53 protein-coding genes and 1 pseudogene (2 of these 54 only partly in view) are annotated in these 54,723 nt (G+C 65.7%); 23 read left to right on the top strand and 31 right to left on the bottom strand.

What is annotated here, in order from left to right; genetic code table 11:
• Positions 1 to 672, bottom strand: partial view of a 4-hydroxy-tetrahydrodipicolinate reductase gene (dapB, locus tag LK542_RS20470; RefSeq protein ID WP_227813378.1) — the 5' portion only. Its footprint begins 138 nt before the window's first position; 672 of the gene's 810 nt are visible here — the first part of the coding sequence; its start codon is at positions 670 to 672; its stop codon lies beyond the left edge, outside the window.
• On the bottom strand, positions 669 to 1,280 hold the full coding sequence (locus LK542_RS20465; RefSeq protein ID WP_227813377.1) for an outer membrane protein assembly factor BamE: 612 nt from the start codon (positions 1,278 to 1,280) through the stop codon (positions 669 to 671). Before LK542_RS20465 ends, dapB begins: the two co-directional genes overlap by 4 nt.
• A gap of 78 nt (positions 1,281 to 1,358) precedes the next feature.
• On the opposite strand from LK542_RS20465, the gene fur reads away from it, so the two are divergent.
• On the top strand, positions 1,359 to 1,787 hold the full coding sequence (gene fur, locus LK542_RS20460) for a ferric iron uptake transcriptional regulator (RefSeq protein WP_227802054.1): 429 nt from the start codon (positions 1,359 to 1,361) through the stop codon (positions 1,785 to 1,787).
• 134 nt (positions 1,788 to 1,921) lie between these two features.
• Here fur and hrcA read toward each other — a convergent pair whose 3' ends face one another.
• Together hrcA and LK542_RS20450 are read right to left on the bottom strand one after the other, a co-directional pair.
• Positions 1,922 to 2,938: a heat-inducible transcriptional repressor HrcA gene (gene hrcA / locus LK542_RS20455; protein WP_227802055.1), complete on the bottom strand. Its 1,017-nt coding sequence runs from the start codon at positions 2,936 to 2,938 to the stop codon at positions 1,922 to 1,924.
• Positions 2,939 to 3,007: 69 nt separating this feature from the next.
• Entirely contained in the window at positions 3,008 to 3,718 is a 711-nt protein-coding gene (locus LK542_RS20450; protein WP_227802056.1) for an HAD family hydrolase, read from the bottom strand.
• Between the two features lie 241 nt (positions 3,719 to 3,959).
• Between LK542_RS20450 and LK542_RS20445 the strand changes: the two genes are divergently transcribed.
• Together LK542_RS20445 and LK542_RS20440 are read left to right on the top strand one after the other, a co-directional pair.
• Complete coding sequence (locus LK542_RS20445; protein WP_227802057.1) at positions 3,960 to 4,550, top strand: hypothetical protein; 591 nt, start codon at positions 3,960 to 3,962, stop codon at positions 4,548 to 4,550.
• An 18-nt stretch (positions 4,551 to 4,568) separates the two neighbouring features.
• On the top strand, positions 4,569 to 5,207 hold the full coding sequence (locus LK542_RS20440) for a hypothetical protein (RefSeq protein ID WP_227802058.1): 639 nt from the start codon (positions 4,569 to 4,571) through the stop codon (positions 5,205 to 5,207).
• 167 nt (positions 5,208 to 5,374) lie between these two features.
• Here LK542_RS20440 and LK542_RS20435 read toward each other — a convergent pair whose 3' ends face one another.
• The 5 genes from LK542_RS20435 to LK542_RS20415 all read right to left on the bottom strand — a co-directional run bounded on the left by LK542_RS20435 (position 5,375) and on the right by LK542_RS20415 (position 11,543).
• Positions 5,375 to 5,548, bottom strand: a complete 174-nt coding sequence (locus LK542_RS20435) for a hypothetical protein (RefSeq protein ID WP_227802059.1) — start codon at positions 5,546 to 5,548, stop codon at positions 5,375 to 5,377.
• A gap of 395 nt (positions 5,549 to 5,943) precedes the next feature.
• Positions 5,944 to 6,711, bottom strand: coding sequence for a 16S rRNA (adenine(1518)-N(6)/adenine(1519)-N(6))-dimethyltransferase RsmA (rsmA, locus tag LK542_RS20430; protein ID WP_227813376.1), 768 nt, complete (start codon positions 6,709 to 6,711; stop codon positions 5,944 to 5,946).
• An 18-nt stretch (positions 6,712 to 6,729) separates the two neighbouring features.
• Positions 6,730 to 7,767: a 4-hydroxythreonine-4-phosphate dehydrogenase PdxA gene (gene pdxA, locus LK542_RS20425; protein WP_227813422.1), complete on the bottom strand. Its 1,038-nt coding sequence runs from the start codon at positions 7,765 to 7,767 to the stop codon at positions 6,730 to 6,732.
• Positions 7,768 to 7,777: 10 nt separating this feature from the next.
• Positions 7,778 to 9,175 (bottom strand): peptidylprolyl isomerase, encoded by a 1,398-nt coding sequence (locus LK542_RS20420; protein WP_227802061.1) that lies wholly within the window; start codon positions 9,173 to 9,175, stop codon positions 7,778 to 7,780.
• A gap of 85 nt (positions 9,176 to 9,260) precedes the next feature.
• On the bottom strand, positions 9,261 to 11,543 hold the full coding sequence (locus LK542_RS20415) for an LPS-assembly protein LptD (protein WP_227802062.1): 2,283 nt from the start codon (positions 11,541 to 11,543) through the stop codon (positions 9,261 to 9,263).
• Positions 11,544 to 11,639: 96 nt separating this feature from the next.
• On the opposite strand from LK542_RS20415, the gene LK542_RS20410 reads away from it, so the two are divergent.
• Genes LK542_RS20410 through LK542_RS20395 form a run of 4 tightly spaced genes read left to right on the top strand, consistent with a single transcriptional unit; the run spans position 11,640 to position 15,934 of the window.
• A complete protein-coding gene (locus tag LK542_RS20410) occupies positions 11,640 to 12,698 on the top strand; it encodes an aminoglycoside phosphotransferase family protein (protein WP_227802063.1) in 1,059 nt (352 codons plus the stop codon).
• Positions 12,699 to 12,714: 16 nt separating this feature from the next.
• Positions 12,715 to 13,437, top strand: a complete 723-nt coding sequence (murU, locus tag LK542_RS20405; protein ID WP_227813375.1) for an N-acetylmuramate alpha-1-phosphate uridylyltransferase MurU — start codon at positions 12,715 to 12,717, stop codon at positions 13,435 to 13,437.
• On the top strand, positions 13,434 to 14,786 hold the full coding sequence (locus tag LK542_RS20400) for an aminopeptidase P N-terminal domain-containing protein (protein WP_227813374.1): 1,353 nt from the start codon (positions 13,434 to 13,436) through the stop codon (positions 14,784 to 14,786). Before murU ends, LK542_RS20400 begins: the two co-directional genes overlap by 4 nt.
• On the top strand, positions 14,786 to 15,934 hold the full coding sequence (locus tag LK542_RS20395; RefSeq protein ID WP_227813373.1) for a UbiH/UbiF/VisC/COQ6 family ubiquinone biosynthesis hydroxylase: 1,149 nt from the start codon (positions 14,786 to 14,788) through the stop codon (positions 15,932 to 15,934). Before LK542_RS20400 ends, LK542_RS20395 begins: the two co-directional genes overlap by 1 nt.
• 3 nt (positions 15,935 to 15,937) lie before the next feature.
• Here LK542_RS20395 and LK542_RS20390 read toward each other — a convergent pair whose 3' ends face one another.
• From LK542_RS20390 to LK542_RS20375, 4 genes are all read right to left on the bottom strand, one after another.
• Positions 15,938 to 16,159, bottom strand: a complete 222-nt coding sequence (locus tag LK542_RS20390; RefSeq protein ID WP_227813372.1) for a hypothetical protein — start codon at positions 16,157 to 16,159, stop codon at positions 15,938 to 15,940.
• 136 nt (positions 16,160 to 16,295) lie between these two features.
• Positions 16,296 to 17,765, bottom strand: coding sequence for an NAD(P)(+) transhydrogenase (Re/Si-specific) subunit beta (locus tag LK542_RS20385; RefSeq protein ID WP_227802068.1), 1,470 nt, complete (start codon positions 17,763 to 17,765; stop codon positions 16,296 to 16,298).
• Positions 17,762 to 18,103 carry an NAD(P) transhydrogenase subunit alpha gene (locus tag LK542_RS20380; protein WP_227802069.1) on the bottom strand — a complete coding sequence of 114 codons (342 nt, stop codon included), beginning with the start codon at positions 18,101 to 18,103 and terminating at the stop codon, positions 17,762 to 17,764. Before LK542_RS20380 ends, LK542_RS20385 begins: the two co-directional genes overlap by 4 nt.
• 22 nt (positions 18,104 to 18,125) lie before the next feature.
• Positions 18,126 to 19,238: a Re/Si-specific NAD(P)(+) transhydrogenase subunit alpha gene (locus LK542_RS20375; protein ID WP_227813371.1), complete on the bottom strand. Its 1,113-nt coding sequence runs from the start codon at positions 19,236 to 19,238 to the stop codon at positions 18,126 to 18,128.
• Between the two features lie 246 nt (positions 19,239 to 19,484).
• On the opposite strand from LK542_RS20375, the pseudogene LK542_RS20370 reads away from it, so the two are divergent.
• A pseudogene (locus tag LK542_RS20370) lies at positions 19,485 to 19,805 on the top strand (NUDIX domain-containing protein); the annotation flags it as partial.
• Positions 19,806 to 19,819: 14 nt separating this feature from the next.
• On the top strand, positions 19,820 to 21,088 hold the full coding sequence (gene mnmA, locus LK542_RS20365) for a tRNA 2-thiouridine(34) synthase MnmA (RefSeq protein WP_374040195.1): 1,269 nt from the start codon (positions 19,820 to 19,822) through the stop codon (positions 21,086 to 21,088).
• A gap of 107 nt (positions 21,089 to 21,195) precedes the next feature.
• Here mnmA and LK542_RS20360 read toward each other — a convergent pair whose 3' ends face one another.
• Complete coding sequence (locus tag LK542_RS20360) at positions 21,196 to 22,956, bottom strand: bifunctional diguanylate cyclase/phosphodiesterase (protein ID WP_227813369.1); 1,761 nt, start codon at positions 22,954 to 22,956, stop codon at positions 21,196 to 21,198.
• 184 nt (positions 22,957 to 23,140) lie between these two features.
• On the opposite strand from LK542_RS20360, the gene LK542_RS20355 reads away from it, so the two are divergent.
• Complete coding sequence (locus LK542_RS20355; protein ID WP_227813368.1) at positions 23,141 to 23,824, top strand: GAF domain-containing protein; 684 nt, start codon at positions 23,141 to 23,143, stop codon at positions 23,822 to 23,824.
• A 24-nt stretch (positions 23,825 to 23,848) separates the two neighbouring features.
• On the opposite strand, the gene LK542_RS20350 is transcribed toward LK542_RS20355, so the two are convergent.
• From LK542_RS20350 to LK542_RS20340, 3 genes are read right to left on the bottom strand one after another with little or no spacing between them, the layout of a single operon-like run.
• Positions 23,849 to 24,247 carry an ANTAR domain-containing response regulator gene (locus LK542_RS20350; protein ID WP_227813367.1) on the bottom strand — a complete coding sequence of 133 codons (399 nt, stop codon included), beginning with the start codon at positions 24,245 to 24,247 and terminating at the stop codon, positions 23,849 to 23,851.
• A gap of 12 nt (positions 24,248 to 24,259) precedes the next feature.
• The gene (locus tag LK542_RS20345; protein ID WP_227802076.1) at positions 24,260 to 25,045 is read right to left on the bottom strand and encodes a 5'-3' exonuclease H3TH domain-containing protein; all 786 of its coding nucleotides are present in this window, start codon (positions 25,043 to 25,045) and stop codon (positions 24,260 to 24,262) included.
• A 57-nt stretch (positions 25,046 to 25,102) separates the two neighbouring features.
• A complete protein-coding gene (locus tag LK542_RS20340) occupies positions 25,103 to 25,771 on the bottom strand; it encodes a glutathione S-transferase family protein (RefSeq protein ID WP_227813366.1) in 669 nt (222 codons plus the stop codon).
• A gap of 81 nt (positions 25,772 to 25,852) precedes the next feature.
• On the opposite strand from LK542_RS20340, the gene LK542_RS20335 reads away from it, so the two are divergent.
• Entirely contained in the window at positions 25,853 to 26,743 is an 891-nt protein-coding gene (locus LK542_RS20335) for a DUF72 domain-containing protein (protein ID WP_227813365.1), read from the top strand.
• A 39-nt stretch (positions 26,744 to 26,782) separates the two neighbouring features.
• Positions 26,783 to 27,154 carry a hypothetical protein gene (locus tag LK542_RS20330; protein ID WP_227802079.1) on the top strand — a complete coding sequence of 124 codons (372 nt, stop codon included), beginning with the start codon at positions 26,783 to 26,785 and terminating at the stop codon, positions 27,152 to 27,154.
• 6 nt (positions 27,155 to 27,160) lie between these two features.
• On the opposite strand, the gene LK542_RS20325 is transcribed toward LK542_RS20330, so the two are convergent.
• The 3 genes from LK542_RS20325 to LK542_RS20315 are packed head-to-tail and all read right to left on the bottom strand — an operon-like array spanning position 27,161 to position 29,601.
• Positions 27,161 to 27,454 (bottom strand): DUF6587 family protein, encoded by a 294-nt coding sequence (locus tag LK542_RS20325; RefSeq protein ID WP_307728988.1) that lies wholly within the window; start codon positions 27,452 to 27,454, stop codon positions 27,161 to 27,163.
• Between the two features lie 4 nt (positions 27,455 to 27,458).
• Positions 27,459 to 29,339 (bottom strand): ferrous iron transporter B, encoded by a 1,881-nt coding sequence (locus tag LK542_RS20320; RefSeq protein WP_227813364.1) that lies wholly within the window; start codon positions 29,337 to 29,339, stop codon positions 27,459 to 27,461.
• Between the two features lie 4 nt (positions 29,340 to 29,343).
• On the bottom strand, positions 29,344 to 29,601 hold the full coding sequence (locus tag LK542_RS20315; protein ID WP_227802082.1) for a FeoA family protein: 258 nt from the start codon (positions 29,599 to 29,601) through the stop codon (positions 29,344 to 29,346).
• A 213-nt stretch (positions 29,602 to 29,814) separates the two neighbouring features.
• Here LK542_RS20315 and LK542_RS20310 point away from each other — a divergent pair, with 213 nt between their 5' ends.
• Positions 29,815 to 30,024, top strand: coding sequence for a bacterioferritin-associated ferredoxin (locus LK542_RS20310; RefSeq protein ID WP_227802083.1), 210 nt, complete (start codon positions 29,815 to 29,817; stop codon positions 30,022 to 30,024).
• 243 nt (positions 30,025 to 30,267) lie between these two features.
• Positions 30,268 to 30,738 (top strand): bacterioferritin, encoded by a 471-nt coding sequence (gene bfr, locus LK542_RS20305; protein WP_027866505.1) that lies wholly within the window; start codon positions 30,268 to 30,270, stop codon positions 30,736 to 30,738.
• Between the two features lie 149 nt (positions 30,739 to 30,887).
• Here bfr and LK542_RS20300 read toward each other — a convergent pair whose 3' ends face one another.
• On the bottom strand, positions 30,888 to 31,829 hold the full coding sequence (locus LK542_RS20300; RefSeq protein ID WP_227813363.1) for a PfkB family carbohydrate kinase: 942 nt from the start codon (positions 31,827 to 31,829) through the stop codon (positions 30,888 to 30,890).
• Between the two features lie 8 nt (positions 31,830 to 31,837).
• Positions 31,838 to 32,452 carry a glutathione S-transferase C-terminal domain-containing protein gene (locus tag LK542_RS20295; protein ID WP_227813362.1) on the bottom strand — a complete coding sequence of 205 codons (615 nt, stop codon included), beginning with the start codon at positions 32,450 to 32,452 and terminating at the stop codon, positions 31,838 to 31,840.
• Positions 32,453 to 32,609: 157 nt separating this feature from the next.
• On the opposite strand from LK542_RS20295, the gene purB reads away from it, so the two are divergent.
• Positions 32,610 to 34,001, top strand: coding sequence for an adenylosuccinate lyase (gene purB / locus LK542_RS20290; RefSeq protein ID WP_227813361.1), 1,392 nt, complete (start codon positions 32,610 to 32,612; stop codon positions 33,999 to 34,001).
• A gap of 138 nt (positions 34,002 to 34,139) precedes the next feature.
• Here the strand turns inward: purB and LK542_RS20285 are convergent, their stop codons facing one another.
• On the bottom strand, positions 34,140 to 36,101 hold the full coding sequence (locus LK542_RS20285; RefSeq protein ID WP_227813360.1) for a TonB-dependent siderophore receptor: 1,962 nt from the start codon (positions 36,099 to 36,101) through the stop codon (positions 34,140 to 34,142).
• Between the two features lie 204 nt (positions 36,102 to 36,305).
• Between LK542_RS20285 and LK542_RS20280 the strand changes: the two genes are divergently transcribed.
• Genes LK542_RS20280 through LK542_RS20270 form a run of 3 tightly spaced genes read left to right on the top strand, consistent with a single transcriptional unit; the run spans position 36,306 to position 38,012 of the window.
• Complete coding sequence (locus LK542_RS20280; RefSeq protein ID WP_227813359.1) at positions 36,306 to 36,842, top strand: cytochrome b; 537 nt, start codon at positions 36,306 to 36,308, stop codon at positions 36,840 to 36,842.
• An 8-nt stretch (positions 36,843 to 36,850) separates the two neighbouring features.
• A complete protein-coding gene (locus tag LK542_RS20275; RefSeq protein WP_227813358.1) occupies positions 36,851 to 37,399 on the top strand; it encodes a YceI family protein in 549 nt (182 codons plus the stop codon).
• A gap of 37 nt (positions 37,400 to 37,436) precedes the next feature.
• The gene (locus LK542_RS20270; protein ID WP_227803454.1) at positions 37,437 to 38,012 is read left to right on the top strand and encodes a YceI family protein; all 576 of its coding nucleotides are present in this window, start codon (positions 37,437 to 37,439) and stop codon (positions 38,010 to 38,012) included.
• A 93-nt stretch (positions 38,013 to 38,105) separates the two neighbouring features.
• Here LK542_RS20270 and LK542_RS20265 read toward each other — a convergent pair whose 3' ends face one another.
• Positions 38,106 to 39,611, bottom strand: coding sequence for a glycine zipper domain-containing protein (locus LK542_RS20265; protein ID WP_227803455.1), 1,506 nt, complete (start codon positions 39,609 to 39,611; stop codon positions 38,106 to 38,108).
• 285 nt (positions 39,612 to 39,896) lie between these two features.
• Between LK542_RS20265 and LK542_RS20260 the strand changes: the two genes are divergently transcribed.
• From LK542_RS20260 to LK542_RS20250, 3 genes are all read left to right on the top strand, one after another.
• Positions 39,897 to 40,166, top strand: coding sequence for a GlsB/YeaQ/YmgE family stress response membrane protein (locus tag LK542_RS20260; protein WP_036212790.1), 270 nt, complete (start codon positions 39,897 to 39,899; stop codon positions 40,164 to 40,166).
• A 70-nt stretch (positions 40,167 to 40,236) separates the two neighbouring features.
• The gene (cls, locus tag LK542_RS20255) at positions 40,237 to 41,514 is read left to right on the top strand and encodes a cardiolipin synthase (protein WP_227803456.1); all 1,278 of its coding nucleotides are present in this window, start codon (positions 40,237 to 40,239) and stop codon (positions 41,512 to 41,514) included.
• A gap of 142 nt (positions 41,515 to 41,656) precedes the next feature.
• Positions 41,657 to 43,816: a S46 family peptidase gene (locus LK542_RS20250; RefSeq protein ID WP_227813357.1), complete on the top strand. Its 2,160-nt coding sequence runs from the start codon at positions 41,657 to 41,659 to the stop codon at positions 43,814 to 43,816.
• Between the two features lie 130 nt (positions 43,817 to 43,946).
• On the opposite strand, the gene LK542_RS20245 is transcribed toward LK542_RS20250, so the two are convergent.
• Entirely contained in the window at positions 43,947 to 45,551 is a 1,605-nt protein-coding gene (locus tag LK542_RS20245) for a S41 family peptidase (protein WP_227813356.1), read from the bottom strand.
• A gap of 215 nt (positions 45,552 to 45,766) precedes the next feature.
• On the opposite strand from LK542_RS20245, the gene LK542_RS20240 reads away from it, so the two are divergent.
• The gene (locus tag LK542_RS20240; protein ID WP_227813355.1) at positions 45,767 to 46,849 is read left to right on the top strand and encodes an alpha/beta fold hydrolase; all 1,083 of its coding nucleotides are present in this window, start codon (positions 45,767 to 45,769) and stop codon (positions 46,847 to 46,849) included.
• Here LK542_RS20240 and LK542_RS20235 read toward each other — a convergent pair.
• Both LK542_RS20235 and LK542_RS20230 read right to left on the bottom strand, forming a co-directional pair.
• Positions 46,830 to 47,477 carry a CatA-like O-acetyltransferase gene (locus tag LK542_RS20235; protein WP_227813354.1) on the bottom strand — a complete coding sequence of 216 codons (648 nt, stop codon included), beginning with the start codon at positions 47,475 to 47,477 and terminating at the stop codon, positions 46,830 to 46,832. The genes LK542_RS20240 and LK542_RS20235 overlap by 20 nt on opposite strands.
• Positions 47,478 to 48,941, bottom strand: a complete 1,464-nt coding sequence (locus tag LK542_RS20230; RefSeq protein WP_227813353.1) for an amino acid permease — start codon at positions 48,939 to 48,941, stop codon at positions 47,478 to 47,480. It abuts the gene before it with no gap.
• 229 nt (positions 48,942 to 49,170) lie between these two features.
• Between LK542_RS20230 and hmpA the strand changes: the two genes are divergently transcribed.
• Positions 49,171 to 50,358 (top strand): NO-inducible flavohemoprotein, encoded by a 1,188-nt coding sequence (gene hmpA / locus LK542_RS20225; protein ID WP_227813352.1) that lies wholly within the window; start codon positions 49,171 to 49,173, stop codon positions 50,356 to 50,358.
• A gap of 57 nt (positions 50,359 to 50,415) precedes the next feature.
• Here hmpA and LK542_RS20220 read toward each other — a convergent pair whose 3' ends face one another.
• From LK542_RS20220 to LK542_RS20205, 4 genes are all read right to left on the bottom strand, one after another.
• Positions 50,416 to 51,285 carry a head GIN domain-containing protein gene (locus tag LK542_RS20220; protein ID WP_227813351.1) on the bottom strand — a complete coding sequence of 290 codons (870 nt, stop codon included), beginning with the start codon at positions 51,283 to 51,285 and terminating at the stop codon, positions 50,416 to 50,418.
• A gap of 132 nt (positions 51,286 to 51,417) precedes the next feature.
• The gene (locus LK542_RS20215; protein WP_227813350.1) at positions 51,418 to 52,536 is read right to left on the bottom strand and encodes an NADH:flavin oxidoreductase/NADH oxidase; all 1,119 of its coding nucleotides are present in this window, start codon (positions 52,534 to 52,536) and stop codon (positions 51,418 to 51,420) included.
• A gap of 83 nt (positions 52,537 to 52,619) precedes the next feature.
• Positions 52,620 to 53,621 (bottom strand): succinylglutamate desuccinylase, encoded by a 1,002-nt coding sequence (locus LK542_RS20210; RefSeq protein ID WP_227813349.1) that lies wholly within the window; start codon positions 53,619 to 53,621, stop codon positions 52,620 to 52,622.
• A 4-nt stretch (positions 53,622 to 53,625) separates the two neighbouring features.
• Positions 53,626 to 54,723, bottom strand: the final stretch of a protein-coding gene (locus tag LK542_RS20205; protein WP_227813348.1) for an NAD-glutamate dehydrogenase domain-containing protein. 3,609 nt of this gene lie beyond the right edge of the window; 1,098 of the gene's 4,707 nt are visible here — the last part of the coding sequence; its start codon lies beyond the right edge, outside the window; it ends in the stop codon at positions 53,626 to 53,628.

Raw genomic sequence — 54,723 nt, 5'->3', positions numbered from 1 at the left:
GGTGCCGAGGAACATGACGGTGTGGTCGCCCACCACGTCGCCACCGCGCACGGTGGCAAAGCCGATGGTCGAGGGATCGCGCTCGCCGGTCACGCCTTCGCGGCCGTAGACGGCGCATTCCTTCAGGTCGCGGCCCAGCGCGTCGGCGATGACTTCGCCCATCTTGAGCGCGGTGCCGCTCGGCGCGTCGACCTTGTGGCGGTGGTGCGCTTCGACGATCTCGATGTCGTAGCCTTCGCTGAAGCTCTTGGCCGCCATTTCGAGCAGCTTGAGGGTGACGTTGACGCCCACGCTCATGTTCGGGGCGAACACGATACCGACCTTCTCGCCGGCGGCGCGGATCGCGGCCTTGCCGGCATCGTCGAAGCCGGTGGTGCCGATCACCAGCTGCACATTGTTGGCCGCGCAGTATTCCAGGTGCTTGAGCGTGCCTTCGGGGCGGGTGAAGTCGATCAGGACGTCGGCGTCCTTCAGGGCGGCCGCCAGGTCGGACTGGATCACGATCCCGGTCAGCTGGCCGGCAAAGGCGCCGGCATCCATGCCGAGCGAAGGCGAACCGGCGACGTCCAGCGCGCCCGCCAGCTCGGCGTCCGGCGCGGCCTGGATGGCTTCCACCAGCATGCGGCCCATGCGGCCGCTGGCGCCGGCGACGGCGACTTTCAACTTGCTCATGGCTGGATCACCGGGGCGCCGCTGACCTTGGGCGCTTCGACCGGACGGGTTTCCGGCTTGGCCTTGGTGCTCACCTTGGCCGGGCCGGCGATGCGGTCGATGTATTCGCGCTCGGTCGGCAGGTTGCCGCCTTCGAAGCGCTCGACCTTGTCGTCCTTGAAGTAGACGGTGACGCGGCTGGTGGTCAGCTCGCCGTTGCCGCGCGCGAGGTAGAACGGGTAGTCCCAGCGGTCTTCGTGGAACACGTCGGTGAGCAGCGGCGAGCCGAGGAGGAAGCGCACCTGGTCGCGGCTCTGGCCGACCTTCAGTTCCTTCAGCATTTCCGCCGAAACGAAGTTACCCTGCTGGATGTCGGGGCGGTAGGGCGAGAAGATCCAGAAGAATTTCTGCAGCTTGGACGCCTGGACGGTCTGGGCGCCGGCATTGGCGGCGGCGGCCGATCGCTGGGCGTCGGCGACGATGGTCGCCGGATCCGTCTCCACCGGTGCAGCCGGGCGCGTCTGGTTGCGCCAGGCCGCGCAACCGGACAGCATCAGGGTGCAGGCGAGGCCGGCCGCAAGCGCTGCCCGGGCAGAGAATCGACGGAAAACGGCTGGTTTGACGTGCATAGGTAACCTCAAAACGTTTGAGCGGGAGCTCCAAAACGCTATATCATAAAGCACTATGCCAAACAACGAGCAACAAACATGAGTAACAACCCCACCGACCTGAAGGCCAGCGGCCTGAAGGCTACCCTGCCGCGCCTGAAAATCCTGGAAATCTTCCAGAACAGCTCCGTACGGCATTTGACGGCGGAAGATGTTTACAAAATCCTCCTTGCCGACAACATGGACGTGGGCCTGGCCACGGTGTACCGCGTGCTGACCCAGTTCGAACAGGCCGGCCTGCTGAACCGCAACCACTTCGAGACCGGCAAGGCCATCTACGAACTCAACGCCGGCTCCCACCACGACCACCTCGTCTGTCTTGACTGCGGCCACGTGGAAGAGTTCTACGACGAAGAGATCGAGTCGCGCCAGCACAAGATCGCGGTGGAGCGCGGGTACAAGATTGCCGAGCATTCGCTGGCGATTTATGGGAATTGTGTGAAAGTGGGTTGCCCGCGCAAACAGTGAGCCCCCGTAGGGTGGGCGGCTCGTAATCCGGTCCACTGGACCGGATCACCCCACGCGGTCATAGCTTGGATGTGAGCAGCCGCGCGGGCAGAATTACCGTGATTTGAACGCGTGGGCGGGAAGACCCGCCCACCCTACGACTGACTGAGGGCGTTCGACAACAGTTTCGCCGTAATATCCACAATCGGAATCACCCGCTCGTAGGCCATGCGCGTCGGTCCGATCACCCCCAGCGTCCCGACAATGCGCCCATTGACCTCGTAGGGCGCCGTCACCACGCTCATCTCGTCCATCGGCACCAGCTTGGATTCGCCGCCGATGAAGATCTGCACTCCTCCCGCCTTGCTCGACACGTCGAGCAGCTGCATCAGGCCGGTCTTCTGCTCGAACATCTCGAACATCTGGCGCAGCGAGCTCATGTTGGAGGACAGGTCCGTGACCGACAGCAGGTTGCGCTCCCCGGCGATCACCATGTCGTCGCCCTCGGCCATCGCTTCGCTGCCCGCCTCCACCGCCACCTGCATCAACTTGCCCATGTCGTCGCGCAGCTGGCGCAGTTCGCCGCTCAGGCGCTGGCGCACCTCGTCGAAGGTGAGCCCCGCGTAGTTCTGGTTCAGGTAGTTGGCCGACTGCGTCAGCTGGCTCGGGCTGTAGTCGACCTCGGTCAGCAGCAGGCGGTTCTGGACGTCGCCGCGCGGGTCGACGATCACCAGCAAAATGCGCTTCTCGGACAGGCGCAGGAATTCGATCTGCTGGAACACCGACTCGCGCCGCGGGCTTTGCACCACCCCGGCGAACTGCGAGAGCGAGGACAGCATCTGGGCCGCGTTGGCGATGATCTTCTGCGGTTGCTGCGCGGGCAGGCGCATGTGCTGGGCGGCGGCGGCCTGCTCGTCGATGTGCTGCACGGTAAGCAGGGTGTCGACGAACAGGCGGTAGCCGCGTGGGGTCGGGATCCGGCCGGCCGAGGTGTGGGGGCTGGCCACGTAGCCCATCTCTTCGAGGTCGGCCATGATGTTGCGGATCGTGGCCGGCGACACGTCGAGGCCGGAAATCTTCGACAGCGCACGCGATCCGACAGGCTGGCCGTCGGCGATATAGCGTTCGACGAGGGCTTTGAGCAGGGTCTGGGCGCGGGGTTCGAGTTGCATTGCGGGTTGACAGTACAGATAGGCGGAAGGTCGCTCTCTATTATGCACGCTTGCGCGGCTGGCGCCAGTTCATCCGTGCTCGCGCTTGAGCCAGTCCAGCAGGCCGTCCATGCTGCTCACCTCCGCGTCCGGCCTGACCTCGTCCGGCAGGTAGTTGACCTGGCCGGTCCGGTTCATCCACACGGCGCGCAGGCCGGCGCGCTGGGCGCCGTAGACGTCGAGCCGCAGGTCGTCGCCCACATACACGGCCTCGCCAGGTGCCACGTCGAGCTGGCGGCAGGCTTCCAGGAAGATCGCACGGTCCGGCTTGGCCACCCCGAAAGCGGGCGCCGACACCGAGGCGTCGAAGTGGCGCGCCAGGCCGATCGTCTGCAGATCGGCATTGCCGTTGGTGACGGAGCCGATCCGCACCCTGCCCTTCAGGCGCAGCAGGCCGGGCAGCACGTCGTCGTAGGGAATCACGGCATTGCGGGCGGCGAAGAACTCGGCCATCGCCTGTTCCACCTTGCCGGCGTCCTCGCCGGCCTGCTCGAAGGCGGCGATCAGGCCGGCGCGGCGCAGGGCGCCGAGGTCGAGCTGGAATTCGGGCCGGCGCGCCAGCAGCTCGAGCCTGGCCTGGCGCAGGGTCTCGATCGTGTACTGCTGGGCCACCCGCGGCGCATGCTCGCGCAGCCAGGCGAACAGGATCTGCTCGGCCTCGATGATCACCGGGGCGATCGGCCACAAGGTGTCGTCGAGGTCGAACAGGACGGCTTTGGGCCAGGGACGGCGAGGGATCATGGTCGGATCAGTGGGAAGATGGGCGTTCAGGGCAAGCATAGCGAGCGCGCCTGTAGAAAGCAATCGTACGCACCCGGGCGGAACCGACAGTTACACCGTGATACAAAGGCAAACCGTCCAGCTGCTTGCCAAATGGACTAAAATGTCGGGCGATCATCCGTTCACTGCGCGTCCGACCGCGTTTCCCGCGGGTCCTTGCACACGCTTTGCACGTTCACCAGTCAGATTTTTTGGAGAAATTATGAAGAGTTCGACCCTGCGTGTCGGTGCCGCGATGGCATGCGCGCTGGCGCTGACCGCCTGCGGCGGCGGCGATGGCGACATTGCCATCGCTGGTACGTTTTACGGCGTTACCAAGCCTGGCCTGGTCCTGCAAAACAATGGCGGCTCCGACCTGACCATCAATCCGACCAACAACGGCGCGGGGCAATTCGTTTTCCCGAATCTGGTGGAAACCGATTCCAGCTACAACGTCACCGTCAAGAGCATCCCGACCAACGCCAAGGAGTGCGTGCCGTCCCGCAACACCGGCAAGGCGGCCTTCACCATCGATACCATCCAGATCGTCTGCACCATCCGCCAGCACGAGCTGAAGGGCACGATCAGCGGCCTGGTGGGCAACAACCTGGTGCTGGTCAACGGTGCGGACAAGGTCCCGGTGGCCGCGGGCGCCACTTCCTTCACGATGGCCAAGGTCAACGAAGACGCTCCCTATGCCGTCGCCATCCTGACCCAGCCCGACAACCAGACCTGCACCGTCGCCAACGGCGCCGGCACGGTGGCCCAGGCCGACATTACCAATGTCACCGTCACCTGCGGCCCGCGCACTTAATAAACTGGAGCAACCTTCATGAAGTTTTCCCTGATCCGTCCGGCAGCCATGCTGGCAATGGCACTCGGCCTCGCCTCCTGCGGCGGCGGCAGCGATGACGAATCCTACACGGTGGCCGGCACCGTCCAGGGCCTGCAATATTCCGGCCTGGTGCTGACCAACAACGGCGAGGACATCACCGTGGCGCCCCCGGCCAAGGCGGGCGACGACGTGACCTTTGCGTTCTCGAGGAAGCTCGAATACGGCGACACCTACAATGTGACGGTCAAGACCCGTCCCGATCACCAGAGCTGCGAAATCCTGGCGGGCAATGCCGACACGGCAGGGCGCCTGGCGACGATCAACGCCCGCTTCCGTTGCGCGGTCATTCCCTATGCGGTCGGCGGCACCATCACCGGCCTGACCAAGGACAATACCGGCCTGGTACTGGCCAACGGCAGCACCACCGGCACCCTGACGATCGCGGCCGCCGACACCAACACCACCGGCACCGCCTTCCCCTACGAGCTGGCCGCCATCCCGTTCGGCCAGACCTACAGCGTGGCTGTGATCACCCAGCCGAAGGGCGCCCGCTGCACGGTTGCCAATCCGACCGGTACCATGGGCGACGCTGCGGTTACCAACGTCAACGTCACCTGCGTCCAGACCGGCGCCTGAGGAGGAGAGATATTCGACAAACTTATGTCGAGTATTTGAAAGGAAAATTGGACTTATATGCTGTAACGCAGCATACTAACTCCTGTCTCCTCCAACTCTCCTCAGAAAAGAATTGGATTTAAGCCCGCCTCAACCGCGGGCTTTTTTTTTGCCCGCGCTCTGCAGCATTAGGCCGGGCGCTTGGCCGACACTTTCACGACGGCGACCTGCGAGGCGCCGACCGACACCTGGGCGTTGTAGGTCTCGGTAGCGCGGCTGGTAGCAGCCTCTGCATAGGTGCTGACGCCAGCCAGGACCAGGGCTGCGACGAAGATGGCTTCCATGTTCTTGAGGACGTTCATTTTGTGCTCCTTCAGCGTGGTGTTGGTGAGGACTTGGCCGTTGTTGGCTGTCGATGGAAGCACTTTATCGAAAGGGCCTTCTGGGCTCCAGCGAGGTGCGACGGACTGCGGAAAACGGCGTCTGAAGGGCGGGAAATGCGTGATGCGCGGTTGTTGTGCGGCGCAATGTAGAGGTGGGAATGGGAGCGGAGGAGGTTCTAAGACAGCGGTGCTAGTACCGCTGACCTGGGAGCCGTCATCCCGGCGCAGGCCGGGATCCAATTTCTCAGCCGAAGTCAGGGCTGTTGGCTATTCAGCCAACTTGGATTCCGGCCTTCGCCGGAATGACGTTGGTTTAGGTATGCGATGTTTCGATACAGCGGCTTCGGCGGCGCCGCTCGTCGAACTACTCGGACTTACAGCAAATTGGCCAGCGCCACATACTGCTCCAGCCCCACCGCCTCCGGACGCGCACCAGGATCGATCCCCGCCTCGACCAGCTGGACTTCGGTGAACATCCCGGCCACGCAGTTGCGGATCACCTTGCGGCGCTGGGAGAAGGCCTTGGCGACCACCTTCTCCAGCTTGTCGCCGTCGACTTCCAGCATCTGGCGCTTGGGGATCATGCGCACGATGGCCGAATCGACCTGGGGCGGCGGATCGAAAGCAGTCGGGGGGACGATGAACAGCAGGTCCATGTCGTAGCGCCACTGCAGCATCACCGACAGGCGGCTGTAGGCCTTGGTGCCCGGCTCGGCCACCATGCGCTCGACCACTTCCTTCTGCAGCATGAAGTGCTGGTCCTCGACCAGGGGTGCGAATTCGGCCAGGTGGAACAGCAGCGGGCTCGAGATGTTGTACGGCAGGTTGCCGACCACGCGCAGCCGCTGCCCTTCCGGCACCGGGATCGCGCCGAAGTCGAACTTCAGGGCGTCGCCCGAGTGCACGGTGAGCTTTTCGCGCGGGTAGGCCTTTTCCAGGCGCGCCACCAGATCGCGGTCCAGTTCCACCACGTGCATATGGTCGAGCGACTTGAGCAGCAGTGCAGTCATGGCGGCCAGGCCCGGGCCGATCTCGACCATCGTTTCGCCGCGGCGCGGCCCGATGGCGTCGATGATGTTGTCCAGGACGAGTTTATCGGTCAGGAAGTTCTGGCCGAAGCGCTTGCGTGCGACGTGTTTCATGAATGCTTTCTTGTTGATTTACTTGCTGCGCGACGCGGACATCTGCATGGCGGCGCGGATCGCCTCCTCCATGCTGCCGCAGTCGGCCACACCCAGCCCGCGCGCGGCGAGGTCGAGCGCGGTGCCGTGGTCGACCGAGGTGCGCACGATGGGCAGGCCAAGCGTGACGTTGATGCCGCGCCCGAAGGTGGCGTGCTTGAGGGTCGGCAGGCCCTGGTCGTGGTACATCGCCAGCACGCAGTCGGCGTCTTTCAGGTACTTGGGCTGGAACAGGGTGTCGGCCGGATAGGGACCACGGGCGTCGATGCCGCGCGCCCGGGCCGCTTCCAGCACCGGCGTGATCACCTCGATCTCTTCGCGCCCCAGGTAGCCGTTCTCGCCCGCGTGCGGGTTCAGGCCGGTCACCAGGATGCGCGGCGCGGCGATGCCGAACTTGTTCTTCAGGTCGGCGTCGATGATGTCGATCACCTGCGCCAGGTTCTCTAGCGTGAGCGCGCCGGGGACGTCCTTCAGCGGCAGGTGGGTGGTGGCCAGGGCCACGCGCAGGTAGGGTTGACCGCCGCCCGGCTGCCCCGCCAGCATCATCACGACTTTCGGCGTATTGGTCTTCTCGGCCAGGTATTCGGTATGGCCCGAAAAGGCCACGCCGGCGTCGTTGATCGTGCTTTTCTGGAGCGGCGCGGTGACGATGCCGTCGAACCAGCCCGCTTGCGCGCCTTCGATCGCAAGGTCGAGGGTGTCCAGCACCGCGCGCCCGTTGGCGGCGTCAAGCGTGCCCGGGACCACGTGGGCCGCGAGCGGCACGTCGATCACGGCCAGCCTGTCCTTGCCGAAGTGCGGCAGGCCGCCGTTGCGCAGGGCCTGGATCGACAGCGCGGACAGGCGGATGGAAGGATCGATCAGGCTGGCGGTGAGCGCCAGGAAGGCGGCGTCGCCGACCAGCACGCAGTTGGCAGACTCGCGCAGCGCCCAGGCCGCGCGGATCGAGATTTCGGGGCCGATGCCGGCCGGCTCGCCGACCGTGACGGCGAGCGTCGGACGGCGTCCCTGCGGCATGGCCATCGGATTACTGCTCCTCGCGGAACTCGACGTAGGCGCGGTCGCGCACCTGGCGCATCCAGTCTTCCATCGCTTCCTGCAGCTTGCGCTCACGCAGGACCTGGCGCGCCGTGTTGCGTTCCTTCTGGGCGCTCTGGTCTTCCGACTTGCGCTCGACGACGCGCAGGATGTGGAAGCCGAACGGCGACTCGATGACGTCCGAGATCTCGCCCGGCTTCAGGCTGGCCAGGGCCTGGTCGAATTCCGGACCGGCGTCGCCCGGCTCCAGCCAGCCCAGGTCGCCGCCCTTGGCCGCGCTGCCCGGTTCCTGGCTGTTCTGGCGCGCCAGGTCTTCGAAGGTGGCGCTCTTGTCCAGGACTTTCTGGCGCAGTTCGAGCAGCTTCTTCTTGACCTCGGCCGCGTTCATGGTCGGATTCGGCTTCATGAGGATGTGGCTGACACGGGTCTGCTGCACCACTTCCTTGTCGGCCGCGGCGGCGTCGGCCAGGCTGCGCTGGTCCGCCATCTTGAGGATGTGGAAGCCGACGTTGGTCTTGATGATCCCCGTCACCTGGCCGGGCTTGAGCTTGCGCAGCTCGGTCGCGAAGACCGGCGGCAGGCGGTCCGGGTCGCGCCAGCCGATGTCGCCGCCCTTCAGGGCGTCCGGGGCATCGGAATAGGTCGCGGCCATCTTGGCGAAGTCGGCGCCGGTACGCAGCTGGCGCGCCACCTCGTCGGCGCGCGCGCGGCGTGCCGCGATCTGCTCGGGCGAGGCGTTCTCGGGCACCGCGACCAGGATCTGCGCCAGGTTCATCTCGACCTTGTCCGCCGCAGCCGCCTTGGATGCGGTCAGGTAGGTGTCGATCTCGGCTTCCGAGACCTGGATCTTGGAGTCGACCTCGTGCTCGCGCAGGCGCTGCATCATGATCTCGTTGCGGATGTCGTCGCGGAACTGGCTGTAGGCCATGCCCTCTTTTTCCATCTGGTTGCGCAGTTCCTGCACCGACAGCTTCTGGTTCTCGGCGATGCGGCCGATGGTGGCGTCGAGCTGGCGGTCGTCGACGCGCACGCCCATTTCCTTGGCCAGCTGGATCTGGGCGCGTTCGACGATCATCGCCTCGACCACCTGGCGCTCCAGGGTGGCCCCGTCCGGCAGCTGCACATTGCGCGCCTTCAGGTTCTGCACGGTCTGGGCGACGCGGTTGCGGACTTCGTTCTTCGTGATCACTTCGTCATTGACCACCACGTGGATCGAATCGATCACCTTGGCGTTGGCCGATGCGGGCGGCAGGAAGCCGCTGCCCGGCTTGGTGGCCGCAGCCTGGCCGGCAGCTGGTGCCGTTTGGGCCAGGACCTGGCCCGCGGTCAGCGCGCACAGCAGGGCGGTAGCGAGCTTCAGTTGGTGAAAACCGGTGGAACGCGTCATCTGGAAAGCACTCATTCAGGGTGAATAATTATTCAATTGCCAGCCGAGCAGTGTACATCCCGGCCGTTAAGGCGTCCTTAAAATATCAGGGACGCCCCACATTGGTGTTCAGCTGCGTGTAGCCCGGGACGCCTTTGCTGAACGCCTCGAGCGGGTTGCTGCCCAGGCCCAGGCGCGACAGGCCGTTGAGCTCGAGCTGGAAGAAGATCGGCGTCGAGGTGGTCTGGGCCGCGGTCACGAAACGCTGGGCGCCGAAGCGGAACACCCAGCAATCGGCCTTGTACTCGAGCCCGATGAGGCTCTCGAGCAGCTTGCCCTTCCCGACCGGCGTCGCACCGCCCACGCCGTAGGAGCGCAGCGCATAGCTCACGCGTCCGACGCCGTACCAGCGCGCCGACAGCGGCCACTGCGCCGACAGGTCGACGTTGCGGAAGCTGTCGCGCTGATAACGGTACTCGGCATTGACGACCTTCATCCGGGCCGGCTGCCACTGCATGCTCAGGTTCGAGCTGTACAGGTTACTGCCGGTCGCGTCGTATTGTACGCCGCTATCGAAGCTCCAGGTCTCGGAAATGCGGCCGGATGCCGCCAGCAGCACGTCGGAACGGCTCTGGTGCACCGGCTCGCCCGGCAGGCGCACGCGCGGCTCGTCGAAGTAGATGCGCTGGCCGAAGGCCATGCGCAGGCGCTCGGCGCCGTCCGGCTGGATGAAGCGCGACACCACGGCGGCGGTCAGCTGGTTGGCGTCCGACACACGGTCGGCGCCGACGTAGCGGTTTTCGCTGAACAGCTGGGCGTAGTTGAAGCCGGCGCGGCCGGTGTCGAAGATCGGGAACTGGCTCTGGTCCTTGTACGGCGTCTTGACGTAGAACAGGCGCGGCTCCAGCGTCTGCGTCACGGCGCGCCCGAACAGCGACGCATCGCGCTCGAAGATCATGCCGCTATCGAGCGAGAAGGTGTTCAGGCTGCGCGAGAGATTGGTTGGGCCGGCGTATGTGTTGCGGCCCATGGTGCGGTCCAGGTCGTACCTGGTGTGGTGGCTGATGACTTTCGGCGTCACGAACCAGCCGGGGCGCACGATCGGATAGCTGACCTGGGCCACGGCGACGGCGCGGTTGCCGCGCACCCACTCGGGGTGCCAGAAGCTCACGGCCTCGGCATCGAAGGCCCAGTCGAAGCCCTTGACGTCGAAGCGGCCGGCGTGGAAGTTAATCTGGGGCAGGCGGTCGTAGGGCCGCGGCACCGTCAGGCCGTTGGTCGGCGTGGCGGCCGGGTCCTGCAGCACCTGGTAGTTCTGGGCGCGTGCGGACAGGCTCCAGTATTGGCCGACGACGTCGGTGCGCACTTCGCGCAGCAGCTGGCGCTCGGCGCTGACCGCCACCGTGCGCGAGAAATCGCTCGGGTATTCGTCGTCCGAGGCCGCGTGCAGGTTCCAGCCGTAGGACCAGTTCGGCGCCAGCGACTGGGTATGGACCGAGTCGACGCGCCAGCGGTCTTCGCCGGTCTCGCGGTCGTGGCGCAGGCCTTCGATGTGGGTCTCGCCATTGTAGGCGCCGCGCTCGGTCACGCCGAGGTAGCGCCCGGTGGCGCCCAGCTGCAGACCGCGGTCGAGCATCAGGCGCGGGAACACGGTGAGGTCGCGGTTGGGAGCGATGTTGAAGTAATACGGCACCATCACCTCGGCCTTGCCCTTGGCGCCGAAGCCCATGGTGGGCGCCAGCCAGCCGGAGCGGCGCGCGCCCGACAGCGAGAACGACAGGGCCGGGGTGCCGAGGATCGGCACGTCCTTGAAGTAGATGACGGTCTTGCCGGCCAGGCCGACGTCGCGCCCGCTGTCCAGGCGCAGCGTGCTGGACTTGAGGTACCAGTCCGGGTCCGGGCCGTCGCAGGTGCTGTAGGTGCCGTCGCGCACCAGCGCCACGTCCTCGCCGAGGAAGTCGATGCGCGAGGCATTGCCCTGCGCGTTATTCAGCTGCAGCCGGTATTCCGGACGCAGCACATAGCCCTTGCCGGTCTCCAGGTTCAGCTGCAGCTCGTCGCCCTTGTAGCGGTCGCCGAAGCGCCACATGTTGACGTTGCCGACGGCCGTGACTTGGTCTTCGACGACCATGTAGCAGGCGGTATCGGAGCTCAGGCGGGTCTGGCCACGTGTCAGTTCGACATTGCGCTCGAGGTTCAGCTGGCGGTCGGGACGGCCGCTGATATCCTCGGCGCGAATCGTGATCGGCAGGTCCTGCTCATTCGGGTGTGGCGCGGGCGGCACAGTCTGTGCGTACAGCGGCGCCGATGTGGCAATGGCAGCGCTCGCCAATACATACAGTGCGCGCGCCTGCCGCGGGGGAAATGGGTGGGCCGAAAACCAGCTCATGGAGAATCTAGGTACGCCATAAAGGGCGGTATTTTTGGAATGAATCCCTTATTATATGGGAACTTACTCAACCAACCGGATTCATCAGGCCGTTTCATGTCTTCTTTGTATCAAAATTCATCCACTTCCGCGGACAAGGACGCACGCCTGAAAGGCTTGACCGAATGGCTAGTCTCGACCGGCCTGGTGGACGTGGAAAGCGGCCGTCCGGCATCCTCGGACGCCAGCTTCCGCCGCTATTTCCGTTACGACGTTGTTCCTGAGATGCAGGAGAAACTGGGCGCGACCCTGGTGGCGATGGACGCCCCGCCCGAGCGCGAGAATGTGCCGGCCTTTATCCACGTGCAGGGCCTGCTGATGGACGCCGGCGTCACGGTGCCGGCGATCGTCGCGCGCAAGGTCGACAGCGGCTACCTGCTGCTGTCCGACCTCGGCACGACCACCTACCTGCAGCGCCTGGACTCGGACAATGCCGCCTTCATGTATTCGGATGCGGTCGATACCCTGCTCAAGTTCCAGCTGGCCAGCCAGCCGGGCAAGCTGCCGGAATTCGACCGCGCCTTCGTGCTGCGCGAGATGAACCTGTTCCCGGAGTGGTACATCAACCGCCACCTGGGCGTGACCCTGGATGAGAAGCAGCAGGCGCAGCTGGACAAGGTGTTCGAGGCGATCACCGCCAACGTGCTGGCCCAGCAGCAGGTCACCATGCACCGCGATTTCCATTCGCGTAACCTGATGTGGCTCGAACAGGGCAACCCGGGCGTGCTCGATTTCCAGGACGCCGTCTACGGCCCGGTCACCTACGACCTCGCTTCGCTGCTGCGCGACGCCTACATCCAGTGGGACGAAGAGATCGTGCTGGACTGGGTGGTGCGCTACTGGCAGAGCGCCAAGCAGGTCGGCCTGCCGGTGAACCCGGACATCGACGCCTTCTACCGCGACTTCGAATTCATGGGCCTGCAGCGCCACCTGAAGATCCTCGGTATCTTCTGCCGCCTGAACTACCGCGATAGCAAGCCGATCTACATGGGCGACCTGCCGACGGTGATGGACTACGTGCGCCGCACCGCCAACCGCTACACCGAACTGAAACCGCTGATCCGCCTGCTCGACGCGCTCGAGGACAAGGCGCCGTCGGTCGGCTACACCTTCTGAGGACGATTCCCTTCTCATGAAAGCCATGATTTTCGCCGCCGGCCGCGGCGAGCGCATGCGCCCGCTCACGGACGCCTGCCCCAAGCCGCTGCTCAAGGTGCGCGGACGGCCGATGATCACCTACCACGTGCTCAACCTCGTGCGCGCCGGGATCACCGAGATCGTCATCAACCACTCGCACCTCGGCCACATGATCGAGGAAGAGCTGGGCGACGGCAGCAAGTACGGCGCCCGCATCGTCTATTCGCACGAGCCGACCCCGCTGGAAACCGCGGGCGGCATCGCCAACGCCCTGCACCTGCTGGGCGACGAGCCTTTCCTGGCCGTGTCGGGCGACATCTACGCGCCCTACTTCGATTTCTCGCAGGTGACCGACGTCCTCAAGGACAAGGACATGGTGGGCATCCCCTACCCGCCCGACAAGCGCGACATCGCCTGGCTGTGGCTCACGCCCAATCCCTGGCACAACCCTGACGGCGACTTTGCCCTCGACATGTACACGCTGAGGAACGAGGGCGAAGTGAAGTGGAACTTCGCGGGCATCGGCGTCTACCGTCCCGAGATGTTCGACGGGATCAAGGCGGGTGAATTCGTCAAGTTCGGCCCCCTGATGCGCAAGTTCATCGAAGAGGGCCGCGTCGGCGGCGAGCTGTACGACGGCCTGTGGGTCAACGTCGGCACCGCGCGCCAGCTGGAAGAACTGAACGCGCCGCTGGGGGCGGCCAAGACGGGCTCATGACCGTCGTCGCCCCCGCCGTCAACGCCTGCATCGAACGCCGTGCGCGCCTGGCCGCGCGCATGGAGCCGGGCGCGGTCGCGGTGCTCGCCACAGCCCCGGAAACCCTGCGCAACGGCGACAGCGACTACCCCTACCGCCACGACAGCTATTTCTACTACCTGAGCGGCTTTGCCGAGCCGGAGAGCGTGCTGGTGCTGGTCGCGCCCCTTGGCGAACAGCCGGCCCGATCGATCCTGTTCTGCCGCGAGAAAAACCCCGAGCGCGAGATCTGGGACGGCTACCGCTACGGCCCGGAAGCGGCGCGCCTCGCCTTCGGCTTCGACGAGGCTTACCCGATCGGCGAACTCGATGCGCAGATGGCGAAGATCCTGGCCAACGTCCCTGCGCTGTACTACGCGCTCGGCCACAGCGCGGCACTCGATGCGCAAGTGAGCGGCTGGCTCAAGGCCGTGCGCGCCCAGGGCCGCAGCGGCATCGCGGCGCCTGCCTCCGCCCACCACCTGCCGGCCATCCTCGACGAGATGCGTCTGTTGAAGGACGCCGGCGAGCAAAGCCTGATGGGACGCGCCGCCAGCATCGCCGCTGGCGCCCATGCGCGCGCGATGCGCTTCACCCGACCCGGCGTGTTCGAGTACGAGATCGAGGCCGAGCTGCTGCACGAATTCCGCCGCAACGGCGCCCAGTTCCCGGCCTACACCCCGATCGTCGCGGCAGGCAGCAATGCCTGCGTCCTGCACTACAACCAGAACAACCGCCAATGCCGCGAGGGCGAGCTGGTGCTGGTCGACGCCGGTTGCGAACTTGACGGCTACGCCTCGGACATCACGCGCACCTGGCCGGTGAACGGCCGCTTCAGCGCGCCCCAGAAAGCCTTGTACGAGCTGGTGCTGCAGGCGCAGGAGGCGGCGTTTGCCGCCATCGTCCCGGGCCGCCCCTACAGCGGCATGCACGAAGCCGCGGTGCGGGTGCTGGCCGCGGGCATGCTCGACCTCGGGCTGATCGACAGGAACAAATACGGCTCGCCCGAGGACGCCATCGCCGACAAGGCGCATTTGCAGTTCTACATGCACGGCACCGGCCACTGGCTCGGCATGGACGTGCACGACGTCGGTCCCTACCGCGACATGACGCAGCTTGATCGGCCTTCGCGCCCCCTGCTGGCGGGGATGGCGCTGACGGTGGAGCCGGGCATCTATGTGCGTCCGGCCGAGGGCGTGCCGGAAGAGTATTGGAATATCGGCATCCGCATCGAGGACGACGTCATCGTTACCGCGGACGGCTGCCGGGTGCTGTCGGGCGACGCGCCGAAGGGCGTGGCCGAGATCGAACAGCTGATGGAGAAGCGCTGATGGCGGACCAGGTCCTGGATATCGATGTGGCGATCTGCGGCGCCGGCCCGGTGGGCCTGGCGCTGGCGGCGCAACTGGTACGGCGCGGCGCGGATGGCAAACGCATCGCCCTGATCGACGCCAAGTCGCTGGGCCAGGCGATCACGGATCCGCGCTCGATCGCGCTGTCCTGGGGCAGCGTGCAGCTGCTCGAAGAAGTGCGCGCCTGGCCGCTGCCGGCCACGCCGATCCACGAGATCCACGTCTCGCGCCGCGGCCAGCTGGGCCGCAGCCTGATGGACCGCGCCGAGCACAGGCTGCCGGCGCTGGGCTATGTGGCGCGCTACGGCGACGTGGTCGATGCGCTGGCGCGCGCCTGCGACCAGGCCGGCGTGCAAGCCCTGCGCCCCACGCGTGTGGATGGCTTTGACGAAGAACCGGACGGCGTGCGCCTGCGCCTGGACGATGGCCGCACCGTGCTCGCGCAGGTGGCGGTGCAGGCCGAGGGCGGCGTATTCGGCCAGCAGGACGCAAAGGCGCAGCAGCGTGATTACGGCCAGACCGCCCTGATCGCGCGCGTGAGCGTGAGCGAGCCAGTGGCCCACCGCGCCTTCGAGCGCTTTACCGACGAAGGCCCGCTGGCGCTGCTGCCGCAGGACGGCGGCGACGGCCACCAGTACGCGCTGGTGTGGTGCATGCGACCCGAACGCGCCACCGACATCCAGCTGCTCGACGACGACGCTTTCCTGGCCCGCCTGGGCGAGGCATTCGGCGCCCGCCTTGGCAAGTTCACTGCTGCTTCGCCGCGCGTGGCCTTCCCGCTCGGCCTGAACGCGGAAGCGCGCGCCACCGGTCGTACGGTCGCCATCGGCAACGCCGCGCAAACCCTGCATCCGGTCGCCGGCCAGGGCCTGAACCTGGGACTGCGCGACGCCGCCGTGCTGGCGCGCCAGCTGGCCAGGGGCGCCACGCCAGACGCGGTCGACGCCTTCATGTCCGAACGCGCGCAGGACCGCCGCCTCACCATCTCCCTGACCGACACCATGGCGCGCGCCTTCACCGGCGGCGGCCCGCTGCAACCCCTGCTGGGGCTGTCGCTGGCGGCGCTGGACCTCGTCAAGCCCGCCCGCCTGTTGCTGGCCGACCTGATGATGTTCGGCCGCCGCTGAGCGCTAGCGGGGCAGTCGCTCGACAGTGTTGCGCCTGGGCGTGGCGTCTTCGTGGAACAGGTCGGCCAGGTATTCGGCCATGTCGTCTTCGCCCACACCTGGCGGAATGATGAAATCGGCCGGCCGGCGCGTGCCGTCATTGCCCGGATAAAAGGCCTGCCAGGTCCCCGGCTGCCCCTGGACCGCCACCAGCCTGCCAAACACATTGAACCTGAGTTCTCTCATCTTCAAATAAATGGGGTCAGGGTCGACGTTGGCCAACAACCCGGGATCAGTTGAGGAGGCGCCTCGTTTCCTGCAGACGCGACTGATCGCAGAATCACGGCAAACAACTTAACCCTGACCCGCATTCTCCGGGTGATTATTCGACGGCCTTGACCATGGCCTCGATCACCTTCTTCGCGTCGCCGAACACCATCATCGTGTTCGGCTGGTAGAACAGTTCGTTGTCCAGGCCGGCATAGCCGGAAGCCATCGAGCGCTTGTTGACGATGATGCTCTTGGCCTTGTAGGCCTCGAGGATCGGCATGCCGGCGATCGGCGATTTCGGATCCTTGGCCGCCGGGTTGACCACGTCGTTCGCGCCCAGCACCAGCACCACGTCGGTCTGGCCGAACTCGCTGTTGATGTCTTCCATTTCAACCACCTGGTCGTAGGGCACTTCGGCCTCGGCCAGCAGCACGTTCATGTGACCCGGCATGCGGCCCGCCACCGGGTGGATCGCGTAGCGCACCTGCACGCCGTGCTCGATCAGCTTGTCGACCAGTTCCTTCACCGAGTGCTGGGCGCGCGCCACCGCCAGGCCGTAGCCCGGAACGATGATCACGGATTCGGCATTCTGCAGGATGAAGGCGGCGTCGTCGGCCGAGCCGGACTTCACCGGGCGCTGCTCCTTGGCCTCGCCCGTATCCACGGACGCTTCGCCGCCGAAGCCGCCCAGGATCACATTGAAGAAGGAGCGGTTCATCGCCTTGCACATGATGTACGAGAGGATCGCGCCGCTCGAACCCACCAGCGAGCCGGCGATGATCAGCATCGAGTTGTTCAGCGAGAAGCCGATGCCCGCCGCCGCCCAGCCCGAGTACGAGTTCAGCATCGACACCACCACCGGCATGTCGGCGCCGCCGATCGGGATGATGATCAGGACGCCCAGCAGGAAGGACAGCGCGGCCATGATGATGAAGGGCGTCCAAGCAGGCGCTACGCCGTCGGCGAAGCAGAACACCAGTCCCAGCGCGATGATCGCGAGCGCCAGCACCAGGTTCAGGATGTGCTGCCCGGCGAAGCGCACCGGGGCGCCCTGGAACAGGCGGAACTTGTACTTGCCCGACAGCTTGCCGAAGGCAATCACCGAGCCCGAGAAGGTCACGGCGCCGACAAAGGTGCCGATGAAGAGCTCGAGCCGGTTGCCGAAGGGGAGCGGGGTGTCGCGGGTGGCGATGTTGAAGGCCCAGGGCTCGGACACGGCGGCAATCGCGATGCACACTGCCGCCAGGCCGATCAGCGAGTGCATCGCCGCCACCAGCTCGGGCATCTTGGTCATCTCGACCTTTTTCGCGGCCACCGCGCCGATCGCGCCGCCGACCACCACGCCCAGCAGGACCAGCGTGAAACCCATGCCGCTGCCCGCTTCTCCGCTGACCTTCAGTTCGGCCTGCAGCTTGAACATCAGGGCGATGGTGGTGAGCACCGCGATCGCCATGCCGGCCATGCCGAAGGTGTTGCCGATGCGCGCCGTCGAGGGCGAGGACAGGCCTTTCAGGGCCTGGATGAAGCAGACCGACGCCACCAGGTAGAACAGCGTCACGACATTCATGCTGATGAAGTTCATGCGCGTTCCTCCGCGCTGGCCGTCGCGGCGGCCGCTTCGGCGGCGCGCTTCGGTTCCTTCTTCCTGAACATCTCGAGCATGCGGCGCGTGACCATGAAGCCGCCGAAGACGTTCACGGCGGCCAGCGCGACCGCCAGGGTGCCGGCCACCTGCCCCGCCAGGCCTTCGGTGAGGCCGGCGGCCAGCATGGCGCCGACGATGATGATGGCCGAGATCGCGTTGGTCACCGCCATCAGCGGCGTGTGCAGCGCGGGGGTGACGTTCCAGACCACGTGGTAGCCGACGTAGATCGCCAGCACGAAGATGATCAGGTTGATGATGGTGTGGCTGATGTCCATGCTTCGCTCCTCGTCTCCGTTCTTATGTCCGCAGAACCGCACCGTCCGCACAGACCAGCGTAGCGCGCACGATCTCGTCCTCGCGGTCGATCACGAACCGGTCTTCCTTGTCGATCACGAGCTTCAGGAAGTCCAGCACGTTGCGCGCGTAGAGCGCCGAAGCGTCGGCCGGCACCAGCGCCGCCAGGTTCGGCTCGCCGATGATGTGCACCCCATGCTTGATGACCGTTTGACCCAGTTCCGTCAGTGGGCAGTTGCCGCCCTGTTCGACCGCCATGTCGACGATCACCGAGCCTGGTTTCATCGCCTTGACCGTCTCTTCGCGGATCAGCACGGGCGCCTGGCGCCCCGGGATCAGGGCGGTGGTGATGATGATGTCGGCCTGTCTGGCGCGTTCGTGCACCAGCGCCGCCTGGCGCTGCATCCACGCCGCCGGCATCGGCCGCGCGTATCCGCCCACGCCCTTGGCGATCTCGCGCTCTTCGTCGGTCTCGTAGGGCACGTCGATGAACTTGGCGCCGAGCGACTCGACCTGTTCCTTGACCGGCGGACGCACGTCCGAGGCTTCGATCACGGCGCCCAGGCGCTTGGCGGTGGCGATGGCCTGCAGGCCGGCTACGCCGACGCCCATGATCAGCACGCGCGCGGCCTTGACCGTGCCGGCCGCCGTCATCAGCATCGGCATGAAGCGTCCGTAGGTGTTCGCGGCCAGCATGACCGCCTTGTAGCCGGCGATGTTGGCCTGGCTCGACAGCACGTCCATCGATTGCGCGCGCGTGATGCGCGGCGCGGCCTCCAGGGCAAACGCGGTGATGCCGGCGGCGGCCAGCGCGGCCAGGTTCTCGCTGTCGAAGGGATTGAGCATGCCGACCAGGACGCTACCGGGGCGCATGCGGGAGCGCTCGGCACCATCGGGACTGCGTACCTTGAGCACCATGTCGGCGCCCAGCGCGGTCGCGCCGTCGACGATGGCGGCGCCGGCCGCTTCGAACGCAGCATCCGGGATCGATGCCCTGACGCCGGCCCCGGCCTCCACCTGGACCTGGTGGCGCGCGGCCAGCTTCTTGACGGTTTCGGGAGTTGCAGCAACGCGGGTCTCGCCCGGCCTGGTCTCAGCCGGTATGCCAATTCTCATGTTCCCTCCGTTCAGTGGACACATCTGTCCACAATCTACCATGTAATGACAGCATTGCTAAACAACAAATACTAAAAAATCAATATTCCATTGTCGCGAAAACGGGAAAGCGGAGCCAGTCACACGAAGCGCTTGTTTGCAAAGAATCAAGGCCATTTAACGACAGGCAAGCGCACCGTAGTGGGCATGGATGAGCAGAGGTGCCCGCTGTCAAGGTAGAATGTCGGCTCATTTTCAAGGACGCGCATGACCGATATCTTCAAACCATCCGTTACCGTTGCCGCGATCATCGAGCGCGATGGACGTTTCCTGCTGATCGAGGAAGAGACGAGCGAAGGCGTGAAGCTGAACCAGCCGGCCGGGCACCTCGATCCGCACGAGTCGCTCGAACAGGCGGTGGTGCGCGAAGCGCTCGAAGAGACCGCCCACGAATTCATCCCGACCGCGCTGGTGGGGATGTACATGTCGCGCTACCATTCGAAATCGCGCGGCACCGATGTCACCTACCTGCGCTTCACCTTCTGCGGCCACGCCGGCCGCGAGCTGGACCAGCCGCTCGACGAGGGCATCCTGCGCACCTTGTGGATGACGCGCGACGAGATCGCCGCCACCGCCGACCGCCACCGCAGCCCGATCGTGCTGCAGTGCGTGGACGACTACCTGGCCGGCCATCGCACGCCGCTGCACTTGTTGTACACCCACCCATCGGTCTTCGAGGGCGGGATTTAAAGAATACGGAAACTGAAATGAGCAAGAAAAAAGTCGTGATCGGGATGTCGGGCGGTGTCGACTCCTCGGTCGCGGCGTGGATGCTGAAGGAACAGGGTTACGAAGTCATCGGCCTGTTCATGAAGAACTGGGAAGACGACGACGACTCGGAATACTGCTCGACCCGCCAGGACTGGATCGACGCGGCCAGCGTGGCCGACGTGGTCGGCGTGGACATCGAAGCCGTCAACTTCGCCGCCGAATACAAGGACCGCGTGTTCGCGGAATTCCTGCGCGAGTACCAGGCCGGCCGCACGCCGAATCCGGACGTGCTGTGCAATGCCGAGATCAAGTTCAAGGCCTTCCTCGACCATGCGATGAAGCTGGGCGCCGACCTGATCGCGACCGGCCACTATGCGCGCGTGCGCGAGAACAACGGCCGTTTCGAGCTGCTCAAGGCCTTCGACCACACCAAGGACCAGAGTTACTTCCTGCACCGCCTGAACCAGGCCCAGCTCTCGAAGTCGCTCTTCCCGCTGGGCGAAATCCCGAAGACCGAGGTGCGCAAGATCGCCGAGCGATTGAAGCTGCCCAACGCCCAGAAAAAGGACTCGACCGGCATCTGCTTCATCGGCGAACGCCCGTTCCGTGAGTTCCTGAACCGCTACCTGTCGCACAAACCGGGCCCGATGAAGCTCGACACCGGCGAAACCGTGGGCGAGCACATCGGCCTGTCCTTCTACACGCTGGGCCAGCGCAAGGGCATCGGGATCGGAGGCCTGAAGTCGCGCAAGAACGCGGACGGCACCAGCGAGCCGTGGTTCGTGGCGCGCAAGGACGTCGCCAGCAACACGCTCTACATCGTGCAGGGCCACGACCATCCGTGGCTGCTGTCGCCGCAGTTGGAAGCCGGCCAGGCCAGCTGGATCGCGGGCGAAGCACCGGCCACGGGCAGCCGGCTGTCGGCCAAGACCCGTTATCGCCAGGCCGACGTGGCCTGCACGGTGGGTGCGGCCGGGGACGAGCGTTTCGCCCTGTCCTTCGAGGAAGCGCAGTGGGCGGTCACGCCGGGGCAGTCGGCCGTGCTGTATGACGGCGATGTGTGCCTGGGTGGCGGGATCATCGATTCGAACGCAGCCTGATATCGTAGGGTGGGCGGGCCCCCGCCCACGCGGTCAACCAGCAGCGAGATGGTCGTTTCGAGTTTCGACCACCAGCGATCACCGCGTGGGCGGCGAAGCCGCCCACCCTACCGCGCCGCCAACCACGCAGCCAGCGCCGTCGGCGCCATCGGTCGCCCATAGAAGTATCCCTGCGCCTCGTCGCATCCCGCCTCGCGCAGCAGCGCCGCCACTTCCGCCGTTTCCACGCCTTCCGCCACCACCCGGTGGCCGAGGTCGTGCGACAGCTTGATCATGGTCGTCACCAGGGCGCGCGTGCGCTCGTCCTTTTCCATGCCGCGCACGAAGGACTGGTCGATCTTGACCACGTCGGCCGGCATGTCCTGCAGGTAGGCCAGGCTGCTGTAGCCGGTGCCGAAGTCGTCGATCGCGATCTTCACGCCGCCTTCGGCCAGGCGCGCCATGGTGTCGTGCGCCGCTTTCGGTTTGCGCATCAGCGCGCTCTCCGTCATTTCCAGCGCCAGGCTGGCCGGGTCCAGGCCGTGGCGCGCCAGGCCGTCGAGCACGCGGTCGCTGAAATCCGGTTCTTCGAGGTTCACCGCTGACACGTTGACCGCGACCTGCAGCGCCACGCCTTCATTACGCCATGCCGCCAGCTGGCGCATGGCCGCTTCCAGCACCCATTCGGTGGTGGCGCGCGCCAGCGAGGTGGTCTCGGCGATCGGCATGAATTCGCCCGGTCCGATCGGTCCCGCTTCCGGGTGGGTCCAGCGCAGCAGGGCTTCCGCGCCAAGGCAGCGGCCGTCGCGCAGGCTGACCTTGGGCTGGAAGACCAGGTGCAGCTCGTCCGGCTGCGCCAGCGCGCGACCGAGTTCGCTGATCAGCCAGAAGCGGTGGCGGTAGGCGGCGTCCTGCTCGGGCGAGTACACGCGCAGGCCGGATTCCGCATCGCGCGCATCGTGGGCGGCGCTGTGCAGGTTGCGCAGCACGTCGAGCGGCGCGTCCTGGCCGACGGCAAAGCGCACCAGGCCGACGGTGGAGGTGGTGAGGAAGCCGGTCTGGCCCATCGGCGTGCGCTCGGCCACCCAGGCCATCAACAGGCTGCTGAAGCGCACCAGCGACATGCCGAGCGGCGCCAGGAAAGCGAACTGGGTGGGGCCGACGTGGTAGACCTTGCCGCCGCCGACCAGGCGGCGCAGGGCCGGCACGGCGCTGCTCACGATCTCGTCGAGCCAGGTGCTGCCCATCACGCGCATCGCATCGCTCAGTTCTTCCGGCGTGGCCAGGCTGACCAGCGCGGCCAGCTGGGGTTCGCCTTCGGCTGCGGCCAAGGACAGGTCGCGCACGTCGCTGACGAACTGGTTGCGGTTGGGCAGGCCGCTGACCGGGTCGATCCGGCCCAGCGCATGCTGCAGTTCGATCTGCGCCATCACCATGGCCGCCAGGTCGGCGAGCGTGGTGCGCTCGGCCTCGGTAACGGCGCGCGGCTCGGTGCCCAGCACGCACATCGCCCCCAGGCAGTGGCCGGCCTTGGTCACCAGCGGTGCGCCGAGGTAGAAGCGGATCCCGCCGGCGGCCAGCGGGCTGTCGCGGAAGCACTCGCTCTCGAGCAGGTCGGGCACTTCCAGCATCCGCCCGCTGTCCGCCACCGCGGCGCAGGGCGCCTTCATGCGCGGGATGGCGTTGTGCTCGACGCCCACCTTCGACTTGAACCACTGGCGGTCGGTATCGGTCAGCGAGACGGCGGCAATCGGCAGCTGGAACAGCTGGGCGGCCATGCGCGTGATGCGGTCGAAGGCTTCGCTCGGCGCGGTGTCGAGCAGGTTCAGCTGGCGCAAGGCCTCTAGCCGGACGGTTTCGTGGTGGGGCAGGTCATACGGTGCGTTCATTAGGGGCGGCCTTGTCAGTCGCACACCCGTAAGGCGCACGTATTTATTGGAAGTGATGATTATAGACCTATTCTTGGGCAGAATAATGCCGCACGTCAATTATTTTTTTCATTTATGCGCATTTTCATCAAATATTGTTGAGCTTCGGCTAGAATAGCAACACTGACTATCAATTACCGAAGACATGAGCAAGGACGATCCGGTCCTGACGACCCGCGAAGCAGCCGAGTTGCTGGGGGTGGCCGTCAGCACTGCGCAGATATGGATGGAAAGCGGGGCCCTGCCGGCCTGGAAGACGCCCGGGGGACACCGGCGCGTGCGCCTGAGCGCAGTGGAGCAGCTGCAGGCGCAGCAACAAAGAGGGGCTGTGGCCCTGGCGGCGCCCACCCTGCCCGTCTCCGGCGCGCTGGCGCCTGCCTTCCAGCCACCATCCAGCCACGTGCTGCTCGATACCCCACCGGAGGAAGTCTTCGACCGCCTGGTGCGGCTGGCGGCCTGCGTCACGGAGTGCCCGATCGCGCTGGTCACGGTACTGGCCGGGCAGCGCCAATGGTTCAAGGCGCGGGTCGGGACCACGCTGCAGGAAACGCCGCGCGAGTGGGCCTTCTGCAATGGGGCGCTCGCCAGCGGCGCGACCTTCGTGGTGGGCGATGCGGCCGGCGACCCGCGCTATGCCGCCAACCCGCTGGTGACGGGGGCGCCGCACGTCCGCTTCTATGCCGGGGTGCCGCTGGAAGACGCGCAAGGACGCCGCTTCGGCACCCTGTGCGTGCTGGATCGCGAGCCGCGCCGCCTGCGCGAGCGCGAGCTGCGCGCGCTGCAGGAGCTGGCGCAAATCGCGTCGGAAGAAATGAAGAGGCGCGGCTGAACGATTGCCGCGGCCGCGCTGTCCTTAGCCGGCGTCGCCCGACGCGGCCTGCTGCTTGCGCACCACTGCGATCACGGTATTGCGGATGGTCTTGAGCACGGCGTCGGCCTTGAAGGGCTTCACAATGAAGCCATGCACGCCGCGTGCCAGGGCATCCTGGATGGCGCCGGCGTCCAGCGTGCCCGACACCATGAAGACCATTGCCTTGGGCAGCTGGGCGCGCAATTCCTCGACCACGCGGCTGCCATCCTCGACCTGTTCACGTGCGATGCAGACGATCTGCGGGCGGTGCTTGAGCGCCTGCACCAGTGCCGTGTGGCCGGTGTGCGCCTGCGCGACGACGTCATAGCCGCCGTCCAGCAGCACGGTGTTGAGCAGGCCGCGCGATATCGCGCTGCCGTCCACGATCAATGCCTTCAGCATCGTCTCTTTCCTTCAATGTGATTCATAGGCCAGCATGTTCCAGGTGACGCCCAGGCGCACGTCGAGTTTCAGCGCCACCAGGCAGCGCGAGATCTCGAGTATCTCACGCTCGGCGCGCAGCCTTTCGCCCAGCGGTGTCTTGAGGATGCCGGCGCCGGCCACCACGGCGTCCAGGCTGCCGTAGGCATTGAGCAGGCGCGCCGCGGTCTTCATGCCGATCTTCGAGACGCCCGGCACGCCGTCGGTCTGGTCGCCCATCAGCGCCAGCAGGTCGTGCAGCAGTTCCGGCGCTACCCCGAAGCGCTGGCGCACCCAGGCATCGTCATGCCACTCATTCTTGAAGTGGTCCCACACCAGCGCGCCGTGCGCGATCAGGACGTGCAGGTCCTTGTCGGTGGTGGCGACGATGGCTTCGCCCCGCCCTTCGTTCAGCCAGCGCATCACGCCGGTGGCGATCACGTCGTCGGCCTCCACGTCGGGCACGGCCAGTACCTGCAGACCGGCCTGGCGCAGGCGCTCGTGAAACTCCGGCAGCGCCTCGCGCAGCGGCGCCGGCATCGCGGCACGGCCCTCGCGGTAGCGCGGATACAGCGTGTGGCGCCAGTTCGGGCCGCCGTAATCGAAGGCAGCCAGCACGTGGGTCGGCGCATGCGTTTCGAGCACGTTGCGGAAGGACGAGAAGGCGTGGCGCAGCGCGATGCTCGCCTTCAGGTCGGAGTCGGGCTCGGGGCTGGCTTCGTACACGCGGCGCACGATGTTCAGGCCATCGATCGCGAGCAGCTTTCCCTCTTTACTCATGGTGGTGCAGGGTCAAGGATGGTGGCGGCGCCATGATAAACCGGGCGCCACGCGCGGTCATGCGTAATCGTACTTGCCGCCCCGTTCGAGCGCGCGCGCATAGGCCGGGCGCGCATGGATGCGCTGGAGGAAAGCGCTCAGCTTCGGATACTGGCTGCCCAGGCCGCCGCGCGCGGCGGCCGCTTCCAGCGCAAAGCTCATCTGGATGTCGGCGGCGCTGAATTCCTCGCCGGCGAACCAGGTCGACTTGCCCAGTTCGCTTTCCAGGAAATCGAGCTGGCTGCGGATGTTGGGCAGCACGAAGCTGTCCTTGACCTTGCGCGCGATCGAGCGCGCGATCGGCTTGGCGAAGAAAGGCATGCGGCTGTTCTCGACCTTGTCGAACACCAGCTTCATGAGCAGTGGCGACATGGCCGAGCCTTCCGCAAAGTGCAGGAAATATGTGTAGCGCAGACGCTCGGGGGTACCCGCGGCCGGCACCAGGCGCCCGTTGCCGTAACGGCCGGTGAGGTATTCGACGATGGCGCCGGATTCGGCGACGACCAGGCCATCGTCCGTGATCACCGGCGACTTGCCGAGCGGGTGCACGGCTTTCAGTTCGGGCGGGGCCAACATCGTCTTGGGATCGCGCTGGTATTTCTTGATCTCGTAGTCGAGCCCGAGTTCCTCGAGCAGCCACAGGATGCGCTGCGAGCGCGAATTGTTCAGGTGATGGACGACGATCATGGGCTTTGTGCAAGAGTTCGACAGGCCGCCAGCTTAGCATGTTGTGCGCCTGCCAACGGACCCGGCCGCTATCCTTGTGCCATGAGCGGATCGGTTTACATCGGCATTTCCGGCTGGCGCTACGTGCCATGGCGCGGCGTGTTCTATCCGAAAGGGCTGGCCCAGCACCGCGAACTCGAATACGCAGCCGGACAGCTGCCGAGCATCGAGATCAACGGTTCCTTCTATTCGCTGCAGCGGCCCGAGAGCTATGCCGCCTGGCGCGACGCGACGCCGCCCGGCTTCGTGTTCGCGGTGAAAGGCAACCGCTTCCTCACCCACATGCTCAAGCTGAAGGACATCGAGGGGCCGCTGGCCAACGTGCTGGCCTCGGGCGTGTTCGAGCTGCGCGACAAGCTCGGTCCTTTCCTGTGGCAGTTCCCGCCGGTAGTGAAATTCGATCCCGTACGCTTCGAGCACTTCCTGTCGCTGCTGCCGCAGGATACCGATGCCGCCCTCGAGCTCGCGCGCCAGTACCAGCCGCGCATGGAGGGCCGGGTCTCGCTCGAGGCCGGTCCAAAGCGCCCGATGCGCCATGCGGTCGAGATCCGCCACGAGAGCTTCATGGACCCGGCCTTCATCGCCATGCTGCGCCGCTATAACGTGGCCCTGGTGGTGGCCGACACGGCGGGGCGCTGGCCGCTGTGCGAGGATGTCACCGCCGACTTCGTCTACATCCGCCTGCACGGCGACAAGGAACTGTATGCGAGCGGTTACGAGGACGATGCCATTGCCGCCTGGGCCGCGCGCATCCATGCCTGGCGCAACGGCGGACAACCGGAGGGTGCACGCCTGGTCTTGCCCGCGGCGGCGGCGAAGGCCAAAGCGCGCGATGTCTACTGCTACTTCGACAACGACATCAAGGTGCATGCGCCCTATGATGCGAAGAGGCTGATCGCGGCTGTGGACGCGCTTGCGGGAACGAATGGCTGACTTCGCGGTCTACCCTGCTCTATCCGACAGGAGGCGACCATGATGTTGAAATCCCTCGGTACCGTCCTTGGCGCGCTGTTGCTGTCCGGCGCCGCCCTGGCCGACAGCGCCCCGCTGCGCACCGTCGACGGCGTACTGGTCAATACCGCCGGCATGACGGTCTACACCTACGACAAGGACACGCCCAATAGCGGCGCCAGCAGCTGTACCGGCAGCTGCGCCCGCAACTGGCCGCCCGTACTGGCCGACGGCGCGCCGCCCGAGCCCTACTCCATCGTCACGCGCGCGGACGGCCGCAAGCAGCTGGCGTACAAGGGGCGGCCCCTGTACACCTTCGTGAAGGACAAGAAAGCGGGTGAGAAGACGGGCGACGGCGTCGGCGGTGCCTGGCACGCCGTCGCGGGCGACTAGAAGCAGTTAGCGCCGTTCGTGGATCTGAATCACCTTGCCGTTGCCCTTGCCGGGCGGCGGCGCGGGCTTGGCCGGCCCGCAGGTATTGCAGCTGCTGCAGCCACTGCTGCCGCTGCTGTCGCTGCCGCAGCTGGCCGAGGTGTCCAGCCACTTCACGAGCCAGGCCGCCGGCGCCGACTGCCCGCCGTCTTTCGACAGGCGATGCACGATCGCGCGGCGCCAGCTCTCGGGCAGGTACTTCGCGCCGATATACAGCACGGCCAGTGCGACGATGATTGCTGTCACCAGCTCCTGCCACATGGGGTCAAGCTCCCGTGAAATACAGCGCCAGCCGGTAGACGATGAAGGCGGCCACATAGGCCAGGCCGAACATGTAGCCGGCCATGATCCACGCGTAGCGGCGGCTGCCGGTTTCGCGCGCCACGGTGGCCAGGGTCGGCAGGCAGTGCGGTGCGTAGACGTACCAGGTGAGCAGCGACAGGCCGGTGGCCAGCGACCACGACTGGGCAATCAGCGGCGCCAGGGTGGTGCCCACTTCATCGCCGCCCGACAGCGCATACACCTGGCCCAGGGCGCCGACCGCGACTTCGCGCGCGGCCATGCCCGGCACCAGGGCGATCGCGATCTCCCAGCCGAAGCCGATCGGGGCGAGGATATATTCCAGAGCGCGGCCGATCATGCCGGCCACGCTGTAGTAGACCGGCGGATGGGTCGCGCCTTCCGGTGCGCCCGGGAAGCTCGACAGCACCCACAGCAGGACCATCATGGCCAGGATCAGGGTGCCGACCCGCTTCAGGAAGATCTTGGCGCGTTCCCACAGGCCGGAAGCCAGGGCGCCCGGCTGCGGCCAGTGGTAGGCCGGCAGTTCCATCATAAGCGCATGCTGCTTGTAGTCGCTGCGGCGCTTCATGAACCAGGCCACCGCCATCGCGCTCAGGATGCCGGCCATGTACAGCACGAACAGCACCAGGCCCTGCAGGTTCATCAGGCCGGCCACTTCGCGATCCGGGATGAAGGCGGCGATCAGCAGGGCGTACACGGGCAGGCGCGCCGAGCAGGTCATGAGCGGCGCGATCATGATGGTCACCAGGCGGTCGCGCGGATTCTGGATGGTGCGCGCGGCCATAATGCCGGGGATGGCGCAGGCGAACGAGGACAGCAGCGGCAGGAAGGCGCGGCCCGACAGGCCGACGCTGCCCATGATGCGGTCCAGCAGGAAAGCGGCGCGCGGCAGGTAGCCGACGTCTTCCAGCAGCAGGATGAAGAAGAACAGGATCAGGATCTGCGGCAGGAAGACCAGCACGCTGCCGACGCCGGCGATGATGCCGTCCACGATCAGGCTGTGCAGCACGCCTTCGCCGAGCAGGAGGCCGACCTGTTCGCCCAGCAGGCCAACGCCCGCCTCGATCAGGTCCATCGGTGTGCCGGCCCAGCTGAACACGGCCTGGAAGATCAGGAACATCAGGGCGGCCAGGATGACCGGGCCGAGCACCGGGTGCAGCACCACGTTGTCGATCTTCTCGGTCAGGTTGCCGCGGTCGGCGCCGGCGGAAACGGCGAGGCCGAGGATGCGGCGCACTTCGCGCTGGGTTTCCTCGACCGGCACCGCGTCGAGTGCCGACAGCGGATTCGGCTCGACTTTCACGCCGAAGCTCATGCGGTCGAGTTCGGCCAGCAGGGCGCCCTCGCCGCCGGCCTGGATGGCGACGGTTTCCACCACCGGCATGTCCAGTTCGCGCGAGAGGATGGCGGTATCGATCGCGATGCCGCGCTTCCTGGCGACGTCGACCATGTTCAGCACCAGCACCATCGGCAGGCCGAGGCGCTTGAGTTCGAGCACCATGCGCAGATTGAGGCGCAGATTGGTGGCGTTGACCACGCACAGGACGGCGTCGGGCGCCGATTCGCCTGCACGCAGGCCGGCCACCACGTCGCGCGTGATGGCTTCGTCCGGCGTCTGGGCGCTCAGGCTGTAGGCGCCCGGCAGGTCGAGCACGCGGAATGCCCGGCCGCCGGGCGAAGTGAAGCTGCCTTCCTTGCGTTCGATGGTCACGCCGGCGTAGTTCGCGACCTTCTGGCGCGAACCGGTCAGGCGATTGAAGAGCGCGGTCTTGCCGCAGTTGGGATTGCCGAGCAGTGCGACCAGGGGCGTGCGCGACGCCACCTGTTGTTCCATGACACCCATCCGCTTATTCCGGCTTGATCGACACGAGGGCCGCTTCGAAGCGGCGCAGTGCGAAGGTCGACTCGCCGACCTTGACGGCCAGGGGGCCGCCCAGCACGCGCTTGAGCACGCGGATGCGCTCGCCCGGCACGAAACCGAGTTCCATCAGGCGGCGCTGGACGTCGAAGCCACCCTGCTGCGCAGGCGGCGCCAGGTGGATCACGGTGCCGCTCTGGCCGGGCAGCAAGGCGTCGAGCGTGGTGAGGGAAGGAGCTAAGGTCATGGTCGCGTCCAGTAGGTGTAGCGCTGATGAGACAGATACTTAGCATCATAAACCTAAATGCGAATTATTTCTATTTGCGCTTTGATCACAGCGCGAAGAAAGCGCACACAAATGCGAAATTCCTGTTGCAAAGGCGGTCGAGTTTACGGAGAATAGCAACACGAATGAGATTGATTCTCATTTAAATGCCAAGTTATCAAGGAACCCGAAGCGATGATCGTTTGTGTCTGCAACAACATCTCCGACCGTGAAATCCGCCAGGCGGTCGACCTCGGCATCACCTCGGTGGCCGAACTGCATAAGGAACTCGGCGTCGGCACCATGTGCGGCAAGTGCGTCAGCTATGCACGTGAAGTCCTCCACGAACACATCGAGAGCAAGACCGTCATCACCGAAGTGCGCCGCGTCCCGCAGGCGGCCTGAAGTCTTGCCGAACATCTCTGCTGCCCCGCAATGCGGGGCTTTTTTTTGCCCTTCTACCCGGCCTGGGCGGAGAACTGAGAAGCGTTTTCAGAACGGATTGAGAACGCTTGTCATTTCGGCCGATTTTTGCGAATTTCCGCGCATTTCGCGGGCTTTTTTCGGTGTTTTACGCGCTTTTGGACCGAATTTCGACGGCTTGTTTGTTATCATGGAGCCCATTCGAAAACATCAAGGGCATCCCACATGAAAGGCGACCAGAACGTTCTTCGTCTGCTCAACGCGCAGCTGACCAACGAACTCACCGCGATCAACCAGTACTTCCTGCATGCACGCATGTACCGTCACTGGGGCTTCGGCAAGCTGGCCAAGAAAGAGTACGACGAATCGATCGGCGAGATGAAGCACGCCGACAAGCTGATCGACCGCATCCTGATGCTCGACGGCCTGCCCAACCTGCAGGCGCTGCACAAGCTGCTCATCGGTGAATCGACGCAAGAGATGCTGGAATGCGACCTCAAGCTCGAGCGCGCGGCCCAGGTGACGGTCAAGGAAGGCATCGCGGCGGCGGAAGCGGCAGCGGACTACGTGACGCGCGACCTGTTCCTGATGATCCTCGAGGATACCGAGGAACATATCGAGTGGCTGGAGACGCAGCTGGACCTGATCGTGAAGGTCGGTATCCAGAATTACCTGCAGAGCCAGATCAGCGAGTAACTCTGCGCTGCGTAATTTAACTTGGATCCCGGCCTGCGCCGGGATGACGGTTTGAAGGCTAACTAAACAAAATAGGGCCAACTCAATATGAACCGTCGTTCCGGCGAAGGCCGGAACCCAATTTTGTGTGCGGACACCTGGCCCTTAGCTCACCGCCACTTCTTCATCCACTGATCATAAAACCCCAGATCCCGCGGCACCGCCCCCGGAATCGCGCAGATCGCGCCCGCGAACTCGTTGGCGCGGGCCAGTGACACATCCAGCGGCCAGCCCCGCATTCTGCCCAGCAGGAAAATCGCCGAGAAGGCATCACCCGCCCCCACCGTGTCGATCACGAAGGGCGGCGCTGGGTTGTCGCGGTGCATGAGGATTTCACCATCCGCGCCGAAGTACACCGAGCCGCGGTGTCCCAGCGTGACGATCAGGGCATCCAGGGAGAACATTTGCAGCAGCGCCTGGCAAGAAGCGTGCACTTCTTCCGCCGCCAGCGCCGGGGCGTCCGGCTTGATCTGGAAATACCAGCCGAACATGGCCTGCAGTTCTTCTTCGTTGACCTTGGCGATATTCGCCGCCTGCAGCGAGCGCGTGACGATGCGTTCGTCGACCTGGCCGTCGCGCAGGTTCAGGTCGAGGTAGCGCAGCGCCGAAGTCGCTTCCAGCAGTGCCGTCAGGGTGGCGCGCGAGCGCTCCTTGCGCTGGGCCAGGGTGCCGAAGTAGAGGATGCCCGGCTGCGCTGCTTCCAGGGCACTGAGCGCCGCTTCGCGCTCGATGAAATCGTAGGCCTGGTTCGGCAGGATCGTGAAGCGGTGGCCGCGCGCGGCACGTTCGACCAGCACGCGGCCGGTCTCTTCGATGGCGTCGAGCTGCAGGCCGGCCTCGCGCATGGCGAAGCGCTCGAATTCGGCGCGCACCGCCTGGCCCGGCTTGTCGTTGCCGATGCGGGTGATCATCAGCTGCGGCGCCATGAAGGCCGCCAGGTGACGCGCCACGTTGAAGGGAGCGCCGCCCACCACCTGCTCGGTGGTGAAGTCGTCGACCAGGGCTTCGCCAAAAATGGCGGCGGTGCCCATGGCGCCGGCAGGCTGGCTCACTGGCGTGCTCAAGCGGTGAAGGGCACGGTGTCGCGGAACGACGGACGCTCGGCCAGCTTGTCGGCCAGGCGCGCCAGGTTCGGATAGTCGCCGCGCCAGTCGATGTAGGGGAAGCGGAAGGACAGCCAGCCGAGGGTGCAGCCGACCGCGACATCGGCCAGCGTGTAGTGGATGCCCATGCAGTAGGCCGAGTCGCCCAGCCTGGACGACATTTCGCGCAGGCCCGCATGCACCTTGCCTATCTGGCGCTCGATCCACTTGGCGCTCTGCTGTTCTGGCGCGCGATCGCGGCGCTCGATGAAGACCAGGATGGCGGCATCGAGCACGCCGTCGGCCAGCGCTTCCCAGACCTTGACTTCAGTACGGTCGCGGCCGTTCGGCGGCAGCAGCTTGCACACGGGGGAAATGGTATCGAGGTATTCGGCGATCACGCGCGAATCGTACAGCGTGCTGCCGTCTTCCATCACGAGGCAGGGGATCTTGCCCAGCGGGTTGACCTGCTGGATCGTGGTCTCCGGCACCCAGACGTTCTCTTGCTCGAAGCTGAAATCGAGCTTCTTGTCCGCCATGACGACGCGGACTTTGCGCACATAGGGACTGGTGACTGAACCGATGAGTTTCATACATGCCCGAAGTAGAAGATTGGGTGCCAGTATAGCATCGCCGTTTCGTCGCTTGTCTGCGCCAGACGAGCCTCCCTGACGCGCTGTGCGGCCGTGCGCACAAGGCTGCGTGCGGCTCCCGGTGGTAAAATCCGCGTTTTTGCACGGACCGCCCGCCATGACCTCTACCGTTCCCTCATCTGCCCCATCGGCTACCCTGTCGGCCCTGTCCCCGCTGGATGGCCGCTACGCGTCGAAGACCGACAAGCTGCGCCCGATCCTGTCGGAAGCGGGCTTCATGCACCACCGCGTGAAAGTCGAAATCGCCTGGCTGCAGGCGCTGTCGCAGGCGGGATTCCCGGAGATCAAGCCGTTCTCCAGCGAAGCGAACGCTCACCTCGAACGCATGGCGGCAAACTTCGGCGAGGCGCAAGCGGCGCGCATCAAGGAGATCGAGGCGGTCACCAACCATGACGTCAAGGCGGTGGAGTACTGGCTCAAGGAACAGGTGAAGGACGTGCCGGAGCTGGTGGCGGCGAGCGAGTTCATCCACTTCGGCTGCACCTCGGAAGACATCAACAACACCTCGCACGGCATGATGCTGAAAGCCGCCCGTGATGGCGTGCTGCTGCCGGCCCTGCAAGGCATCATCGCCAAGCTGACCGAGATCGCGCACACCAATGCCGATCTGCCGATGCTGTCGCGCACCCACGGCCAGACCGCCAGCCCGACCACCCTCGGCAAGGAATTCGCCAACGTGGTCGCGCGCCTGCAACGCGCGGTCAAGCGCATCGCCGAGGTCGAGATCCTCGGCAAGATGAATGGCGCGGTCGGCAACTACAATGCGCACCTGTCGGCCTATCCGGGCTTCGACTGGCCGGCCTTCTCGAAAGAAGTGATCGAGAATCGCCTGGGCCTGGTCTTCAACCCCTACACCATCCAGATCGAGCCGCACGACTACATGGCCGAGATGTTCGACGCCATCGCGCGCGCCAACACCATCCTGCTCGACCTGAACCGCGACATCTGGACCTATGTCTCGCTGGGCTACTTCAAGCAGAAGCTGCGGGCCGGCGAGATCGGTTCGTCGACCATGCCGCACAAGGTCAACCCGATCGACTTCGAGAATTCGGAAGGCAACCTGGGCCTGGCCAACGCGGTGCTGCGCCACATGGCCGAGAAGCTGCCGGTCTCGCGCATGCAGCGCGACCTGACCGATTCGACCGTGCTGCGCAACATCGGCGTCGGCTTCGGCTACGCGCTGCTGGCCTATGACAGCTGCCTGCGCGGCCTGAACAAGCTGGAAGTGAACGCGGCCCGCCTGGAAGCGGACCTGGACGCGAGCTGGGAAGTGCTGGCCGAGCCGGTGCAGACCGTGATGCGCCGCTACGGCATCGAGAACCCGTACGAGCAGCTCAAGGAACTCACCCGCGGCAAGGGCATCACCCGCGAAGCGCTGCAGGAGTTCATCGGCAAGCTGGCGATTCCGCAGGACGCCAAGGACCTGCTGCTGCAAATGACGCCGGCGAACTACACCGGCCTGGCGGCACAGCTCGCGGCTGCGATCTAAGCTGTAGGGTGGGCGGCTTGTGATCTGGTCCACTGGACCAGATCACCCCACGCGGTGATAGTTTGCAGCAAGATCATCCGGTACGGGAACAGAGCCGGTAACAATCACCGCGTGGGCGGGAAACCCGCCCACCCTACTTTAATACTCCCACACCACCTTCACGCCCAGGCGCCGCTCGATCTCGGCCCGCGCCAGGATCGATCCGTATTCCCCATGCCCGCCGGTGAGGTTCTCGCCGGTCACCGACAGTTCCAGCCCGGGGCGCACGCGCCAGCCGAAGCGCGCGTCCAGCGCCGTGTAGGCCGGCACGTCCGGGAAGGACTTGCCCGCCACCTTGCGCAGCGTGAGCTCGACATCGCGCCGGTCGTCGATGCCGTAGACGGAGCGCAGCTGGAAGGTATGCGCCGGGTCGCGCCGGGCGACCAGCGTGGCGTTGACGTCGGTGCTGCCCGGCTTGAGGCGCAGCTTCTGGTGCAGCGCGGTCCAGCCCGCCGACAGGCGCCAGCGTTCGGCCGCCTGCCAGCTGCCCCAGGCTTCGATGCCGCTCGAGCGTCCTTCCATCAGGCTGTCGAAAGTGATGAAGCCGGACGGGTTGGTCTCGGTCGTGCGCAAGTAGTCGTAATCGTGGTGGAACAGGGTCATCGAATACGAGAGCGGCGCCACCGGGTTGCCGCGGTAGCCCAGTTCGAACACCTGCGCCACCTCGCCGCGCACGCGCGCGCCGCCGCGCAGCAGGAAGGGCGGGCGTCCCGGCAGGTAGGCGTCGACGTCGAGCCGCGAGGGCGCGCGCACGGTGCGCGAAGCCGCCGCCCACAGCGCATGCTGGGGCGACAGGCGCCAGGACAGGCGCGCGCTCGGCAGCCATTCGACGCCCGTGTATTCGTTGTACTCCACGCGGCTGCCCAGGGTCAGGAACAGGTCCTGGCGCAGCGCGATCTCGTCCTGGGCGAACACGCTGGCCCACTGCTGGGTGGTGCGCGCGGGCAGGAAGGCGACGGTCGGGCTGTTGTCGACGCGGTCGCGGCTGTGGCGGTAGTTGGCGCCCCACACCACGCGGTGCGCACCGCTTGGTGCCAGGGTGTGCTGGAACTGCAGGTCGGTGGTGTAGAGGCGCTCGCCGAACAGCGGTTCGGCGCGCCGCAGCGTGTGGTCGAAATAGGCCTGGGCCATCAGGCTGGCGCCACCGTCCAGCGCATGCTCCCAGCGCGCGGTCAGGTTGAGGCCATCCGAGCGCACCTGGCCGAGCGTCGGGCGCACGCCAGGGGCGGCGATCTCGCCCGGGAAGGGCTGGTCGAAGCGGCCGCGGTAGGCGTTGCCGATCAGGCTCACGCGATCCGGTCCGCGCTCCCAGTCGGCCCTGGCGCCGACCAGGGTGCGCCGATAGGCATCGTTGACAGGGGCGCCGCTGGCCAGTTCGCTGTCCTCGCGCCGGGTGGTCTTGCCGAAGGCGCGCCAGGCGACGCCGTTCGCAGTCGTGCCGCCCTGGCGGAAGCTGCCGGTCACGCCGTCGGTGGCGGCCTGCAGGACCGCCATGCTGCCCTGAGTCTCGCGTGCGGAGCGTGTCGTGATGTTGATGACGCCGTTGACCGCGTTCAGTCCCCACATCACGCCGCCCGGGCCGCTGATGACCTCGATACGCTCGACGTCCTCCAGCAGCACTTCCTGGGCATCCCAGAACACGCCGGAAAACAGCGGCGTGTAGACCGAGCGTCCGTCAATCAGCACCAAGAGCTTGTTCGAGTAGCTGTTGCCGCTCTGGTTCAGGCCGCGCGCGCTGATCGAGTAGCTGTAGCCGCTGATGCGCGCCACGTGCAGGTTGGGCGCCAGGCGCAGCACTTCCGGCAGGGTCGCGGCGCCGGAGCGGCGGATGTCCTCGGACGTGATCACGAACACGGCGGCGGCGGCGTCCTGCAGGCGCTCGGGGCGCTTGGACACCGACATGACAGGGATATTGGCCAGTTCTTCGATCGACAGGTCGGCCAGGTTCTCGGGCCGGGCATCCATGTTCTCGGCCACGGCCGGCAGCGCCAGCAGCAGGGCAAGGCTGGCCGCAAGCCGTTTGAGCGGCAGGGAACGGGAAGCTGCGATGCGTACGTTCATATTTTTCTTTCTGGCACTAAACGATATCGCCAGTAATCTCTGCTAAACGGTTTTTTTGGCGATTTTACATTCTCGCCGCTGTGGCTGTGCAGGTTTTGCAATCCGTGCTAGTGTACCCAGCGAAAAATTGCGCTCGGCAGCAGGGGCCCGTAAAGACTGGTATAGTTAGTTCTAACGCGTACAACTTTCCAAAAAATAATCTTTATGCACCGTTACACCATTCCGGCCATTGTCCTGCACTGGTTGATCGCACTGCTGATCATCGCGACCTTCACGCTCGGGCTGGTGATGACGGACATCCCCGGCATCACGCCGACCAAACTGAAGTACTTCAACTGGCACAAGTGGGCCGGGGTCACCGTGCTGCTGCTGGCCACGCTGCGCCTGTTATGGCGCCTGCTGCGTCACCCGCCCGCCTATGCCGACGAGATGCCGGCCTGGCAACGCGGCGCGGCCCACGGCCTGCACTGGCTGCTCTACATCCTGATGTTCGCGGTGCCCCTGTCCGGCTATTTCTACAGCCTGGCGACCGGCTATCCGGTCGTGTGGTTCGGCGTGATCGAACTGCCGGTGCTGATGGGACCGGACCCGGCCCTGAAGCCGGTGCTGAAGGATGTCCATTACTGGCTCAACATGCTGCTGGCCGGCCTCGTCGGCCTGCACGTGGCGGCCGCGCTCAAGCACGTATTCGTCGACCGCGACGGCGTGATGGCGCGCATGCTGCCTTTTTCCACCCGCTAGGAGTTCGAATGAAACCACTGAAAGGCCTGTTGCTGGCCTCCCTGTTCGCCAGCGCCATCGCCGGCGCCGCGCCCCTGAAAACCGACCCGGCCAAGAGCAGCGTCTCGGCCACCTTCAAGCAGATGGGCGTGCCGGTCGAGGCCAAGTTCAAGGGCTTCACGGCGCAGATCGACTACGACGCCGCCAAGCCGGCCGCTTCGAAAGCGACGGTCGAGATCCAGACCGCCAGCCTCGACCTGGGCGACGCCGAGTACAACAAGGAAGTGGCCAAGAAGGAGTGGTTCAACGTCGCGCAGTATCCGAAGGCGACGTTTGTCTCCACCGCCATCGCCCCCGCCGGCGCCGGCAAGTTCAACGTCAAGGGCAAGCTGACGATCAAGGGCAGGAGCGCCGACGTGAGCTTCCCGCTCACCCAGAAGCTCGACAGCGGCAAACAGGTATTCGAAGGCCAGCTGCCGATCAAGCGACTGGCCTTCAACATCGGCGAAGGCGAGTGGAAGGACACCAGCATGGTCGCCGATGAAGTCATCATCAAGTTCCACATCACCGCCCAGTAATTCACCAGCAGCTCTTACCTAAGCAAGGGAAAGTCCTATGAAAATCAAGCACCTGATCGCGGCCCTGGCCGCTTCGAGCACCCTTGGCGCCGGCATCGCCTTCGCCGCCGACACCTACAAGATCGAGCCGAACCACACCTACCCGAGCTTCGAGGCCGACCACATGGGCATCTCGGTCTGGCGCGGCAAGTTCAACAAGACTGACGGCACCGTGACCCTCGATCGCGCCAAGAAAACCGGCACCCTCGACATCACCGTCTACATCGACAGCATCGACTTCGGCCACGACAAGATGAACGAGCACGCCAAGAAGCCGGACATCTTCGACGCCGCCCAATTCCCGACCGCGACCTTCAAGTCGAAGTCGATCACCTTCACCGGCGATGTGCCGACCTCGGCCCAGGGCGAACTGACCCTGCACGGCGTGACCAAGCCGCTGACCCTGACCATCAACAAGTTCAAGTGCATCGACCACCCGATGCTCAAGCGCGAAGTGTGCGGCGCCGACGTGACCGGCACCTTCCAGCGCAGCGACTTCGGCATCAACTTCGGCCTGCCGAAGTTCTCGCCGGAAGTGAAGCTGGCGATCCAGGTGGAAGCGGTCAAGCAGTAATCGCCTCCCCCATAGAAAAAGCCTCGGCGCCGTCATGGCCCCGAGGCTTTTTTTCATCCGGCTGCCGCCCACGCGGGGCGGCAAACCTGCGGATTAACGACCGTCGCGGTCGGCGTCACCCGGAATGGCGCGCTCGACCTTGTGCCATGCGGCGCGCGAGGCGTGCTTGGCCTGGTCCCAGCTCAGGCGCGAGGCGCCCTTGGTGCGTTCCCATTCGCTCGACAGCTCGTTCTCGTGCATGTCGTAGCTGCCCGGATAGCGGCCTGCCGAGTTGTAGCCCAGCGCATAGGCCGGTGCGTAGTCGTCGTAGGTGTAGCCCGGGGTGTAGTACGGCTGGGTCTGGTACTGACCGCGCCAGTGCGCATCTTCTTCCTGCGGGTTGACCATCTTGGCCACGCCCTTGCCGGCCATGCCGCCCACGGCTGCGCCGATGCCGGCGCCAACCACCGCGCCGACCGGGCCGCCCACGGCGCCGCCGATCACCGAACCGCCCACGGCCGCACCAGCGCCGGCGCCGGCGCCGGTTGCCAGGTGGTGGTCACGCAGTTCGTCGCCCGGTTTCGGGTTGATGACTTCGCCGGTGCCCTGGCCTGCCGCGCCGCCTGCCAGGCCGCCGATCACGGCGCCCGCTGCGGTGCCGATCGGGCCGGCCACCGAGCCTGCCGCCGCGCCGAGGGCGGCGCCGCCGCCGGCGCCGACGCCTTGTGCCAGGTTATGGTCGTTCAGGTCGTCGTTTGCCTTCGGGTTCACGACTTCGCCGGCACCGCGGCCGGCTGCGCCGCCTGCCAGGCCGCCGACCACTGCACCGGCAGCCATGCCGATCGGGCCCGCCGCCGCGCCAGCCATCGCGCCGACTGCCGCGCCGCTGCCGGCGCCCACGCCCTTGGCCAGGTAGTGTTCCGACAGGTCGTCGCCCGCTTTCGGGTTCACGACTTCGCCCACGCCCTTGCCGGCCATGCCGCCGGTGACCGCGCCGATGGCGGCGCCGGCCACGGTGCCGATCGGGCCGGCTGCCGAGCCGATGGCCGCGCCGGCGACTGCGCCGCCTGCTGCGCCGATGCCGGTGCCGATGATGTGGGTGCCGCCGCTGTCGGTCCACGATTGTTCGATGTGGCGTGCGTCTTCGTCCGAACGGGCGTGCACGCCCATCACGATGCCGCCGCTCTTGATGCCTTCTTCATAGTGCTTGGCGCGCTCTTCCGGGATGCCTGCGCCGATCAGTGCGCCGATCAGGCCGCCAGTGATGCCGCCGGCGCCGGCGCCGGCCAGGGCTGCTGCCAGCGGGCCGGCGACGACCACGCCCAGGCCAGGCAGCACGAGGGTGGTGCCGACGGCGGCGATGCCTGCCAGGACGGCGCCGATGGTGCCGCCGATACCTGCGCCGATGCCGGCGCCTTCGGCGGCCTTGCTGCCCAGTTCAGTGTCAGTGTCGTGGAAGTGGGTCTTGCGGGTGCTGTCCGACATCATCAGGTTGACGTCGTCCTTGCCATAGCCGCGGGTCGAGATCGAGCTGTAGGCGCGTTCAGCGCTGGCACGGTCAGGGAACAGGCCGGTAACCATGCGGGAATTCTGGTTGTTATTCGAATCGTAGTTGCTCATGGCGAATCCTTTCAGAAGGTTCAGGTACTGGTGACTGCAATCGGAATTCAGTGTTGCAAGTGTTGAAACCTTATGCTCGCCCCCTCACCTCTTCTGTTCGTTGACGCACCATACCCGGTTCTTTTCGCTCATCCGTTCGGCGCGCCAGAACAGGCTTGCAGATTCGCCGTCTAACGTTCGTTGCCGCACCGACCTGAAGGGGACTGGTCTCTAGACTTTTCTCCATGGCCACGGCAATTCAATCGGCCTGGGGGTATGTTTTCTTACACTTGAAGGAGGTACACCATGTTATTCATCATTTGGATCGTTGTCGGTGGCATTCTGGGCTGGCTGGCCAGCATGGTCATGAAAACCGACGCAGAGCAAGGCATGATTCTCAACGTCGTGGTTGGTATCGTCGGCGCCTTCCTGGGCGGCTGGCTCCTGTCGCCGCTGTTCGGCACCGGCACCATCAATTCGGACGACTTCAGCGTTTCGTCGCTGCTGGTTTCGTTCCTGGGCGCTGTCATCCTGCTGGCTATCGTGAACCTGCTGCGTCGCGGCCGTGTTCGCTAATCAGCGATTGTGTAGCCCTTTCTAAAAACCAACGCTTCATGCGTTGGTTTTTTTACGCCCGCGTTTTCCCATGCGCCCAAAACTGTTCTGGACCATCCTCGTGACCGCCGCCCTGACCCTGGTTGGCGGCATTCTCGCGCTCAATTTCATGCCCGGCGAGAAGCAGATCGAAACCCGCCTGGTGCGCCAGTACGAGACCAATGACCCGCAATTCCGCCGCTCGCTCGGCGTGCTGCTCGGCCCGCCCATCCTGGAGGGCAACAAGGTCGAGGTGCTGCTCAACGGCGACCAGATCTTTCCCGCCATGCTGGACGCGATCCGTTCTGCGAAGAAGACGATCACTTTCGAGACCTATATCTACTGGTCGGAATCGATCGGCAAGGAATTCGCGGACGCCCTGATGGAGCGCGCCCGCGCCGGCGTCAAGGTGCACGTGATGCTCGACTTCATGGGCAGCATGAAGATGGACCTGGCGCAGATCGATGAAATGAAAAAAGCCGGCGTGCTGGTGCAGCGCTACCACAAGCCGGTGTGGTGGAAACTGGCGCGTCTGAACAACCGCACCCACCGCAAACTGCTCGTGATCGACGGCAAGGTCGGCTTCACCGGCGGGGTCGGCATCGCCGACCAGTGGCGCGGCAATGCCCAGGATGAGAACCACTGGCGCGATACCCATTTCCGCATCGAGGGTCCGGTCGTGGGCCAGGTCCAGGCCGTGTTCAACGACAACTGGCTGAAGGCCACCGGCACCGTGCTCGACGGCCCCGACTACTTCCCGGCCCTGCAGCCCGTGGGCGACATGCCGGCCCAGATGTTCTCCAGCTCGCCCACCGGTGGCAGCGAATCGATGCACCTGATGTACCTGATGGCGATCACTTCGGCGCGCAAGACCATCGACCTGTCCGCCGCCTACTTCGTGCCGGACGAGCTGACCATCCACACGCTGATCGAAGCGGCGAAACGGGGCGTGCGCGTGCGCATCCTAATGCCGGGCAAGATCATCGACTCCGACCTGGTCAAGGCCGCCTCGCGCGAGCGCTGGGGCGAACTGCTGGCGGCCGGCGTCAAGCTGGCCGAATACCAGCCGACCATGTACCACGTGAAGGCGCTGATCGTGGACGAGCTGCTGGTGTCGGTGGGCTCGACCAACTTCGACAACCGCTCGTTCAGCATCAACGACGAAGCCAACCTGAACGTCCTGCACCGGGAATTCGCGCGCCAGCAGACCGCCATCTTCGAGGACGACTGGAAGCGCGCGAACACGGTGACGAAGGCGGAATTCCGCGAGCGGCCCTGGTGGCAGCGCGTGACCACGGGCGCGGCGTCCCTGATCGGGGCTCAGCTGTAAAGCACGACTGCAGGTTTAAGTTCCCATAGGAAATCATTCGGTTTGTCAGCACGAAATATCGGTTGACGATATGCATGCGGATTACGGATACTCTTGCGTGCTCCGCGGAGCCCACGTTCCCTTCCCATACACACAGACGCGAATGAAAAAGACCCTCCTCTCGCTGGCCATCCTCACCAGCTTCGCCGCACAAGCGGACGAAGGCATGTGGATGCCGCAGCAGCTGCCACAAGTAGCCAAGCAACTGAAAGCCGCCGGCCTCAAGCTGGACCCGTCGACCCTGACCAAGCTGACCGAATTCCCGATGGGCGCCATCGTGAGCCTGGGCGGCTGCTCGGCCTCGTTCGTCTCGCCGCAAGGCCTGGTCGTCACCAACCACCACTGCGTGTACAACAGCGTGGCGGTCAACTCGACCCCGGAACGCGACCTGCTCGCCAACGGTTTCCTGGCCAAGAACTTCGCTGAAGAACTGTCGGCTGCGCCGGGCAGCCGCGTCTACGTGACCGAGGAAGTGGCGAACGTCAGCACCCAGATCATCACCCCGGAAGTCGCCAAGCTGAGCGGCAAGGCCCGCATCGACGCCATCGAGAAGAACCAGAAGAAACTGGTGGCGGAATGCGAAAAGGAAGCCGGCTACCGCTGCACCGTGGCCAGCTACTACGGCGGCCTCGAGTTCTACCGCCTCAAGCAGCTGGAAATCCGTGACGTGCGCCTGGTTCACGCACCCCCGGCCGGCGTCGGCAAGTTCGGCGGCGACACCGACAACTGGATGTGGCCGCGCCACACCGGCGACTACGGTTTCTACCGCGCCTACGTGAGCAAGGACGGCAAGGCCGCCGAGTTCTCGAAGGACAACGTGCCCTACCAGCCGAAGCACCACCTGAAGATCGCCACCGAAGGTTCGAAGGAAGGCGACTTCATCATGGTGCTGGGCTACCCGGGCCGCACCAACCGCCACCGCCTGCCGTCGGAAGTCGAATCGACCTTCACCTGGAACTACCCGGCCTTCGTGGCGGCATCGGGCGAGACCCTGGCGATCATCGAGCGCGAGACCAAGAACGACCCGGCCGCCAAGCTGAAGTACGCTGGCCAGATCGCCAGCGTCAACAACTACTACAAGAACCGCAAGGGCATGCTGACCTCGTATGCCAACAGCGACTTCCTGCAGCGCAAGACCGCCGAGCACAATGCCCTGAAGGCATGGGTGAACGCGACCCCGGCGCGCAAGGCGCAGTACGCGGCCGACATCGAGCAGGCCGAGAAGCTGATCGCCGAGCGCGACGCGAATGCCAAGAAGAGCTTCTACCTGGGCTACGCCCAGCCGAAGTTCCTGTCCTCGGCACGTTCGCTGTACCGCCTGGCCAACGAGCGCACCAAGCCGGACGCCGAGCGCAAATCCGGCTTCCAGGAACGCGACATGCCGCGCTGGAACTCGGTGGTGGCAGGCCAGGACCGCACCTACGACGAAAAGGTCGACAAGGCGCTGGTGCTGAACTTCCTGACCAAGTACAACGCGCAGCCGGCGGCCGAGCATGACGCCGCTTTCGACGCCGCCCTGGGCATCAAGCCGGGCATGAGCCAGGCCGAGCTGAAGGCCGCGCTGGACCGCATCTATGCAGGTTCGAAGCTGGCCAACAAGGAAGAACGCAGCGCGTGGCTGAAGAAGTCGCCGGCCGAGTTCCAGGCCTCGAACGACAGCTTCATCAAGGCCGCGGTCGCCATGTATGACGCAGGCCTGAAGGAAGAAGCCCAGGAAGAGGAACTCGGCGGCAAGATCCAGCAAGCCTACGGCAACTACATGAAGGCCAAGATCGCCTACATGAATAGCAAGGGCCAGGCCGTCTATCCGGACGCCAACGGCACCCTGCGGGTCACCTTCGGCAAGATCGCCGGCCGTGACGTCGGTTCCGACGGTACCGAAGGCTGGACCGCGTTCACGACCATCAAGGGCGTGGTGGCCAAGCACACCGGCGAAGGCGAGTTCAACGCACCGGCAGCCCAGCTGGCCGCGATCCAGGCCAAGGACTTCGGCAAGTATGTCGATCCGAAGCTGAAGACCGTGCCGGTCAACTACCTGGCAACGCTGGACATCACCGGCGGCAACTCGGGTTCGGCCGCGCTGAACTCGAAGGCCGAGCTGATCGGCCTGGCCTTCGACGGCACCCTGGACTCGATCATCTCGGACTGGGACTTCAACAAGGCCATGACCCGCGACATCCAGGTCGACATCCGCTACATCCTGTGGAACATGAAGCACGTGGACAAGGCGGATAACCTGCTGAAGGAAATGAACGTGCAATAAGCAGGGCTAGCTTTAACGAACGCCACGCCGCCGAGAGGCCGCGTGGCGTTTGCTTTTGTAGGGTGGGCGGGGTGTTTTAGGCCAGTGGCCTAAAACACGAACGCCCACGCGGTGATGTTAGCCGCCCACCCTACAACTTCTCCAGCGCAGCCAGTGCGGACGCCAAACTGCGGTCGAGCGCCAGCGCCTTGCGGTAGGCTTCCCGCGCCTGCACACGCTCGCCGAGCGCCAGCTGCGCCGCGCCGATGCCGTCCCAGGCATACGCGGCCTGCGGATGCTCCTTCTCCCACATCCTGAACACCACCAGTGCCTCTGCCGGCAACCCTTTCGCCAGCAGCGCATGGCCGGCCCGGTAGAACGCCATCTGCACATCCGCATAGCGGTTACGCGGCCGGGCGCGCCAGTCGGCATAGGTCTTCGGCAGCGCATCGGGCGCCGCCAGCAGCAGATCGGCCAGCGGCGGCGCCGGCCGGTAGGCCAGGATCGCCGTGAATGCCGGGTCCTCGCCGCGGCGGTAGGCGTCAAAGCCGAGCGGCGCCGCCACCGTGGGCGCGACCCATGGTCGCCGGTCGCGCTCGTCCTCCTGCCACCAGATGGTCGATACCCGCACCGTGATGCCGCTATTGGGCAGCGTGATCCGGCGCGAGTCGCTATGGGCGTTCGGCCTGCCACCGGTCGGCTCGCCGACCAGCACGGCCTCGGTATAGTGTTCCAGGTCATTCACCACGAACTGCGCCGCCGAGAAGGTGCTGCGGCCGACGATCGCGAACAGGTCGCGCCTGGCCTCAAGCGGCGTGGCACGCAGCAGCGCGGCGATCAATGGGGGCGCCAGCATGCCGTTGCCGCCGCGGTTCAGGCGCAGGTCGAGCACGATCTTCTCCACCGGCTGGCTTGCCGCCGCCTGCTGGATGCGCGCCGCGAACTGCGCCAGCGTTTCCTCTTTCTCGTTGCCGACCTGGTTGAGCTGCACGTAGAGCAGCTTGTGCGGCTTGAGGTACTCCATGCGGAACTTGCTGTCGGCATCCTGCAGCCACAATGGCGTCGTGACGCGCGCGTCGACCCAGCCGGGGCGCGGCATGAAGCTGGTGTCGGTATCGGGCGGCATCATGGTGGCGGGCTGCGGCGTGGCCAGTTCCACGGTACTGCGCTTGCCATCGCGTTCGACCACGAAACGGGCCCGCTCGGGCGAGTCGGACAGGCCGAAGGCGTGCAGCACTTCCGGCATCACCAGCAGGTGCGGGACGAAGAACAGCGCGTTCTGCTCGTTGTCGCGGCCGACGATCTGGCGCAGTGCCGCATAGGCCTGTTCCACCGTCTTGCCGCCGACGCCAACGAGCTTCGCGCCGACCAGCTCCCGGTGCTGCTCGTGGGCCGCGCGCACGTACAGGCCGTCGTCGAAGAAGTAGAGCGCGATCGGAAACGCGCGAAAGCCGATCCTGGGGTCGCGCGTCGGCGCGATGTTGGTGTGCCCGTCTTCCACCATGCCCACAATGCGCGCCATCTCGACAATGACCTGGTGGCGCGGCAGGGTGTCCAGCTTCGCGTCGAGCGCCGCGACAGCGGCCTGGAACTGCTCGCGCGACATCGTGTGGTAGAGGTTGCGGTGCCGCACCGGCATCGTCTCCGCCATCACCTTCAGGTCCTCGCGCCACTGCTGCGGCGTGAGCTGTGCTGTTTGCCCGAATGCGGACAGGCTGCCGGTCATGCATACCGCAGCCGCGACCCAACGCCACATGGTGCCTCCCCCAGCTTGTCGATGCGATCATCCTAATCACGAGCCCGTGTGGCGGCGTGGAGCCTGCGACAGCCTGCGCATCGAAGGGAACAGGCCGCACCAGGACAGGATGGGCGTTACCGTTCGCCCCGCCGATCATGCAGTTCGTCGCGTCGCGGGTGCGCCTATGCAGATGCCGGGCTATGCTATTTCCATCGACCGGAAAGGACGCACACATGAAGAAGGCATGGCTGTTCATTGGCGCGCTGCTGGCATCCGCCTGCGCCCTGGCGCAGGAAGCCCCTGACCCTTATGCGAAGTCGCGCGCCATCATCGAAGACCTGAACCGCATCAGCGCACCCGGCGGTGTGCAGGATTCGTACAAGACCCGCATCGGCGGCGTCGATCAGTGGCTCAACGTGCGCGGCCAGGACCGCGGCAATCCGATGATCCTGTTCGTGCACGGCGGCCCGGCCTCGCCCGTGACGCCCACCATGTGGCAGTTCCAGCGCCCGATCGAGGAATACTTCACCGTGGCGAACTGGGACCAGCGCGGCGCCGGCAAGAGCTATGCCGAAGCCGATACGGACAAGGTCGGCGCGACCATCCGCATCGAGCGCTACGTCGACGATGCGATCGAAGTGGCCGAGCACCTGAAGGCGCGCTACGGCAAGCGCAAGCTGATCCTGATGGGCCACAGCTGGGGCACCATCGTCGGCATGCGCGCGGCCCTGAAGCGTCCCGACCTGTTCTACGCCTACGTCGGCATCGGCCAGGTCCTGAACGTGCGCGAGAACGAGCGGATCAGCTTCGAGTACGCCTACGAGCGCGCCAAACGCGAGAACAACGTGGAGGCGGTCAAGGAGATGGCCTCGATCGCGCCCTACCCCGGCGACAAGCCGATCACGCGCGAGCGCATCATCATCGCGCGCAAGTGGCCGCAGCATTATGGCGGCCTGTCGGCCTTCCGCAGCGAGTCCGGCTACTTCTTCCGCGGTCCCCTGCTCTCGCCCGAGTACACCCCGAGCCAGGTGAAGGACATCGACAAGGGCAGCGTGCTGACACTTAGCCGGGTGCTGCCGGAATTCCTCGACGTGGATTTTTCAGGCGTGAAGCGCTTCCCCGTACCCGTCGTGATGTTCCTGGGCCGCCACGACTACACCACGCCGGCCGCGCCCACGGTGAGCTGGATGGAAAAGGTCGATGTGCCTTACAAGCGCGTCGTCTGGTTCGAGCGCTCGGCCCACATGGTGCCGTGGGAAGAGCCGGGCAAGCTTCTCGTCAGCCTGCTCGAAGTGGTCAGGCCGCTGGTGAAATGATGGCGGTTAGTTCGGCGGCGACCTGCTGGCCGAGCTGGTGGATGTGGAAGCCGTCGACGAAGCCATGGTGGGCCTGTACCGAGAACGGCAGCTCGAGGCGGCCGTCCGGCAGGTCGCGGTATTTACCCCAGGCGAAGGACGGAATGTCCGGCTGCGCCAGCGAGGCGCTTGGATGCTGGATCGAGGTGAACGCCAGCCAGGGGATGCAGGTAATGAAGACCTGCTCCTTGGCCTGCAGGGGCGTGCGCGCGGCATATTCCATGTTCAGGGCCGCCATATTGCTGGCATCCTCGCGCGCCGCCACGCCGCGTGCGACGAATTCGCGCAAGTCGTCCGCCCAGTCGAACTGGGCGAAATTCAGGTCATTGTGCTGGTTCACCACCGTAAACGAAGGAATCAGGCGCTCGATGCGGATCACTTCGCCGTCCAGGATCCGGTAGCGGAAGTTCTCGACCTTCAGCACCGAACGCAGCACGGCATACAGCAGCACGTGGAAGGGCGCCAGGCCCTGCTGTTTGCACCAGGGCCGGAATTCCGGCAGCTCCAGTGGAAAGCAGATGTTGACCGCCGCGCTGTCCATCGCATCGAACAGCGCAAAGCGGTCGCGCCGCCGTTCGAAGCTCTCCATTTACTGTGCCTTGTTCAGGCGGCTGTGGCGCACGCTGTACAGGAAGTAGGTGGCAACCGCCACGGCCATCCAGATGAAGAACACGCGGAAGGTGGCCGGCGACAGGTCTTTCATGATGTACAGGCAGGCCAGCACCGACAGGCCCGGGATGACGTAGGGGCCGAAGGGCACACGGAAGGCGCCCGGCTCGCCGCGGCCCTGCTTGGCGCGGATCACCGGCACCGCGATCGAGACGACGATGAAGGCGGTCAGGGTGCCCATGCTCACCATGTCCCACAGGAAGGTGGCGTCGACCAGGCCGGCCACGAGGGCGACCACGGCGCACACGATCAGGGTATTGCTGACCGGAGCCTGGGTGCGCTTGCTCACCTTCTGGAAGGTCTTCGGGATCAGGCCGTCGCGGCTGATGGCGTACAGGATGCGGGTCTGGCCGTAGATCGTCACCAGGGTCACCGAGAACACCGACACGACGGCGCCGGCCGACAGCACCAGCGCCGGCCATGCCTGGCCGGTCACGTTCTGCAGGATCACCGACAGGCCGGCCTGCTGGCCCGCGAACATGTGCGAGGGCTGGGCGCCCATCGCGGCAATCGCCACCAGCAGGTAGAAGACGGTCACGATCAGGAGCGCGGCCAGGATGCCGATCGGGACGTTGCGGCGTGGGTTGTTGGTCTCTTCGCCGGCGGTGGCGATGGTGTCCAGGCCGATGAAGGAGAAGAACACGGTGCCGGCGGCGGCGGTGACGCCGGCCATGCCCACGTAGCCGCTGTCGGCGTCTGGGTTGAAGAAGGGCGTGAAGTTGTTGGCATCGAAGCCGGTCAGCGCGATCACGGCAAAGAAGATCAGGATCGCCAGCTTGACCAGCACCATGATGGCGTTGGTGGTGGCCGATTCTTTGGTGCCGCGGATGAGGAGGAAGCAGCACATCGCGATCAGGATCACCGGCGGCAGGTTGAAGTTACCTGGGCTGAAGTGGACGTTATGGTGGTCCGATACGAACATCGGCGAACGCAGGTGGGCCGGGATCTCCCAGCCGAAGGCGTTCACCAGGAAGTTGTTCAGGTAATCCGACCAGCCGATCGCCACCGCGCTTCCCGCCAGGCCGTATTCGAGCAGCAGGCAGGCCGCCACGATGAAGGCGGCGAACTCGCCGACGGTCGCATAGGCAAAGGAATACGAGGAGCCGGCGGCCGGCACGCGCCCGGCCAGCTCGGCATAGCACAGCGCGGTCAGGCCAGCGGTCAGCGCGGCGAGCAAAAAGGAGAGGATCACGGCCGGACCGGCCTTGGGCACCGCTTCGACCATGGTGAAGAAGATGCCGGTGCCGATGGTGGCGCCGACCCCGATCATGGTCAGCGGGAACAGGCCGAGCGAACGTTGCAGGCCCCCGCCGCTGTCCACGTCATCGTGGTGACGTTCAGCTGTTTTGGTGCGGATCAGCTTTTGGCCCAGGGTCAGATTCACGGCATGTCCTTTGAATTGGCGGCGTCTTCGACGGCCCGCAATCGGCCGCCGGTCAAAACCTGCGATTATAGGGGCAGTTGAAATATTCCAAGAAAATAGTTTTCCAAAAGATGCATTTACTCAGCATCTTTTGCTAGAATGGTCGCGTCCGTACGGTAACAACGATCCAGTCCGGACCATTTTTTGGCTTTAAACATGCATATCTAATGCATCAATAAGGAAACCCATCATGATCTCGAACGCTTCACGTCCCTACATCGACGCCTCCGTCCCGGTCCTGCGCGAGCATGGCCTGGCCATCACCACCACCTTCTACCGCAGCATGTTCGACGCCCATCCCGAGCTGAAGAACCTGTTCAACATGGGTAACCAGACCAGCGGCGTGCAGCAGCAGTCGCTGGCCTCGGCGGTGTTTGCCTACGCGGCCAACATCGGCAACGCCGCGGCTTTAGGGCCGGTGGTAAGCCGCATCGTGCACAAGCACGCGTCGGTGGGCATCCGCGCCGACCACTACCCGATCGTCGGCCATCACCTGCTCGGCGCAATCAAGTCGGTGCTGGGCGACGCCGCCACCGAGCCGCTTCTGAAGGCCTGGGAAGAGGCCTATACGTCGCTCGCGCGCCTGCTGATCGATGAGGAAGCGAAGATGTACGAGGAAGCCGGCGTGCAGCCGGGCGAGGCCCGGGCCATGCGCGTGACGGAAGTAAAGCGCGAAAGCGAGAACGTGATCTCGATCCGGCTCAATCCGGCGGACGGCGCCGCCCTGCCCCCGTTCAAGCCGGGCCAGTATGTGAGCGTGGCGGTCGACTTCGCCGACGGCCATCGCCAGCTGCGCCAGTACAGCCTGTCGGACGCCAACGGCAAGGACAGCCTGCGCATCTCGGTCAAGCGCGAGGATGGTGGCGCCCATCCCGCGGGCGAAGTGTCGACCTGGCTGCACCAGAACGTGAATGTGGGCGACCTGCTGCAGGTGACCCACCCGTTCGGCGACTTCCTGCCCGATACCGAATCGAACGAGCCGGTAGTGTTCCTGTCGGCGGGCATCGGCATTACGCCGATGATCGCGGCCCTGAACCGCATCGCGGCGGTGAACCCTGAGCGCCGCGTGATCTTCGCGCACGCCGCACGCCATGCGGCGCACCACGCGCACCAGGATGACATTGCCAATGCCAAGGCGCGCATGCCGCACCTGAACGTGGTGACGTTCTACGAGGAAGAGGATACAGCCGGCGTGTTGAAAGGGAAGATGGACCTGGCGCGCCTGCCTTCGTGGCCGCGCGAAGAGACCGACGTCTACCTGTGCGGTCCGCTGCCCTTCATGCAGGCGCAGTGGAATGCCCTGCTGGCGGCAGGAGCCCCGGCGGCGCGCCTGCACCGCGAGGTGTTCGGTCCGGATCTGCTGGACAACCTGCTCTAAGCTTCCCTCGCTTTACGTGTCACCGCGTGGGCGGCAAAGCCGCCCACCCTACGGATGTCAGTCGATCAGGTGCACGTTGCGGCCGCTGACGCTGCGCTGCGCCGGGTGGCCATACACGCGGATGCCACCCGAGCCGCCGCCATGGGCGATCAGCGACTGCTTGACGGTGGCGCGGATCCCGCCCGAGCCGTCGGCCGCGAGGTCTGCGTCCTGGGTCGACAGGCCGGCCAGGTCCACGCTGCCGGAACCGGCCACGCGGGCGTTCAGCGAACGCACGGTGCCGCCGGCCTGCAGCACGCCTGAGCCGGACACGCTGGCGCGCAGGTAGTCGCCACGGACTTCACCGATGTTCATGCGGCCCGAGCCCGACAGCCCGAGGTCGGCGCTGGCGCTCTTGAGTTCACCCGCATCGAGCACGCCCGAGCCGCTCACGCGCGCGAGCAGGCTATCCACCTTGCCCGCCAGGCGGACCTGGCCGGAACCGCTCTTGCGCACTTCCAGCGGCGCGCCGTTCAGGTCGCGCACCACAACCTGGCCGGAGCCGGAGGCATTCACGTCGCTCAGGCGCGGCGTGGTGTAGACGATGCGCACCGGGGTCTGGCTGCGCAGCTGGCGCTCGTTGTAGATCTTGAGGGTGTTGCCGCGCTCCTCGGTGCGGATGTAGGGCAGCAGGTTGCCGTCGGCTTCGACCAGCAGCGAAGGCGCCGGGCCGACCCGCACCTCGACCTGCATCGAGCCGCTCACGTCGAGCTGTCCATGCGCCGCCACCTGGCGCTGGTCGCGCGCGGCGATGCCGTTGCCTTCGACCGCGCTGCTGCTGAACACCGTGTGCATCCGCACGTCACCGTCATTTGGGGCGACGATGATGGCGCAACCGCCCAGGGAGGCAACGGCGGCAAGGGTGGCAAGGGCAATGAGCGAACGCATGGCATGAATCCTGTGTGGTTGTTGACAGATGCCACTCTAACAAGCACCCCACCCTGCTGCCTCCTCCATGCGACAGGCTGCAAAAAATGCCGGCTGAGCTGCGCCTGGGCGGCGCGAACGCCGACGCGTCGGCTAGCGCTGCCCCAGGCGCGTACTGCCGAACAGCTCCTTGTATTCGCGCGGCTGCGAGCGCCAGTACTGCGGCGGCGCGAACACCTGGTCGCCCAGCTGGGCCGCGGCATGCCAGGGCCAGCGCGGGTCGTACAGCATGGCGCGCGCCAGTCCGATGACGTCGGCCTGGCCCTGCTGCAGGATGTCTTCCGCCTGCTGCGCCTCTGTGATCAGGCCCACGCCGACGGTCGGCATCCCGGTCTCCGCCTTGATGCGCTGCGCGAACTCGACCTGGTAACCCGGGGCCACGGGAATCTTCTGCAGCGGCGACAACCCGCCGCTGGAGACGTGCATGAAGTCGCAGCCGCGCGCCTGCAGCTCGCGCGCGAAGCGCACGCTCTGCTCGATCTCCCAGCCGCCTTCGACCCAGTCGGTGGCCGAAATCCGCATGCCCACCGCCATCTCTTCCGGTACGGCGGCGCGCACGGCATCGAAGACCTCCAGCGGGAAGCGCATGCGGTTCTCGAGCGAACCGCCGTAGTCGTCCTCGCGCGTGTTGGAGAGGGGCGACAGGAACTGGTGCAGCAGGTAGCCATGGGCGCCGTGCAGCTCGATGCCGTCCAGGCCGAGCGCATGGGCGCGGCGGGCAGCCTGCACGAAGCCGTCGCGGATGCGCTGCAGGCCTTCGCGGTCGAGCGCCAGCGGCACGGTTTCGCCTTCCGCGTGGGGCAGGCTTGAGGGCGCGACGGTCTGCCAGCCGCGCGGCTGGCCTGGCGGGATGTTGGCGCCGCCTTCCCACGGCACCTCGCTCGAGGCCTTGCGGCCGGCATGGGCCAGCTGGACCGCGACCTTGATCGGCGAATGACGCCGGATGGCGGCGATGATGGGCTTGAGGGCTTCCTGGTGCGCGTCTGACCACAGGCCCAGGTCATCCGGCGAAATGCGGCCTTCTGGCGTGACGGCCGTCGCTTCGATGATGAGCAGGCCGGCGCCGGACAGGGCCAGGCCGCCCAGATGGATCATGTGCCAGTCGGTCGGCAGGCCGTCGACGGCGGAGTATTGACACATCGGCGCGATGGCGATGCGATTGGGGAGTTGCAGGGGACCCAGGGTGACTGGGGAGAAAAGCATGCTGGACATGAGGCCTCCGCGAGATGCAAAGGCCCCAGTCTAGCGCCAGGAAGATTTGGATGCTGCGAGCTTGCCCGCAGTCAGTCGATGCGTCAGCCGATGCGCGTAACCATCAAGCCCGCGCGCAGGCCGACCCGCACATCCGGATTCGGAAACACGACCAGCTCCTCGTCGTGTTCGACCTTGTACACGGTATCGCCATCCGTCGCGATCACCTCGCCCTTCTTCATCGGCGTGAAGTTCCAGGTCTCGCGCCCCACCGACATGCTGAAGGCATCGGACAGCTTGATCACCTGCCTTGCCGTCGCGAACACGTGCGGCGCAGCCTTGACCCTACCTGCCGGTTGCCCGCGCAGCAGGCGGTCGAGCGCTTTCGAGGCATCGGCAAACTGGGACAGGTCGTTCTGCCCCAGCGTTCCGACCCGCCCCAGCTCCACGGTGCTGCCCGCGGCGCCATGGTGCTCCGACGAGTAGTAGCTGTAGGTGCCGACCGACTTCGGGTTCATGATGACGGCGCCGATCGCCGCCTCCCCCAGCCAGTCGATGAGCAGCTTGCGCGGTGCGTCGGCAATGATCTCGGGCACGATCGCGAACATCGGATAGTGCGAAGGCCGGATCGCCGTGTGCAGGTCGAGGTGCCAGCGCTGCGCTCCGGCGCCCTCGAAGAAAGCGCAGGTGGCGGCAATGAGCGCATCGGCCCGCGCCGCCTCGAAGGCAGAGGCGAGCGAGCCGCGTTCTGCGCGGAACATGCGGTTCAGATCCGCATCGATGAAGCGCTTGCCCTGCGCGATCGCGTCGATGTTCCCGACGCACAGCATCAGGTCCACCGACAATTCGCGCGGGGTGCGCGACAGGGCCTCGATCAGCCAGGCCACCATCTCGATCGGTCCGGTCTCGTCGCCATGCACGCCCACCGACACCAGCACGGCGGGACGGGCTGCATCAGCAACATCCGCCTTCACCGTGAGGATGCCTGCAGCCGGCAGGCTGACCTTGAAGCCAGCCTCCGCGAAGCGCTGCGCGACTGCACCGAAATCAGCTTCGGCCAGTGCGCGCACCGCTTCCGGCAGCGCAGCGTTGTCAGCGCCGCTCATCCGCTTACGCAGCCAGACGGTCCGGGCTCGAACCTTCCGACAGCGCCCAGACGTCCAGCATGGCCTGCTCGAGCTCGACCGGCTGTGCGAAGCCGGTCAGGCCGCGCGCTTCGGTGACCTGCTTGACGGCTGCCAGCGGGTCGCCGCCCTGGCCGGCACGCTCGATCACCTGCAGCAGCAGGCGCTGCTGGGTGCGGCGCAGGGCCTGCATCGCGTAGTTGCGCAGCTGTTCCTGCGACTTGCTCTGCGCCGGCAGCTTCAGGCCGCGCTCGAGCGTGTCGATGCCGGCCTGCTGGCGCAGCGCCATGCCGACCTGCAGGAACTGGGCCAGGCTCATGCCGGCCGGACGCTGCACCGATACCGCAGCGAACAGGAAGGTGGCCAGCGACTCGATGGTCTCGACCGCCTTCCAGGCCGCGGTGAAGGTGGACGGCAGGCCGCTGTGGCCGTCGGCTTCCGAACGGGCCGGGCTCAGGCCGCGCAGCTGCTCGGCCTGGCCGAACAGCGTGGACAGCTCGTTCATGCCGTCGGTGCCGGCTGGCAGCGACAGCACGCCTTCGATCACGGCGCGCAGCAGCGCACGGGTGCGCGCGTCGACCGCCATCGAGACGTCACGCGGGACCTTCAGCGCATCGGCGTCGAGCGCGTCGAACACCGGCGCCAGGTGCAGCGCCGACCAGGCGCGCGCCCAGGCCTTGACCACTTCGGTCTCGTCGACGCGGTGCTCGGCAGCCAGGTCGCGCAGCATCAGCGGACCGCAGCGGTTGACCGCTTCGTTGGCCAGCACGGTCGCCAGGATGGCGTTGGCCAGCGGGTGCTTCAGCGGATCGCGGGTGGCGACCAGCTGGGCCGGGAAGTAAGGACGCAGCAGCGAATCCGCCCAGGTCTCACCCGTCAGGTCGATGGCCGACAGGGTGCGCTTGAAGCGGTTCTTCACGTTAGCGATGACCACCGCCAGCTCCGGCGCGGAGAGGCCCAGGCCCAGTGCCTTGCGGCGCTGCAGCTCGGTGTCGCTCGGCAGCTGTTCCAGCTCGCGGTTGACGGCGCCTTCCGATTCCAGGTTCGTGATCAATGCGGCGTAGCCATCGACCACCGAGGCAGT

It is taken from the genome of Massilia sp. IC2-477 (genome assembly GCF_020707265.1).
GTDB lineage: Bacteria > Pseudomonadota > Gammaproteobacteria > Burkholderiales > Burkholderiaceae_D > Telluria.
Note: the sequence above shows the minus strand (reverse complement) of the source record. Positions and strands in the feature narration are given on the sequence as shown.

Excerpts from the sequence above, each read along its gene's own strand:
- LK542_RS20210 (WP_227813349.1), bottom strand. The coding sequence starts at position 53,621 with ATGAGCGGCGCTGACAACGCTGCGCTGCCGGAAGCGGTGCGCGCACTG.
- hrcA (WP_227802055.1), bottom strand. The coding sequence starts at position 2,938 with ATGCAACTCGAACCCCGCGCCCAGACCCTGCTCAAAGCCCTCGTCGAA.
- LK542_RS20215 (WP_227813350.1), bottom strand. The coding sequence starts at position 52,536 with ATGTCCAGCATGCTTTTCTCCCCAGTCACCCTGGGTCCCCTGCAACTC.
- bfr (WP_027866505.1), top strand. The coding sequence starts at position 30,268 with ATGAAAGGCGACCAGAACGTTCTTCGTCTGCTCAACGCGCAGCTGACC.
- LK542_RS20235 (WP_227813354.1), bottom strand. The coding sequence starts at position 47,477 with ATGGAGAGCTTCGAACGGCGGCGCGACCGCTTTGCGCTGTTCGATGCG.
- LK542_RS20410 (WP_227802063.1), top strand. The coding sequence starts at position 11,640 with ATGTCTTCTTTGTATCAAAATTCATCCACTTCCGCGGACAAGGACGCA.
- LK542_RS20335 (WP_227813365.1), top strand. The coding sequence starts at position 25,853 with ATGAGCGGATCGGTTTACATCGGCATTTCCGGCTGGCGCTACGTGCCA.
- LK542_RS20385 (WP_227802068.1), bottom strand. The coding sequence starts at position 17,765 with ATGAACTTCATCAGCATGAATGTCGTGACGCTGTTCTACCTGGTGGCG.
- LK542_RS20415 (WP_227802062.1), bottom strand. The coding sequence starts at position 11,543 with ATGAGCTGGTTTTCGGCCCACCCATTTCCCCCGCGGCAGGCGCGCGCA.
- LK542_RS20345 (WP_227802076.1), bottom strand. The coding sequence starts at position 25,045 with ATGAGTAAAGAGGGAAAGCTGCTCGCGATCGATGGCCTGAACATCGTG.
- rsmA (WP_227813376.1), bottom strand. The coding sequence starts at position 6,711 with ATGAAACACGTCGCACGCAAGCGCTTCGGCCAGAACTTCCTGACCGAT.
- LK542_RS20440 (WP_227802058.1), top strand. The coding sequence starts at position 4,569 with ATGAAGTTTTCCCTGATCCGTCCGGCAGCCATGCTGGCAATGGCACTC.
- LK542_RS20270 (WP_227803454.1), top strand. The coding sequence starts at position 37,437 with ATGAAAATCAAGCACCTGATCGCGGCCCTGGCCGCTTCGAGCACCCTT.
- LK542_RS20435 (WP_227802059.1), bottom strand. The coding sequence starts at position 5,548 with ATGAACGTCCTCAAGAACATGGAAGCCATCTTCGTCGCAGCCCTGGTC.
- LK542_RS20375 (WP_227813371.1), bottom strand. The coding sequence starts at position 19,238 with ATGAGAATTGGCATACCGGCTGAGACCAGGCCGGGCGAGACCCGCGTT.
- hmpA (WP_227813352.1), top strand. The coding sequence starts at position 49,171 with ATGATCTCGAACGCTTCACGTCCCTACATCGACGCCTCCGTCCCGGTC.
- LK542_RS20310 (WP_227802083.1), top strand. The coding sequence starts at position 29,815 with ATGATCGTTTGTGTCTGCAACAACATCTCCGACCGTGAAATCCGCCAG.
- pdxA (WP_227813422.1), bottom strand. The coding sequence starts at position 7,767 with ATGCCGCAGGGACGCCGTCCGACGCTCGCCGTCACGGTCGGCGAGCCG.
- LK542_RS20245 (WP_227813356.1), bottom strand. The coding sequence starts at position 45,551 with ATGTGGCGTTGGGTCGCGGCTGCGGTATGCATGACCGGCAGCCTGTCC.
- LK542_RS20320 (WP_227813364.1), bottom strand. The coding sequence starts at position 29,339 with ATGGGTGTCATGGAACAACAGGTGGCGTCGCGCACGCCCCTGGTCGCA.
- LK542_RS20295 (WP_227813362.1), bottom strand. The coding sequence starts at position 32,452 with ATGAAACTCATCGGTTCAGTCACCAGTCCCTATGTGCGCAAAGTCCGC.
- LK542_RS20265 (WP_227803455.1), bottom strand. The coding sequence starts at position 39,611 with ATGAGCAACTACGATTCGAATAACAACCAGAATTCCCGCATGGTTACC.
- LK542_RS20400 (WP_227813374.1), top strand. The coding sequence starts at position 13,434 with ATGACCGTCGTCGCCCCCGCCGTCAACGCCTGCATCGAACGCCGTGCG.
- LK542_RS20450 (WP_227802056.1), bottom strand. The coding sequence starts at position 3,718 with ATGATCCCTCGCCGTCCCTGGCCCAAAGCCGTCCTGTTCGACCTCGAC.
- LK542_RS20220 (WP_227813351.1), bottom strand. The coding sequence starts at position 51,285 with ATGCGTTCGCTCATTGCCCTTGCCACCCTTGCCGCCGTTGCCTCCCTG.
- LK542_RS20395 (WP_227813373.1), top strand. The coding sequence starts at position 14,786 with ATGGCGGACCAGGTCCTGGATATCGATGTGGCGATCTGCGGCGCCGGC.
- LK542_RS20275 (WP_227813358.1), top strand. The coding sequence starts at position 36,851 with ATGAAACCACTGAAAGGCCTGTTGCTGGCCTCCCTGTTCGCCAGCGCC.
- LK542_RS20330 (WP_227802079.1), top strand. The coding sequence starts at position 26,783 with ATGATGTTGAAATCCCTCGGTACCGTCCTTGGCGCGCTGTTGCTGTCC.
- murU (WP_227813375.1), top strand. The coding sequence starts at position 12,715 with ATGAAAGCCATGATTTTCGCCGCCGGCCGCGGCGAGCGCATGCGCCCG.
- LK542_RS20355 (WP_227813368.1), top strand. The coding sequence starts at position 23,141 with ATGAGCAAGGACGATCCGGTCCTGACGACCCGCGAAGCAGCCGAGTTG.
- LK542_RS20420 (WP_227802061.1), bottom strand. The coding sequence starts at position 9,175 with ATGACGCGTTCCACCGGTTTTCACCAACTGAAGCTCGCTACCGCCCTG.
- LK542_RS20315 (WP_227802082.1), bottom strand. The coding sequence starts at position 29,601 with ATGACCTTAGCTCCTTCCCTCACCACGCTCGACGCCTTGCTGCCCGGC.
- LK542_RS20390 (WP_227813372.1), bottom strand. The coding sequence starts at position 16,159 with ATGAGAGAACTCAGGTTCAATGTGTTTGGCAGGCTGGTGGCGGTCCAG.
- LK542_RS20465 (WP_227813377.1), bottom strand. The coding sequence starts at position 1,280 with ATGCACGTCAAACCAGCCGTTTTCCGTCGATTCTCTGCCCGGGCAGCG.
- LK542_RS20325 (WP_307728988.1), bottom strand. The coding sequence starts at position 27,454 with ATGTGGCAGGAGCTGGTGACAGCAATCATCGTCGCACTGGCCGTGCTG.
- LK542_RS20240 (WP_227813355.1), top strand. The coding sequence starts at position 45,767 with ATGAAGAAGGCATGGCTGTTCATTGGCGCGCTGCTGGCATCCGCCTGC.
- fur (WP_227802054.1), top strand. The coding sequence starts at position 1,359 with ATGAGTAACAACCCCACCGACCTGAAGGCCAGCGGCCTGAAGGCTACC.
- LK542_RS20260 (WP_036212790.1), top strand. The coding sequence starts at position 39,897 with ATGTTATTCATCATTTGGATCGTTGTCGGTGGCATTCTGGGCTGGCTG.
- LK542_RS20285 (WP_227813360.1), bottom strand. The coding sequence starts at position 36,101 with ATGAACGTACGCATCGCAGCTTCCCGTTCCCTGCCGCTCAAACGGCTT.
- cls (WP_227803456.1), top strand. The coding sequence starts at position 40,237 with ATGCGCCCAAAACTGTTCTGGACCATCCTCGTGACCGCCGCCCTGACC.
- LK542_RS20360 (WP_227813369.1), bottom strand. The coding sequence starts at position 22,956 with ATGAACGCACCGTATGACCTGCCCCACCACGAAACCGTCCGGCTAGAG.
- LK542_RS20340 (WP_227813366.1), bottom strand. The coding sequence starts at position 25,771 with ATGATCGTCGTCCATCACCTGAACAATTCGCGCTCGCAGCGCATCCTG.
- LK542_RS20350 (WP_227813367.1), bottom strand. The coding sequence starts at position 24,247 with ATGCTGAAGGCATTGATCGTGGACGGCAGCGCGATATCGCGCGGCCTG.
- LK542_RS20250 (WP_227813357.1), top strand. The coding sequence starts at position 41,657 with ATGAAAAAGACCCTCCTCTCGCTGGCCATCCTCACCAGCTTCGCCGCA.
- LK542_RS20380 (WP_227802069.1), bottom strand. The coding sequence starts at position 18,103 with ATGGACATCAGCCACACCATCATCAACCTGATCATCTTCGTGCTGGCG.
- LK542_RS20280 (WP_227813359.1), top strand. The coding sequence starts at position 36,306 with ATGCACCGTTACACCATTCCGGCCATTGTCCTGCACTGGTTGATCGCA.
- LK542_RS20445 (WP_227802057.1), top strand. The coding sequence starts at position 3,960 with ATGAAGAGTTCGACCCTGCGTGTCGGTGCCGCGATGGCATGCGCGCTG.
- purB (WP_227813361.1), top strand. The coding sequence starts at position 32,610 with ATGACCTCTACCGTTCCCTCATCTGCCCCATCGGCTACCCTGTCGGCC.